The organism is Halolactibacillus alkaliphilus (genome assembly GCF_900115465.1).
Classification (GTDB): domain Bacteria; phylum Bacillota; class Bacilli; order Bacillales; family Amphibacillaceae; genus Halolactibacillus; species Halolactibacillus alkaliphilus.
In genome coordinates this window covers 1-57,671 of record NZ_FOWN01000012.1, presented here as the reverse complement: position 1 = coordinate 57,671, position 57,671 = coordinate 1, and the positions used below count along the sequence as shown (strand labels likewise).

Below are 57,671 nucleotides of genomic sequence, written 5' to 3'. Positions count from 1 at the left end.
CGGCTTAACTTCGTGTCGATAAAAATCAAGCGTTTGATCAGTCACAAAGCGCTTCCAATCAATGTTCTGGCCATGAACAAACTCTTCACCATGGGGAGCAGGTGACTCAACTTGTGTAAACGATGTATACGTGTGACTCCAAAACGTCGTCCACCAAGCATGATTTAGTGCATCTAGCGTTTCATACTTGTCTTTTACCCATTCTCTAAAAGCTTGTTGGCAATAGTCACAGTGACAATCTCCACCGTACTCGTTGGAAATATGCCAGCCTAAAACGGCAGGATGTGCGCTATAACGCTCGGCAAGTTTCGTATTCATTATCGTTGTTTTTTCACGATACACTGGTGAAGTGTAACAGTGATTGTGGCGCATCCCATGTAAATTACGCTGACGTTGTTTTGTAACCCGCAGCACTTCGGGATATTTTTCTGACATCCATGTTGGCCTTGCACCAGTTGGCGTAGCAAGAAATACGGAAATACCGTTGTCATACAAACGGTTAATAATCGTATCTAACCAGTTAAAATCAAATATTCCTTCTTCAGGTTCAAGTTTAGCCCATGAAAAGATGCCGACAGACATGACATTGACTTTTGCTTTTTTCATTAAGCGTAAATCTTCTTCAAATATAGCTTCATCATGAGCCCACTGTTCCGGATTATAATCCGCCCCGTGCAACATGACCTGCTTTTTCGTTACAGCTTGACACATTTTATTCACCTTCATTTTCTTTAACATTTTATTCTTAGCTAACGGACTGACTTACCGTTCACTTTCAGTATAAAGCGCATACAAATCAAAAGATAGGGGGAAAATAATCAACTGTACTTTCAGATTCTTATACTTTTCTTCTTGTTTAAACGACGCCATTTGCTTTCATTTACTTAGGTCTGTCGTAGACATTTGACATTAATCTTTCTTATGTTGGTCACGGTATTGTTTGGGCGTCATCCCTGTTTTAGTCTTAAATGTTGATACAAAATGACTGACCGCATTATATCCGACCATTTCCGCTATTTCACGTAACGTTAAACTCACATCTGTCAGTAACAAGCGTTTAGCTTCACGCATTCTCAACTGGACTAGAAAAGCATAGGGACTAAGTCCAAACGTCTCATGGAAAAGTTTATTAATATGCTGGCTACTTAAATGCGCATGTTCACTCATTTCGTGCAAGCCTATATTTTCACTGTAATGTTCTTCTAAAAAATCAACAATCGGACGCACACGACTGAAGGAGTGATTTTTCGTAAGTTCTGTACGAATATCACCGTATTGTTTGATCGTCATTAAAATATCATACATATAGCTTGAGCGAATAAAACTTTCACTTATTGTTTCTTTATCTTGCGCATGTAAGAACGAAAAGACACGACCAAGTGCTTGTTTAAACACACCTGTTTCACTTTCACGATAGACAGCGGCTTGATTCATATATAGAACATCTAATATCTTGTCAACCGCCTGGCCTCCGAAGGTGGCATACACAGTAGACCATGTGCTTGTTATTTCATAATGAGGGTGATAGCTATGCGCCGTATAAGGAGGCAAAAGTAACCCTTCCCCTTTTTTTAAATAAATGGTTTGATCAATGCATGTCACAACGCCCTCTCCATCAATCGTCTGGAGCCAATGATAGTATGGATAGCCCTCAGGACGTTCAAAATCAAGCTCTCTTGGATTAAAACCAATACTATCTAAATAGATAGGGACATTATGGTGATCAGTATACGTATAACGAATTTTTTTATCCATTGTCCACTTCCTCTTATCTTTATTATCATATCATCGCTATTCTTCATTAATAGTTGATAACTATATCCAGTATAACTTAAGAAGTTATTTTAACAAAGATGTGTGTGCATTTTGTCTAATCGCTAAAATTTGCGACAATCTTGTGAAACGACCTAGTCAAAGGGAGTAATATACTATAAAATGAATTATGATAAAGACCGAAATGTAAAAGGAGCGAATGTGGTGACTGTAAATCAATTGAAAGATGAAGTAAAAGTATTTAGTTTAAGTTCGAATAAACCGCTAGCTGAAGCGATTGTGAAAGAACTTGGGATTGACTTAGGTGAATGTACAATTAAGACGTTCAGCGACGGTGAGATTCAAATTAACATTGAAGAAACTGTGCGCGGATACGATACTTACATCATTCAATCTACTAATGATCCATCCGATCAACACTTAATGGAAACACTTATTATGTTAGATGCATTTAAACGTGCTTCTGCGAAGACAATTAATGTAGTTATACCTTACTTTGGCTATGCGAGACAAGACCGTAAAACGAAATCTCGTGAACCGATTACCGCAAAACTGATTGCGGATATCATAGAAAAAGCAGGTGCCACACGTGTCATGGCTATGGATTTACATGCGACACAAGTTCAAGGCTTTTTCGATATCCCTGTTGATCACTTAAATGGTCAACCTATTTTGGTTGATTACTTCTTAAAGAAAAACTTAGAAGATGTGGTTGTCGTAGCGCCAGATCATGGAAGTGTTAAACGCGCCAGAACATTCGCTGAACGCATCAATGCACCGATTGCCATCTTAGACCGACGTGGCCCTCGCGATACCGTAGAACACGGTCATCTATCTATTGTCGGAGATATTGAAAATCAAACGTGTATTTTAATCGATGATATTGTAGATACTGGTCGACGCATTTCTACAGGAGCAGAAGTGCTCATCGCCAATGGCGCAAAAGATGTTTATGCGACATGTACTCACCCTGTATTATCGGGGATTGCCCGACAAAATATCGAATTATCACCGATCAAAGAACTCGTCGCAACTGACACCATTGACATCCCTGAAAAGAAACGGTTTGATAAATTAACAGTTTTATCAACGGCTCCTCTTTTCGCAGAAGCGATTCGCCGTGTTCATTTTGAAGAACCGGTTAGTCCTTTATTTAATTATTAATGTAGTAAAAAAGAGATGACGTCACTTGTCATCTCTTTTTTTATAAGTAATTAAATGTAAAAACAATAGCGCTGTTAGTCTTTTTCTGTTTTAAGCTGTCAAACTTTAAAAGTTATGAATCCTTTTTGTTCTTGTTTTTTCCTTTATCGTGTTAGAATACAGTTAAGACACATTATAAGGGAGCGATTACATGGACAAAAAACGTTTGATTATTTATCCGGTCTTATTTATTATCACATTAGCTATTGCGACACTTGGATTTACTCGCTTAGGTTTTGATGGCTTAATCATGCCAATGCTTGTCACCTATCTTTATTTTACGACTATTTTCGTTATTGCGACCATCATTAAGAATAATTCTATTGTTGATATTGGTTGGGGAATGGGTTTTGTCATTGGAAGTTGGGTCACATTAGCGATTACTGAAAATCCAACAGTCCTTTCATACTTAGTTGTTGGTTTTATTACACTTTGGGGACTACGTTTAAGCATACGCTTACTTAAAAGAAACTACGGTAAACCAGAAGATTTCAGATATGCTCAGTGGCGTAAGGAGTGGGGAGAGAATGTAGTGATTATTGCTTTCTTCCGCGTCTTTATGGTGCAAGGCATCATTAACTTTGTCGTTGGTTCTGCAGGTTATGCGATAATCAAATTTAATACGTTTGATTTTAGCGGTTTAGAACAAATCTTTGTTTACCTTGGGTTGTTGATTGCTTTTGTTGGTCTTTTCTTTGAAGTGGTTGGGGATGAACAATTGCGTCAACACATCAAAAAAGGCACCCGAACATTACTTCAATCAGGGCTATGGTCTATTACGCGTCACCCAAACTATTTTGGTGAGATTATGATATGGATTGGGCTGTATATTGCCGGTCTTTCGATGTTAGTTGACGGTTCTATTTCAGTGATTTATTACGTGACACTGATTTTATCACCGCTCATTATGAGTACGGTATTAATCAAAATCTCAACACCACTTCTCGAGAAAAACATGGAGAAATACGCCGGATGGGAAGACTATAAAAAACGTGTCCCTATGATTTTCCCTTGGGCTAAATAATGCGTGACACAATTAAAAAGATGATCTAACTTTCTTAGTTAGGTCATCTTTTTTTATTGGTCATTCCGTCGTCACTAACGTTCTTTAGCATCTCTTTACATTTATAGACGTTCTGCTAAGTTTTTCTCTTGAAAAAACAGGCTATTTCGTTATAATAGAAACGTTGCACAAAAATGTGCGCGTGGTTCGCAATCATCCCACGTAAAAAAACTAGCAGGAGGAGAAGAAAGATGTTAAAAACAAAATCATTAGTAACAAATGCGGTGATCGCAGCACTTTACATTGCGATTTCCCTTGTACTCGAACCACTTAGTTTTATGAGTGTGCAGTTTAGAGTGCCAGAAATGTTCAACCACTTGGTGGTCTTTAGTCCCCGTTATTTCTTTGGGGTTGTTATGGGGGTGTTTATTACAAACCTCTTTAGTCCACTCGGTATTTATGACTTATTCTTTGGTGTTGGTCATTCAATCATTTCACTTGGACTACTTATTCTTATTCGTCGATCAGTGAAAAACATCAAAGCCTTACTCGTCATTAATACACTTATCTTTACAGCGACGATGTTTATTATCGCCTTTGAGCTTTACTTGGCACTTGAATTACCATTCTGGTTAACGTATTTAACGACAGCACTCGGTGAGTTTGGTGTAATGGCAATCGGGGCTCCGATTATGTACACTTTAAATAAATCGTTAAATTTCAAAAAAATAATTGAACAATAAGAAAAACACATCTACCCTGAACTGCTCCCTGTCTACTTGACAGAGAGCAGTTCAGGGTTTTTTATTATTTTTTAAAGCATTAATTGTTTGAAAACAGGGCTTGAAACCATTTTTTGAAGATACCTTCATCTTCTGTTTCAACATCCTCAAGTCCTTGATGATACACTTGATAATGATTTTTCCCATCATGCTTAGCCGCATACATTGCTTGATCGGCACGTCGAATCAGGGCTTCTTTCGTTTCGCCATGTTCGGGATATAGACTAACACCAATACTTGCGGATACTTTTAACTCATGTTCTTTTATAAAGACGGGTGATTGTAAGCTATCCAAAATTCTTGTAGCAATCACTTCGATCTCTTGTTGTTCGGTTTCTTCAAAGACAACGATAAATTCGTCCCCACCAAATCTAGCAATTAAGTCTTCTTCTCTTACACAATCATCTAAACGTTTGGTGATTTCGACTAAATATAAATCGCCAATCTCATGGCCAAGCTCATCATTTATCACTTTAAAATCATCTAAGTCAAGAAACATCATCGCAAAAGGATGACCATGTCGTTTTGAACGAGCGAGTGCTTTTTTTATATGACGATCCAACATTTTTCGATTAGGTAAATCTGTAAGGTCGTCAAAATAGGCCATCTTTCTAAGCTGGTGTTCTAATGTTTTTTGATCTGTCACATCAATAAGTTTGCCATACACCTTAACAATCACACCAGATGCATCTGCGACTGGTTTAGCTACTTTTTGAATCCACTTCTCTCCTTTTGTTGGGTGGATAACACGGAAAGTATGATTAACACTCACCCCTTTAAATAATAGCCGATGATGTTCCATCACTTCTCGTAAATCTTCTTCATGTACGAGTTGATGCCACAGCCTGCCGTCTTGATTAAACTGTGCCTGGGTAAAACCAAATAAAGCTTCGACACCAAGCGAATAATAAAACTGTTGTTTTCTTACATCTTCAATATAGAGCGTGGCGCCGTCAAAGGCATTAAAAAATGCTTCAAACTCCTGCTTGTCACGTTCGCTATTTCTTAGTGCGTTCTCTAACATGGCAAGCTTAGTAACTCGACGCGCCTCTTCTTCCGCTTGCTTCATTTTTAGCATATGATAACGTCTGAGTTTGTACGTTAAAACAACTGCCAAGAACACGAGACCAAGGAACGCAAGCCATGGCGAGAAAAATATCACTACACCGATGGTAATGATGAGTAGATAGATGAAGTGATGCGTATAAATATCCATCCATTTTTTCATTAAGCTAATCTCCTTCAAGTAAAATACAACTAGATGTATAAGCGAAAAGCATTCCACGACTTTTATGGGACGAGCTTTTCTCAATGTTAAAATTTTAGCAGTAATTTTTAAAAATGCAAACTAAAAAGTTGTAAAATGTAACGGTTTATGTTGTTTTTTTCATTATAATTTATCATATGAAGAAAAAACTCAGACTTCTTACCATTTACAACACGTTTTCTAAGCGCTACAATAGGGAACAGTAAAAGTGTAAACATCCATACGATAATGGCAAAATATCCGAAAGGATATGACGCAAAGCTACGGATCTAAAGCGCTGAGCTATGACCGCCGGGTTACCTTATGGACGAGATTGTTGGATGATTTATCTTTTTAGCTAGCCATTTTGAAAGAAGGGATATACATGCCAACTATTTTACTTGTGGATGATTCACGTTTTATGCGGCAATGGATTAAAAAAATACTCCAACAGAACTCGACCTATCACATGATTGAGGCAAAAAACGGACGTCAAGCTGTCGACATATATAAGGTGAAGCAGCCTGACCTTGTCATAATGGATATCGTTATGCATAACGGTTCGGGCCTTGATGCTTTAAAAGAAATCATCACTTTTGATGCTTCCGCCAAAGTCATTATGTGTTCATCGATGGGAACTAAACAGCACGTGCTTGAAGCGTTAGATATCGGCGCAAAAGACTTTGTCGTCAAACCTTTTTTTGATGGCTTACACGAGCGTGTAGAAAAACAATTAGGAACAAGTACCTTAGGTTAATATTACTTTTCCACTAATCGCTAAGATTAGTGGTTTTTTTACATTTTCCATTCGTTATTTAAAGTCACTTATAGTATACTAAGAAGTACCAACTTATCGTATTCGAGGTGAAAAAATGGCTTTTCAAACCTATCCATCGCTCTCAAGAACAGACCTTTTATCTTTATTGGATCAAGCTAATCTAGGTTTACTTATTCTTCGTGATGACTTCTCATTCGTTTCATTATCTGAATCAACGAAACAGTGGTTCATTGATAGAGACTTTTTAGAAGTTTTTAAACTATCGCATATTATAAAACTCGATAATGTAGACTGCCAAAACCTATTAAAGAAACTGGATAAAGAGGAGCAAACAAAAATTAATGCGCCGTTACTAAACGATGACGATACGACAATCATGATGCAACTTGAAAAAATCACCATCAATGAAGGTGATGTCATTATTGGCACATGGCACTTACATCACGATGTTACAACGCTCACCTCGCTTGCTAAAGAGACGATGTTTGATGAAGTATCACACGGGATCTTCACCTTAAATAAAGAAGGCATCTTAACGCATGCCAATAGCCACGCTCTAAAGCTTCTTAAACATGCCACTGATTCGAGTATGGGGCAACATTTCTTAACTTTCGTTACACCAGAAGAACATAATAAAGCAACACGGGCATTTAATCAGATGCTTCACGGAACGACAACAGAATTGGAATTAAAGGGATTAACAAAAGATGGCGATAAAAAACAGCTGTTAATAAGAGGTATCCCGTTAATTAATGACAATGTTATTCGCGGAGTCGTCGGTGTCTTACACGACACGACAGAAACATATCAAATAAAAAAACAGTTGAAACAATCCGAGATAGCGTATCAATCATTGTTTAAAGCAAATGCTGACGCTGTTATCACCTTTGATTTAACAGGACGATGTTCCGCACTTAATGATGCGACCGTGACATTAACAGGCTATACCCGGGATGAACTTATTGGACAGACCTTTCACTTTTTAATTAAACCAGACCTTCTAAAAGAAACGCTGGCTTATTTTAAGTCAATTATCACGGGAGATACGATTGAGTATGATACGGTAATCGAAACCAAAACAAAGGTGCATAAACCAATCAATGTGACACTCATTCCAATGATTATTGACCAGAAAGTACAAGGAATCAATTGCATCGCCAAAGACATGAGTGAAAAACAACGCTTAGATCGTGAATTACATTATTTTGCTTATCATGATCATTTGACAGGATTGAAAAACCAAATTTCTCTAACAAAAGACATCGATCAACTGATTCATCATGGGTCAACCGCGACGTTTGCGCTACTATTTGTCGACTTAGATCGATTTAAGCTCATTAACGACACACTTGGTCATTCAAAAGGTGATGTACTCCTGAAACAAATTGCTGATAGAATCGGATCGTTCATGAGAAAATCATTACAGTCTTATCGATATGGCGGGGATGAATTTATTATTCTATATCCCAACGCCTCAAAATTGGACATACAACTTTATGCAGAGGGATTAATTAATGTAATGAGTGAGCCTTATATGATTGACGGTATCGATATTGTCAATACGCCTACCATTGGCATCAGTCTTTATCCTGAGGACGGGAAAACAGTTGAACATCTAGTTAAAAGAGCGGATCAAGCCATGTACTTCGCAAAAAACACCGAACGGGGCACCGTCCAGTTCTATCAAGAAAATTTACCTGTTCAAATGAAAGGTATACTAGAAATTGAATCCGGCCTAAGAAGAGCCGTCGAACATAATGAATTTGTTTTACATTACCAACCGCAAATCAATACGAAATCCGGCTCTATTTATGGATTAGAAGCATTGATTCGTTGGAACTCGCCAAAGCGCGGCTTAATTCCTCCTAACGTCTTCATTCCGGTCGCGGAAGAAACAGGATTGATTATCCCTATTGGCGAATGGGTAATAAAAGAAGTCGCACAAATGATTCAAAAGCTAAAAAAACTTGGCATTATCTTACCAATCAGTATCAATTTATCGATTCGGCAATTTTATCAACGCAATCTCGTGGAGCGGATAAAGACGATTCTTTCCACTCACGATGTCGACCCTAAAATGATTATACTAGAAATTACTGAATCTATGGCAACTGACGCTGCCACAGCATTAGTTATTTTGAAAGACTTGAAAACACTCGGCGTAAAAATTGCCATTGATGATTTCGGTACAGGTTATAGTTCACTTAATTATCTCAAGCAATTTCCGATTGACTATTTAAAAATTGATCAGTCATTTATTTCTGACATCTTAGATGATCAAGATGATCGTGATATTACCGATTCAATTATATTACTTGGCCACCGATTAAATCTTGACCTTGTCGCAGAAGGTGTAGAAACAAAAGCACATGTTGAATTGTTGAAAATTATGCATTGTGATATTTTACAAGGCTATTACTTCAGTAAGCCACTACCAGAGGATGCACTCATTCACTTTCTTAACACATATCAACCTTAAATAGTTGCAGCTTTTTTAACCTCAAAGCCTAAAAGCACTAACCAATATGTGGTTAGTGCTTTTTTAATGTCTTCATGTTAGTAATTGTTCTAAACAATATAACACGACAACGTCTTATTTAATAAAACAACTCTTCTAATGCTTGCTCATAGTATTGATTAATACGCTCTGTTAAGTCTGCTGAAATATCATATGGGTTAACGTCACCATTTGCCGCAGCAGCTTCAATATCACCATATTCGCCACCAAAGTAGACTTCATCTAAGAATGTTTGGAAGCCAGGTGCACTTGCTCCACCAAGTGGTACAGGTGATTTTGCACGCGCTAAGAAATCATCATAGTATTGTTCCTCTGGAAGCAATGTACGTAAACGATCCCAAATTTCTTGGTTATCGATGATAGGTAACCCATCTGGATGTGTAAATACTGACGTACCATCTTCTCGTGTTAATGTTTCGAATGCTTCTAACTTCGCATTCCAACCATCTTCTCCCCATCCGAAGAACTTAAGCAATTCATAAGCTTCCCGTGGATGTTCAGTTGCTGCTGAGATTGATCCAAAATCAACAAACGCTGGTTTATTTTCAGTTGCCGCATCGTCACCTTTAGGTACTACATATGGTACCCATTTAATACCTTTGTCAACAAACTCATCTGTCTTAAAGTAATCAACTGTCCACCATGCATCAAACTGCATCGCTAAGCGACCTGATGATGCTGCCCATAGTAAACGGTCACCAAAGGCTGCTTCTGCTTCATCTGTATCAAAGAAAGGCGCATGGTTTCCATTACGCACTAATTCAGCGTGAAGAGCTAAAGAGTCATCCCACCAGCCAGTTAAGTCGTACTTTTCGCCGTCCCAACCGAATTCACCGATGTTGTCACCGTTCACAATTGGTCCCATTGTTACTAATTTAGTGAATGTATTATAACCGAAAATACCTTCTTCAGGTACTGTCATTTCTTTAATTAACTCAATCATTTCATTCCATGTCCAATCCGCAGATGGCATTTCTACGTTTTGAGCATTAAATAGATTCTCATCTAAGAAAATAGTATACGGTAAGTAACCAGCAGGTGCTGCCATCTTACGTTCACCATCAAAGTATCCTTGGTCTTTTAATGTATCAAGGATCGTATCACTTTCTGGGTCACTCTCAAATAACTCCGTAAAGTCGCCTAACCACATGTTTCGAATCGGCACATCGACATTGCCTAAGTACCAGAAGACATCAGGTAAATCACCTGTTGAGGCAAGGTTTGTTAAGTGATCATTCCAGCCTTCTTGTTCTAGTTGATGAAGTTCAACCGTAATATTTGGATACTTCTCCATGAACTTTTCAGCTAAAAACGTTTGAAGTTCAAAGTTTTGCCAAGAAGCATACGTCAACGTAATCTCTTCTTCTGTCATTGGCGGTAAACCAGCGGGTTCTTCATCGCCACCCTCTGTTCCCTCACCATTACCACTATCTGTTTCTGTACCTGAATCGGCGCCACTATCGTTAGCACCATCATCACCACAACCTGAAACTACGAGCACCATTGCGATTAATACCGACAAGATCATAAACCATGCTTTTCTCGTCATTTTTTCTTCCCCCATTCTTTAATGGAATTTTAATTTATACTACAGGGCGAAATTATTCGCCCGTAATACCAGTGTTGTCGACACTTTCAACGAAGTATCGTTGTAAAAAGAAGTACGTAATAAGTAAGGGTAAGATACTGACCATCGTACCGGCCATCTTAATGCCCTCATTAATTTTGTTTGGTCCAGCTTCTGTTGCTGGATAGAGTGTTTCATAATTTTGACTAAAGGATTGTAACTGAAGCAAGATTGTCGTGATATCGGTACTAGAACTCGTTAAATAGAGTGAGGTCAAGTATGTTTCATTCCAATACCAGACGAATGAAAATAAGAATGACACAATAAACGCTGGAACAGCCATCGGAATAGCAATTTTAAAGAAGTTTGTAAATTGACTCGCCCCATCTACCTCTGCTGCCTCATAGAGTGACCTTGGTGTCTGTTTGAAAAACTGGTAAAAAATCAAGATAAATATCGTACTATTTAACCCCTGACCAAGACTAGCGGGCACAATAAAAGCGAGTAGAGAACCCGTTAATCCGAGTGTGCTAAACAAACGGTAAGTTGGCATCATCGTGATTTGCGGTGGGATAATAAAACTAATAATCATTAGCGCAAACCAGAATTTTTTAAGTGGAAATTCAAACCTTGCGAACCCGTACCCAACAAGTGAGGCAACGGCTACTTGTAGGAGTGTTGGAAATAATGCAATTTGCAAACTCCCAAGGAGCGCAGGTCTGACATTAAGCACTTCATATGCTTGCTTGTAGTTAGACAAATACAGACTGGATGGAATCCAATTAATTGCCGAATCAAGCAAGTCACTGAGTGATTTCATACTCGTCACAAACATATAAAGAATAGGATAAAGGTAAACAAATCCTATACCAAGCAGCAATAAATAGATAACGAGCTGCATGAGAAAACCTTTTCTATCATTAAACCCGAGGAAGAAGTGTTCCATTCTCAGTTTAATTAAACGCATTTTCTGTTTTGTATTTAATGTGTCGTTCTTTAATACCGTAACGACACTCGTCGCATTTTTAGCTGACATGAACAACCCCTCCTTATCCTCGTGCTGGTTTCTTCTCTTTAAAAATTAAGAATATAATCAGTAGCATAAGCCCAATAATCACCGCATACATCCATGCCATCGCCGAAGCAAATCCATAGCCTCTCGTCGCATTAAACATATTGGCATAAATCAAATCAATGATTGGGTTTTGTCCACTATTTGCGAGTGAAATCAACGTGTAGACTAAGTTAATTAAAATAATCGGTTTAATCGTAGGCAAAGTGATTTTCCAAAAACATTCCCAGTTAGAGCCACCATCAATCTTAGCTGCTTCATAAAGATTAGGGTCAATCTTTTGTAAAGACGCTAGGAATAAGAGAATTTGCACACCTGAATACCAGAGAATGGTAATGATCTGGTTAAAGAGGTTGCCAACAACCTCCGCAAACCACATCGGTAAGAAACTCGTCAAGATATTCATAATAATATCTTGATTCAACATCGGAATGGCCGTTGCTCCTTGTTCGACGAGCTGATTAATGACCGGTCCACTTGCCACAATAACTGGTAAGAAGAAGATGGTTCTAAATAAGCCTTTCATCTTGACATCTTGATTTAACAACATCGCAATAACTAAAGCAAAAACAACAATGACAGGAATTCGAATGAGCGTATCAACACTAAAACTAAACAACTCCGTAATAAAGAACATGTCTTGTAACCATACATCGCGGTAGTTATTAAACCCTACATAGATAAACCTCAGTCCCGTCGGTGTAATCCGCATGTTGTTTAAACTATAATAGAAACTTTGAATCATCGGATATAGGACTAATATTAAGAAACCTATGAGCCAAGGTAAGATAAACATATACCCATACACTGTTTCGCGTTTTAATTTCATTCGTTCGTCACCACCTTGTAGCTTAACGGTTCAATTGTTTCTGCCCCGACATTTAGTGCTTGATCTGAATAGTTCACATGAACAACCATACCGTTATCATATGTGACAGATGTCAGTTTTCCTGATCGCTCATAGTTATCAATCTGAGCGCCTTTTACTTGCTCATGTACTGCGCTTAGTTCATCGTAGTAGTTATTGATTGTCTCTTCGTAGCGATCATAACTAGAGCTATAAATCCATGATGAATTTGTATTAATCAATGCTTGCGGTGCTTCTTTTGTAATTAGAAATGACGGGTTTATTCCTTGCTCTACAAGCTGTAAGAAGAACTCATCTTGGTTTGCTTGGAAATTAATGTACTCTGAATACATTGGCATAATACCTTTTAATACGAGTGATAAAAATGGTATGTCCTCATCTGTAAAGACATAATTAGACGATGCCATCGGTGCATTTACAAATGCTTTTGTATTATCCCATAAATAACTGAACGGCTGATCTAACACTAGATTAAACTGTTCATTATACGATTCAACGATCGGTTGATACGTATTTTTTGTTGTGATACGATCATATTCGCGACTACCTTCACTGAAACTAAAGAGTGTGTGGGTAATCCCAGATAACATCACACCTTGAAGTTCTTGGTCCAGGTATTCTCCCTGTAAGTCCATTAATAATTTCGCACTTGATTCTGGATGCAAATAATTAAACGTATCATAGACATTCCCATATACTTCTTCTTCATAGCGACGTTTATTAAATTTACGCATCACTTTAAGACGGGTATTTTTTAATTCTTCTGTGTTAATACGTAACCCATCATGTTCAAGATACAAGTCAATTGCCGCTTCGTTTAAAGCCAATTCAAATTCTGATAAGGATAACTCACCATTTAAACTACTGTTGGCTTTTACTTGTCTAATCGGTAAACCACCATATGGACCTTTCTCTTGCCAACCTGTGTAGATGGACATTAATTGATCCCGACCAGATGATTGGATTGACATTAAAATATCATAGGCTTCTTGGAAAGTTGTCATTGGAACATCTTTCTTAAAGATTAAACCATCTTCAATTTCTGCACCTAAGAAATCCACTCTTAAATGAAAGGCATCTTCTTTAGGTTCAAACAAATTTTCGCTGAGTAAATATTCACGATATGTTTTCGCCAGTCCCATATAGTCAGCTGACTCACCAGATACAAATTGGAAGTGTACTTTCACATCAAAGTTATTACGCGTGCGTTGTCTAACAACCATTGTTCCTGACTCCTGTGACGTTGGTTGATTATAAACTTGACGGTAAATAAATTTCGAGGTTATCCAGTTATAAGGTAATATCGCCCCATTTGGATAAGCTTCTAATTTTGCACTGTATTGACCTTCTTCAATAATACCTAGAAACCCTATCTCTGTATCGGTATGCACCATTCCGTAGACAGGCATCAAAATATTTTCTGTATCATTAAATGGATTCATTCGATTAAAGAGTGATAAAACAAACGGATCATCTACACCAACGTTTTCCCCGTAAATCATTTTAGAATACGGTTGACGAAATTTACCGTTTTTATCATCTAAATGAATCAAAGCACCTGAGCCGTCTGGAATCATCATATACCCTTCGCGCTCACCGAGTAATGTGTGACCTAAGAATGGGTAGACGTATAAACTAGAGAGTTTATAACGATCCGCTTCTTCCACAATGGATTCCTGCGGGACATCAACTGTAATCCCTCGGTCGGTTAATGTTACTGCCACTGTAAAGCCAATCTCCAGTGACGGATAGTAAATATCTGCGGTAAATCCATCGGTTGTTTCAGTAATCGTTTTTTCTGGATTCTCAGAATACATATCCGCCTGGTAAACAACAATGTTTGTACCTACAAGGTACTCCATCACAATGCCTGAACGCATAAAGTTGGTCCATGATTCATTGCCGCCAATCGGCTCTTCTGCCGTTGAATACATGAGGGCACCTGTTGTTTTATCTCGGAGCACAATCGATAAATTTTCTTCTTTTAAATAAAGTTCATAATAATCGTTACTAACTAAAAATTCATGACCCTCAATAACTTGTTGGGTTTCATCAAACACATACTCTAGATCTTCTATTTCCTCTAATTCATCCTCATCGATATCAACCACAGGCCCTTCCTCTGGTGGAGGGGTACCAGGTACTTCCTCTGCCGGCGGTTCTTCTTCCACCACTGGTGGAGCTGATGGTGATGTTAAATCTTGTTCGGGTTCATCGCTTGAAAGAACGGTCCAAATAAGGAAACCAAAGATGGCGATAAACAAGATGAGTTTGATGATTGTTTTTACTTTCATCTCTTTAAGTTTTTTACCTATTTTCAAAGCGATACACCCCCTCATTCACAACTGAAATAATAAATTGAACCATTTGAACAACTAAGATATACACAATAAATAGTGACAACAGTGTGATAATCATCATAAAGATTGTGACAAAAATGATCTTAATCGTCTCTCTAATCGTATAATCATTGATTTCTTTAATCATGATAAAGATTAACACCGCTACCCATGCGTATATAAGTGTATTCGCTAGGCTAAGTAAATACTGTTCATTTAGTGTTAAGACATTACTAATAAGAATCGTCCACGGTTTAAATAAGAAATACGGCATAAAGCTGTAAACAAATCCGATAAACACATGCTTAAATTTACCTTCTCCGTCATTGATTGTCGTGATAAGATAATTTGATCCTACAACAAGCGCAAAGAGTCCAAAGAATAATGCTGTATCTAACCCGAGTGTATACTGCCCATCACGTACTTGCCGGAAAATAAAACCGGTAAAATAGCGATCAACGATATACATCACATATAAAACAGCTAACCAAAAGCTTGCCGATAGCGCACTACCTTTTTTCTCGTATTGAATGCTATAAAAAGTGTCGAGTGGATGTTTAATCATATGGCGGATAAAAGCGACATCCTGGAAAAATTTCAAACGATAGGTTGTCGTTAATTTCTCAGTAAAAGCTTTTACTCGACCCGTTTTCCGTTCAATGTACCCATACACTTTAAACAGGGTAATAATAAACACAATCACAAAGATAAGTGCCATAATATTATCTCTCATCCATAAGTTACGGACTTCCCAAAATGCATCACTATAACCTGTAATATATTTTGCTTGTCTAAAAGCTATCAGTGCTTCATCGTATTGTTCTTCTTTATACAATGCTTCACCTAGTCCTTGGTAAGCAAAATCAAAGAGCCCGTTTAAACGAATAACTTCTTCCCATGGACCTTTACTTGCTTCATAATCACCGTTTTGATATAAGTACAGTGCTTCATGCACAAGGTCTGCAAATTCTGTTGGTTCAAATATTTGAATTTGATTCCGATCAGAATCTAAGGCTAACAATCGTTCACTATCATCAACTGCTAGTGCTGATAAGCGTCTAAATAGACCGACACGTTGACGCCCATCATCTTGTCCACCAAAGACAAAGAGTAAGTTTCCTTCTGATGTATATTCATAAATAAAGCCATTTTCACCACCAACGAATATATTCTCTAAACTTCCCACTTCAACGGAAACAGGAAAGTCATCTGCCACCCGCGTGTCTAGTATATTTCGTCCCGCTACATTCAACTTACGAATGGCTTGCACCCGTTCTCCTTGTGATACGTTGTAGACGAGCCCTTTGTCATCAATATTTAAGTTCGTGGATGTTGCTGGAACAATATTAAGCATGCGATCGAGCTGCTCTTCAGTAAAGATTAACTTTCGAAAAGCAGTAAGCGGTGACACAGCGGTCGCATTCGGCGCATAGTAACCGAGGAATTGTCCTGTATTGGCATTAATCTGAATAATCCCATTCGCATTACCTCGTGAGATAATGTAGACATTATCTCGCCTGTCAACCGCAACTTTTTGCGGGACAAAGTTAGCTGTTTCACCAAATAGAATCCCTTCTGGACGAGCGAATTCTTTGATGAGTTCCCCGCTTTCGGTAAAGACCAGTACTTTCATTTTATTTTCATCTGCCACATAAACGAGATTATCGTGTGAAATATATAAACCGGTAGGTTTTTGTAACACATCTTCCCCAATCACACGGACGAGTCTACCGTCTGTTGTACCGACGAGCACCCGTGCATTTCCCGTGTCTGCGACATAGATAAAACCACTACGACTTACTTTCATGTCTTGCGCTTGACTAAATAATTCATCATCAAAGCGCACAATGGTTTCACTAACAGTATAGGCCGTTTGTGTTTCAACATAGCGGCCATAGCCGTCTTCAGTAAATGTTTTATAGGCTGTATTTGCTTCAACAATAGTTGCCGTCTGTGTGAAGAAAATAAGACTAAGGAGAAGGATACTGATTATTTTTTTCATTGTGACCATCTCCTTTACTTCAGTCCTGAATGCGCCATTGTATTCATAACCTTACTTTGTAAGATAACAAAGAGGATTAAGTTTGGTATAAACATAATCATGGAGGCGACGGCTGCCATCCCTTGACCAACAACAACGTTTGTTTGCGCCGCTAACGTATTCATAAAGAAAGCGAGCGTCCGCATATTTTCACTTGTCGTATAAAGATTAGATGTTTCCATATCATTCCACACAAGTTGAAAAGCAAGGATTGCGGCAGTTGCAATCGCCGGCTTTATAAGTGGTAAAATAACTTTCCAATAAATTTTAAAATCTGTCGCACCATCAATGACCGCTGCTTCAATCAATGAATCTGGAATTTGATCAATAAATTGTTTAATTAAAAACAGTCCGACAGGCATCGCGACAAGTGGTAAAATATGCGCGAAATACGTATCTTCAATACCTATCGTTGTCACCGTTAAAAACCTTGGAATCATGACGGCAATGGGGACGAACATCAATGCTGTGTTATTTATTTCTAACAGCATTTTCTTCCCGCGGAACTGTTTTTTAGATAACGCATAACCTGCAAGCGTCGATAAAGCTAACGACAAGAACACGACAATCACTGTGACAAACAGACTATTAAATACATACCGTGATAACGGGATGCCTGACTGCTCAGCAAGCTGTGAAAGGTTCTGAAAGTTTTCCAAGGTTGGATTAATAACAAAGAACCTTGGCGGGAATGCGTACAGCTCATCAAGTGGCTTAAACGCATGGTTAAAAATAAAGATAATCGGTAATGCCATAAAAATAGCAAATGGCACGAGAAATAGATAAAACTTTAATTGACTCACATCAAATTTGGTTGGGTTGATCCCACTGCTTTTAAACGCCATAGTATCCTTCCTTTCTTATGCCTCACTGAAGAGTTTTTTCGATATGGTCGCAAAGAGATATATGATGAGTAATAACACGACCGATAACGCAGCCGCATAACCCATTTCAAATCGAATAAAACCATAATCTTCGATGTGATTGACCATTAATTGGCCGGCATAAGACGGTGTTGGATTTGCACCGGTTAACTGCACACCAATAGCTCCAGCATTAAACGTTCCCACAATGGCCATAACAGCACCAAATAACATTTGTGGTTTCATTGATGGAATCGTAATATAGATCAGCTCTTGGAAACGATTTTTAATTCCATCAATCGCACCCGCTTCATATAATGTCTGATCAACATTTAACACCCCAGACATCATCGCTAAAAAACCTACACCCATACTACTCCAAAGCGCCACAACGATCATAATCGGTAAAATATAGCGCGTATCTTGCAACCAAATAATGGGCTCATTAATGACACCGAGCGTCATTAAAATATGGTTCGCATAACCTGATTGGTTCCCACTAAAAATGACACGCCACACAACAGCCATTGCTATCCCTGCTGTCATAGATGGTGAATAGAAAATAAGAGCAAACACCGTACGCGGTAATTTAGGTAATTGAGCCAACACCCAGGCGAGGAGGAAAGATAACATATAGCCTCCTGGCCCAACGATGACCGCAAATAAAATGGTATTGGGTAACACGTACTGCATAAAAATTTCATCTTGTGTCAATAAGTTAATGTAATTCATAAACCCTACAAAATTAGGTGTCTCAATCGTGTTAAAGTTCGTAAACGACAGGAAGATCGCCATAGCAACCGGCACGACAATAAACAAAGTAAATAAAGTAATGTAAGGTGCTAAAAACAAGTAGGGACTTTTTTTATTTCCTCTCATGTCTTAAATCCTCCTCCCTTAATCTCGAATAGATAGTTCTGGGTTAGGGTAAGGATCGACAATTTGACCATCTACCATAAAACCAAACTCTTCGAGTTTTCTTTCTGTCTCTCGATTCACCCGTTTACTTGCAAGGTCAATCGCTGTTCGTAAATTATCACCATCTAACACAATTGCATTATAAGCATTGCTTAATTCACGTTCTAACATATAACTTCCTGGTACGCGTGGGACTTCAGCAATCCACTCGGCCTGTTCTAAAATGACGGCCTTATGATCATTTGCCCAAGGCAACTCCTGATAGGCCGTTAAATTAGCCGTATTCCACATATATTCTGGTCCATACGTCGTCTGTAGTGTATTACCAAAAGCTACTTGCGTCTCAGCACTAGCCCACCATTTCATAAAGGCCCATGCCTCATCAGTTTTACCAGTATCTTTAAACATCAAATTACTCTCAGCACCACCCGTTGACCAGCGCTCTACTTCACCTGCTTGATTTTCGATACCTGGAATCAGTGCAATATTCCACACATTACGAATTTCAGGTGCCGCATTTAAAATCAAGTTATACATGTAGTAATCAGAAATACCAATCGGTATTGAACCGTCTCGGAATTGTTGATAAAAACTTGGCACATCATACGGTACATTATAAATTGTGAATAACTCCGTTAATAACCGGACACCTTCAATGGCTTGATTATCATTTAACATTGTCCGGTGAATTGTATCCCCGTATAGCTGACCACCATTCTGATAAATAAGCGGCATCGTACCTGCGAAAATTTTCATCCCTGGCATACCTGCCGTTGGATAGAAGAAATTCATGCCTAAACGTTGAAGTTCTGGCAAGTAGGACCTTACCTCGTCAATCGTCTCAGGAATCGGTAAGCCCATATCTGATAAAATATCTTCTCGGTAAAACATCACCCAGAAATTCATCGTATCTGGTAAAGCGTAGACACCGTCACGAATAGTCGCTGGCACTAACATACCTGGGCTAAAATCACTTGCGACTTCTTCATAACCTTCAAGCTGTGATAAATCTTGTAAGGCCCCTCGAATACCAATCTCAAATGGTAGCGCATAGTTGACACCGAGCGCAACATCTGGTGCTTCCCCTGCTGCATTAGCTAAAATGAGTTTATTTTGATCTGGCATCATCGATAAATCTACCCTTACACCCGTTTCAGCAGTAAATGTCTCGTCAATCAGACGTTGCATAATTTCAACATATTGACGCGGGCGGTTCACCCATACTTGTAAGTTTTCTTCATTAACATTGGAAACATCGTAGTCTTGTTCACCAAAGGTGTTTATAAAGCGTTTGACACTACCCCACGTTCTTTCTAACCATGAGGCAGATTTAGGTATCTCGACATCTTCTTGATAGAAATAAAATCGATCAATACCGATACCGTTATCATTGATCTCTTGCATTAAATTACCTAAGTAAGCGGTCACAGAGTTCGTTCCTGTCGCAAGTTCACCTTTACGTCTTGCTAATTTACGCGGTTCACTCACTAAGCTTCTTAGTTGTTCTTCAGCGACACGTAAACCACTAAATGCTCCGACTTCTCCACCACTTGGATTATATGAACGCATCTCACTATACACTGCATCCATTCGATCAGCCCAAGAAGTCATTAAGTCAAATACGCCTGGAATGTAGTCATTGACGTCAATATCACGGAAGCGATCGACATCTGGACCGACAAGATTTGTTAGTTCTAATGATAATGATTGAATTTCACGCGTTAATTGTTCAATCTCTTCTAGTGCCTTTTTAATCGGTTCAATCGAGATTTGAAAACTAACGGTATTTAATCCTTCTTCTAAATAGACAGTAAGCGGCTCATCTGATGCATCAGTTAAGGTCACATGCTTATATTGATTTTGATAGAAGAATGGATGATCTTTAAGTAAATCATGTTGCAACGTATCATTAATTCGAATATTCATAAATACGGGAAAATCCGCTTTTGACCGTTGTTGATAATTAATCCCGAGTTGATAATAACCTGCTTCTGGCACATCAACTTGATAGATAATTTCATCTCCAGGTGTTTTAAATGAGTCTGGATCAATATGATTTAACACTCGTTTATCGCTACTGTAAGGGATTAAGTTAACATTATAAGAAGCATTGGCACGAATAGCTGAATTATTCCGCAAATACAAAGCATTGGCCGCTTCTATCTCGATATAATTATTACCTGTGATATCCTGCTTTTCATAACTGGGTACATCTAATTGCCCTCGTAACTCCACCGACTTAATTAATAGATTACCTTCTGAAATCGTTAACGCCAATTCATTTTCTCCTCGCGTTAATTTAACTAATAACGGTAAGCTCGTCCGATAACCTGAATCAATGATGTATTTAAATTGCCACTCATCATATTTAATCGGTTGAGGGATAATTTCATTCCCGTACTTATCCAGCGGTATTTCCAATGGGTTTTGCCATCCATTTTCAAACACTAAGTTCTGCATTTCGTAATAAGGTAATTCTCCATTTACAGTCATTTCCAACTGCGTTGGTAACACATTATCACCGGCAATCTTATAATCAAAACCAATGATATAGTAGGCTGTTTCTGGCACAGTCACTGTCAAGTTACCTGTTTGATCTTGGTCAATAAAAATGACGTCCTCACCTTGATACGTGTCTAACGCATCCGTTGCTACATCGTTAAGATCATCTAGACGAATAACCTCTCCTTTGTAGTGGTCACTTTCAGTTCCTTCAATATACTGACTATAACGTTCACGTGTTACAGTCGATGTAATCGGAGGATTGTTTATTGTTTCCGTTGTATCGTTACTACCTTCTGCATAGGCAACAGGTTGTATCAACCATAAAATCATCCACCCACTTAGTAATATGCCGATGACTCCTTTGTTGTATCTTCCTCGTCGCAAAACCATCACCTCTAACTCATTCATAGTTTCTCGCGATAAACACATACCATCAGGTTATCCGTATCATTTATTTTATCGCTTGTTCACTTATAAATATATACGTATATGTAAGCGGTGTCAATGATATATTGATAAATAACTTAAATTTTTTTTGATTTTAATTAACCTTTCTGTTAATATGTAATCAAACATAATCGTTGTAAGCGCTTTAAATTGAGTTTCAAGCCTTTCATTTAATTAACTCTTATATTAATAACAATCAAAATACCGAAGGAGACAAAACGATGCATGCACAAATCGATCACACCTCTTTACCTTTATATGAAGCACTTGCGAGTGATGTACGTCTTAAAATCATTCAATACTTGTCCGAACAGCAACTCAACATTAAACAGTTAGCCGAGCGCCTTAATCTTTCAAGCGCCATCGTTACAAGGCACGTAAACAAACTGGAAACAGCAGGTATTATCCGCACCGAAAAAAAGAAAGGCAAATCGGGGATTCAAAAAATCTCTACGTTAATTGTCGAAGATATTTATATTACCTTCCCTAAAAAAGTGCAAGCAGCTTATGCCACACATGTTGTTTCAGTCCCTGTTGGACACTACACCGACTTTCACGTTGAGCCGTCATGCGGCCTTGCCTCTCACCGTGACTTTATCGGTCCTGTTGACCAGCCAAAATACTTTCTATCACCTGAGCGGATGGATGCCGGCATTCTTTGGTTTACGAAAGGATTCGTTGAATACAAATTACCGAATTATTTAGAAGCTTATCAAACCCTGCAACAAATTGATATTTCGTTTGAAATATCATCCGAATTCCCGTTTGCGAACCCGCATTGGCCAAGTGATATTACCTTCACGCTTAACGGAACAGAGCTTGGTGTTTGGCAGAGCCCTGGCGATTTTAATGATGCACGCGGTCGCTTCACACCTGATTGGTGGCCGGAAAACATTAATCAATATGGGTTACTCAAAACGCTAAGAATTACTTCTCACGGTACTTACATTGATGGCGACCCTATTTCTGATATGACAATCGAAAAATTCAAGACACAAATAGATGCTTGGACTTTAAGATTTGAAGTAAAAGAAGAGGCGGCACATGTCGGTGGGTTAACTTTGTTCGGTAAGTCTTTCGGTCATTTTGATCAAGATATATTAATTAAAACTTATTATTTATAACACACCTGTTACTTGCCTATACTTGTTCGGACAGGTTGGCTTTTTATCTTCGTCAATCATTAAATTAAATAGTTGCCCTTCATTTACTATTAGGCAAACATAATTAAACGGCCATGGAGGCACTTAGCTAATAAGTGTCTCCATGGCCGTTTATGATGCTTACATTGTTAACTTTACCCGAAATAATCTTTTAGTTCCTCTTTCAACCGACGCATACCTTCAGCGCTTAAGATGACTTTTCCGTCAAAGAAAACATGATTGTCTTCACTTACTTCTCCTGTCACCATGCATTGCTTTGTCGGTTTATACTTACTTAAAATAACTCTTTCCCCATCAATAAAAATCTCTAATGGGTCTTTCGGTTCAATTTCTAATGAGCGCCTTAACTCTTTTGGCAAGACGATCCGACCCAAATGGTCTGTTTTTCTAACAATACCTGTACTTTTCACGTCAATCACTCCTTATTATTGTGTGTTTTTCTTATGTTTGAGCATATTTAACAATGTTTACAGTTAGTTTTTCCCTTTTATCTATTTTTAAAACCTTTTTATCTCAAATTTAAGATATTCATTTTATCTCTTCACTTGAGTCTATACCCATTGTATGTTAATCTTTTATGAACACGTTCATATAATAAACATGTTAATTTTAGGAGTGAAACTATGACAACTGATCGAAAAGCTCTGCAACGAAAAAGAATGTGGCAGTATTTCATTGATGCTGCCGTTGATATTATCGAACGAGATGGTTTAGAAGCCGTTACTATTAGACGGGTGGCTGACCTTGCTGGTTATACATCTTCAACAGCATATAATTATTTTGATGATTTAAGTCACGTGAAGTTTTTTGCCTCACTTAAATTCACCAAGCCTTACATCGATGATATTCCGAACTATATCGACCCAAAAGAACCAACAATTAAGCAGTGGCTCGCATTGTGGGACTGCTTCTTAAAGCACAGCTTTCACTCCCCCCATATTTTTCATATGGTTTTCGTTAGCGATTTAGGTCATACAGCTGAAGACATGTTTAATAAGTACTACACAATGTATCCGGAAGAATTATTAGTTGTTCCAGAAGAACTTCAAGGGCTGTTGAAAGAAGATAGCTTCTCGGAAAGAAGTGCTACATTTTTGGCTGCAGCTGTTCAAGAGGGCTATATCGCAGCCAATGATGTCAAACCCCTTGCCGAAGTTACACACATGATTTGGGTCGGTGCGCTCGTTCACTTTATCAACCATCGTAGAAGTTGGTCTGAAGAGAAAGCCATCAAGTTTGTTTATGAACATGTAAGCCATGTGATTAAACGTTATGTGAAAGAAGACAAACGACACGAACTCTAACACAAAGGATGAGGTATTTATGGTATTTAATATTCAAGATTCAGATTTTAGGCGGATCAAAACAACTTTTGACCGTCAAGTTAAAAAATTAGAACATGTAAAAATCCCTATGCCTGATGGAAAAACACTACGGGCACATATTTGGCTACCAGAAGATGCGGAAATATCACCCGTACCAGCTTTACTCGAGTACTTACCGTATCGAAAGAATGATTTCACCGCCATTAGAGATTCCGCTCGTCACCCGTATTTTGCTGGGCACGGTTATGCTAGCATTCGCGTAGATATTCGCGGGTCTGGTGATTCCGATGGTATTTTACTTGATGAGTACTTAAAACAGGAGCAAGACGATGCGCTCGCAGTCATTGATTGGATCATAAAACAACCATGGTCTACCGGTAAAGTCGGTATGTTTGGAAAATCATGGGGCGGTTTTAATAGTTTACAAGTTGCCGCACGCAAGCACCCTGCACTAAAGGCCATTATCACACTCTGTTCAACAGATGATCGCTACCAGGATGATGTCCATTACCGCGGCGGAAATATTCTTGCATCTGATATGTTGTGGTGGGCTTCAACGATGTTCACTTATAATGCTCGACCACAAGATCCTTCTGTTGTCGGTGAAACATGGCGAGAGAATTGGCTAGAACGTGTCACAAAGACACCTCCATTTGCCATTGAATGGCTATCACATCAGCGCCGGGATAGTTACTGGAAGCACGGCTCTATCAACGAAAATTATGCTGACGTCGCTATCCCCGTATTTGCTGTTGGGGGTTGGCAAGATGCCTACACGGATGCTATTTTCCGAATGGTTGAGCACCTTCCTAATGCCAAAGGACTCATTGGACCTTGGGCACATGAGTATCCCGAAGTTGCAACACCTGAACCAACGATTGGTTTCCTCAAAGAAGCTCTTCGCTTCTTTGATCATTGGTTAAAAGAACGTGATACAGGTATGTATGACGAACCTAGGTTTCAAGTGTGGATGCAAGAACCAGAAAAACCACAAGTAACCTATGACCGTCGTCCTGGCTATTGGGTCGGTATGGATCATTGGCCCTCACCTACAGTATCCGATAAGCACTATTATCTCTCTAACAACGACCTAGTGTCCCAAATACCAAAAGAACAAACTGTTGTCATTCCCAGTGTTCAAGAACATGGTTTTTATGCAGGTACCTTCTGTCCGTTTGGTCAACCAGGAGACTTACCTGCCGACCAACGGCTTGAAAACGGTAAGGCGGTCGTCTTTACATCAGCACCTCTTACAGATGATGTCGAGTATCTTGGGGAACCTATCTTTTACGGCCGCTTAGCTTCGGACCAAGAAAATGCTATGGTCGTTGTCCGGTTGATGGACAAAGCACCAACAGGTGAATCTACTTTAATTAGTTGGGGCATGTTAAATCTAAATCATTATCAATCCCACGAACACCCAGAAGCACTTGCGGTCGGAAAAGTATATGATATTAAGGTGAAGCTTGATAGTCTCGGACAAAAACTGACCAAGGGCCATCGATTAGAAGTGGCTATCGCCCCAACCTACTGGACAAAAGCGTGGCCATCACCAAAAGCTGTTAACTTAACGCTTCACATAGGAGAAGGAACGTATCTCGAGATGCCCGTTCGAAAATCGAGCACACGGGATAAAGAAGTCCGAGAATTTGATATCGCAGAAACGGCGCCAATTATTGACCGAGAGATTCTAAGACTAGAAGAACGTCACCTTCAAATTGTTCATAAACCGATTAATTCGACGTGGAAAGTCATTGACTATTCCGATGAAGGCAGCCGTAAGTTACAACATAACGGCATTGAGCATGGCAGTATTAATAAGAATGTTTACACTATTAAAGAAAATGATCCCCTCTCAGCTATGGCTGAGTGTTCATGGGAATTAACGGTTGGACGAGATGCATGGCAAACAAAAGTGGAAACCTACAGCAAAATGACCGCTGACTTAAACAACTTTTACTTAACTCATACGATAAAAGCTTATGAAAACGATGAGGAAGTAGCGTCAAACGTGTGGGAAAATACGATTCCACGTGACTTTAACTAAAAAGTTTTAATTAAATACAAAAAACCGCAAGAGAAATGAAAAATCAAGATGATTCTTCATTTACTTGCGGTTTTTCTTATTGATCTTCCCTTATCATAAGCTTTTTTAACACCAGCTTAACGGAAGTTATACTTTGTGACGATTGGTGTACGGTTTTGTGTTTGGTCATTGTAATATTCATACAGACACGTACCTAAAAACGACCCAGCCACGTTGTAGACATTTTCATAACCTAAGTTTTGTAAGGCCAAAACCATATTATAAGAGCGCTGACCGGAACGACAGTGAATGTATACTGGAACGTCCGTTGGAATCTCATCTAGACGCTCACGGAACTCACTGAGTGGAATATTTATCGCATGATTAAAGTGACCATGCTTGTATTCACCTGGTTCACGTGCATCGATAATAACCGCTTGTGATTCGACCAATTCACGCATATCGGTCACGTGCACTTGCTTGATCACACCGTTTAATATATTTAATCCGTTTAAAGCAGCCATGTTGACAACATCTTTCGCTGTACCAAAAACAGGTGAATAACATAATTCCAGTTCTTTTAAGTCTTCAAGTGTGGCATTCATCATGATCATTGAAGCAATCACATCAATTCGCTTATCCACATTTCCTCGACCAATCGCTTGCGCCCCTAAAATACGACCGGTTGGATTTTCAAAAATCAACTTAAAGTAAACAGGATGACTGTTTGGCATAATCCCTACTTTATCTGATGGAATAACATAGCTGTAATCAAAGTCAAATCCTTGCGCCTTTGCCATACGGGTATTTAATCCTGTTGCTGCGGCATTCATGTCAAACACTTGGATTGCACTTGAACCAATAACGCCGGTGTTACGGTGAGGAATATTATACATATGATCAGCCGCTGCACGCGCTTGACGTTGAGCTGGACCCGCGAGAGCTAAACGTGTTTTTTGACCCGTTAATTTATGGTGGACCTCAATCGCATCACCCACTGCGTAAATATCTTTATCTGATGTCACGTAATTGTGGTCTACTTTAATGCCACCTGTCACACCAATCTCAAGTCCTGCTTCTTTTGCGAGAGCGGTTTCTGGACGAACACCAATCGCCATAACGACTGCTTGTGCTTTAATCGTCTTACCTGATTGAAGCACAATCTCCTCTTTTTTAACTGACTCAATGCCATCACTTAACACAAGATTCATGCCCTTATCAATCATTTCCTTGTGTAAGATCTGAACCATATCGTAATCAAATGGTGCCATCACTTGATTTTGCGCTTCAACGAGCGTCACGTTTTTACCCGCATGGACTAAGTTTTCAGCCACTTCAATTCCAATAAAACCTCCACCAATAACCACAACGTCATTGACTACTTCTTTCGATACAAAACCGTTGAGTTTCTCGATATCGACAACGTTGCGCACACTAAAGACGTGCTCAGAGTTAATCCCATCAAGCGGCGGCATAATAGGATTAGCACCTGGTGACAAGACTAATTTGTCATAGGCTTCATCATATGTTTCGTCTGTTTCTAAATTCTTCACAGTAACTGTTTTTTCCGCTTTATTCACTTTGATAACTTCTGTTCTTACGCGTGCTTCTATTTTATATTGTTTACGGAACACTTCCGGATTCATTAATACCAATGTTTCACTCTTTTCAATTTGACCACTTAAGTGATACGGTAAAGCACAGTTTGAAAATGATACGTGAGGACCACGCTCAAACATAATGACCTCTGCTGCTTCATCTAAACGGCGGACACGTGCGGCTACTGATGCTCCACCAGCGACACCACCAACAATTAACACTCTTTTTCCCATTGACTTAATCCCCTTTCAAAATATAAAGACAGGTGTAGTTATTCACAACTTTATTTAAGTGATGTTATTCACAATATTCATTATACTACCAGGGGTATACAGAGTCAACTATTAATTGCTGATCCTTCTTTTATTAGATTTCCCCACTGTTTATTTGCACCTGCCTCCTGTTAAATCCTCTATCTTATTTGAGCAATCTCTCCTTCACTAACATACCCTTTACCCATACCAAATGCGATAAAAAAAAGACATGCGTAGCATGCCTTTTTTTGTTTTATGCTATTACAACACTTGAAAATTCACCCATGTCTCAAACACATCATGTGGCGCGACTTCAATCAGTTGTTCTTGTCGATTCAGTTCACCATTATCTCTCGTCCAAGGCTCCACACAAACAAAACCTTGATCTTTTTCTGTCCACAGCACCGTGTAGTGAAATTCTTCATCCATTGTCATATTAATAGACTGGTCATCGACGGTTGCTTTTACTTTTGTATGGGTGTTCTCTAGACGAACAGCCTCTTTTAAATGGGTTAAGTCAATTTGTCCGGTAAATTGCTTTTCTTGTTCATCATTGTAATCAAAATACGTTTTTGTTTCAATGTCTAGGCCAATGACTTTCTTATCTGATTTAAAGTAAGGGTGTAGGCCTGGATAAATCGGCATCGGTTGATCTGATAGATTTTCATACGTTTGATGAATCAATAGCTGATCTTCGCGTAACGTATACGTAAAGATGACCTTAAAATCAAAAGGATAGATTCCCTTCGTACTTAAACTACTTCTAAACATTATAGAGATAAACGCATGGTCCTCATCACTGTGTGTCTCAAGAACTTCCCAAGGATGAATCCTTGCTAAGCCATGGTTTGGCATGTCGTATACCTTACCTTCCCATTCGTATCGCCCATTATGTAATTGGCCTGAGATAGGAAATAAAACAGGAATACCCCCACGCACATTTTTCTTGCGATCAAATAGTGTTGCCTCATTTAAATAAAGGCGTTCTTCATTGTTTGTCCCGTAGCTCGTAATAATACCACCACGTTCTGGACACACCGTAATCCAACTGTTGCCAGTCGGATGCTTAAGCTGGTACATCATAAACATTTCTTTTTCAAATCGCTCAATCGTATACATAAATAAAATCGCCCCTCACACGCATTTATTGATGACACCTTGACGTTGTTCTCTTTTTTTACACAACATTTACATTATAACAGATTTAAATGAGAATATCGTTGTTTTCTGACTACTTTTTTATTTTATATGTGAATATCATCACATATAATATAAACCGTCATTATTTCTCGCACTATCAGTTTATCTTATTAAAGGCCTGGGTTAAATCATCTATCAAATCCCCTACATCTTCTGTCCCCACCGAAAAACGCAATAATCGAGCTGTGACGCCACGCGATACTTGGATATGTTCAGGCAAATCAGCATGTGTTTGTGTTTTAGGGTAAGTGATGAAGCTCTCGACACCCCCAAGACTTTCCGCAAAACTGATTAAGTTTAAATGGCGTAAAAGTTGATCAACTTGGGTAGGGTTACTTACTTCAAAACTTATCATTGCCCCTACTTCCGGGTAGTATACCCGGTGTATGAAAGGATGATGCTCTAGCCACTCTCTTAAACGTTTAGCATTGGCGACTTGTCGGTCCAATCTAAGTGGCAACGTCTTTAATCCGCGCATTAACAGATAACTATCTAGAGGCGACAACGTCGCTCCACTGCTGTTATGGTTATCCGCTAACACCTGGTAAATGTGTTCATCTTTAGCCACAATGAGGCCACTTAGACAATCATTATGTCCTGCCAAATACTTTGTCGCACTATGAATCACAATGTCTGCCCCATCTCTTATTGGTTGATAGAGGTACGGTGTCAAAAAAGTATTATCAACAATAAGCAAAAGCTTATGCTGTTTTGCAATTTTACTCAAGGCGCGTATATCAACTTTTGTTAAAAGAGGGTTGGTGATTGTTTCAACAAATATTGCTTTTGTTTTTTGAGTAATGGCTTGGCTTATAGCTGCTAAATCTAACGGATCAACATAGTGACATAAGATGTGATATCTGGACTGGTAATCCTCAAATAGCCGGTACGTCCCACCGTAGAGATCCTCCGTGACAAGCAATTCATCACCTGATGTAAATAACGATAAGGCGAGTTGAATGGCTGCCATACCAGATGACGTTGCACAACATCCTGCGCCTCCTTCAATTTGTTGAAAACTTTCTTCTAGAATACTCCGGGTTGGATTCTTTGTCCGAGTATAATCAAAACCTGTTGACTCACCAAGTCCTTCATGACGATAAGCGGTTGATAAATGAATCGGATAGCTAATAGCCCCAGTTACCCTATCTTTCCGATTACCCATTTGTGTAAAATACGTTTCTAAATGATACATCTTACTCTCCTCCTTCTTTAATCTATGATAAGGAAAAGAAAAAGACGTCCCCTATATAAAAGGAGCACATCTTTGATTCATATGTGTCCCTTATCTTTCGGCATTTGCCTCATGGAATTAGCACCGTTCCAATCACGGAGGTTGCTGAGATATCTTCGGGCCAAGTCCCTCCATCTCTCTTGATAAGTTTATGCGTATTCAATTGTTAGTATAAACCATATATAGTTTATACTATATATTAATCGAACGGTAAAACAAATACAAGTAACTTTTAAAAAAGACTTCCAAACATAAGTGTGAAAGCCTTCTTTCATCTATTAATTACTGAATAACATAATGAATCGGTGAACCTGGTCCTAGATCCCAACCAAATAACATCCAAACAACCAACATTACAATCCACGTAATCGTAAAGAAGATTGTGTAAGGGAACATCGTTGAAATAAGCGTACCAATCCCCATCTTTTTGTTATATTTCTGCATGATCACAATAATCATCGCAAAATACGGCATAAGAGGTGAAATGATGTTACTTGTAGAATCAGCAATACGGTAAGCCATTTGGGTCAACTCTGGCGAATAGCCCTGTTGCATCATAATTGGGACAAAAACAGGTGCCATCATAGCCCACTTGGCTGACGCGCTTCCAATAAAGAGATTGATAAATCCTGAGATAAGAATAAAGAGAATGATTAAAACAATCCCACCCAGTTTGATTGAATCTAAAAACTCAGCGCCTGCCACACCAATTAATAGGCCTAAGTTTGACTCGGTAAAGTAGCTAACAAATTGTCCCGCTGTAAAGGCAAGAACGATAAACATTCCCATCGATGCCATCGTATCCGATAATTTTGCTGCCATTTCTCGGTCATTATTGATCGTTTTTGTTACTTTTCCATAGACAAGTCCAGGAACGAAAAACATAATCATAATAATTGGTACGAGTGATGACATAAAGGGTGATGAAATCACACCACCATCTTCGGCGCGTAATAAACCATTAGATGGTACAACGAGTAAAGCAATAGCAATAACGGTAATAAGTAAGCTTATGCCACTGTAACGCAAACCTTTTTTCTCAAGTACTGAGAGTTCGGTCATGTCTCCGGCTTGAATCGACCCCTGATACGTACCAAGGCGTGGTTCCACGACTTTTTCAGTGACCACAGCACCTACGATTGTCAATAAGAAAACTGAAGCAATGACAAAATAATAGTTCATAGCGACGTTCATATTTTCTGCATATGCTGGATCAATAATCGCCGCCGCTGAAATCGTCATTTCTGCAAGCATCGGATCAAGTGACGTTAATAAAAGATTTGCACTAAAACCGGCTGATACACCCGCAAATGCCGCCGCAATACCAGCAATCGGATGACGACCAAGTGCAATAAAAATAACAGCCCCAAGCGGTGGCAAGACGACATACCCTGCATCTGATGCAAGAGATGACATAACACCAGCAAATACAAGCCCTGCTGTAATAAGTGACTTTGGAATAGATAAAACAAACCCACGTAATGATGCAGATATTAAGCCGCTTCGCTCAGCCAGTCCAATACCCAACATACTAGCTAAAACAACACCAAGCGGGGCAAAGTTAATAAAGTTATTAACCATCGATGTAAAGATATACACAACACCTTCTCGGCTCAGTAAACTTCTTGCTTCAATCATTTCTCCTGGATTTCCTGGGTGCTCTACTGTAATACCTGTAGCAGCAACAATTGCTGAAGCAATGACAACCAAGACAGATAATATCGCAAATAATGTAACAGGGTGAGGTAAACGATTCCCTGTCGTTTCAATCGTATCTAAGAACCGTTGAAATAAACTTCTCTTTTTCTTTGACATGCTAAAGACTTCCCTTCAATTAATGAATAAATATAATTTTTAGATAATTTTTGCGGTCTCTGTTTTTATCGCAATAGTGTCCATTATAGTCATACCTCACCTATTTGAAAAGGCTATTTCCAATAGTTCTAATTTTAAAAAAGTTCTCACTTTTTAATTAAATTAAAAAGAAACAACATAGCCGTTATTTAAACGTCTACGTTATTTCTTCTAAAACGTGCAAGAAAGTGTCTAGTCAACTCATATTACGCGCTAAACCAGTGACGTGTAGCATTCGCAATTTTCACGAGCATTAACATAACAGGTACTTCAACGATAATCCCAACCGTAACAGCTAAAGCTACAGGTGATGTTACACCAAATAAACTGATGGCCACCGCCACAGAAAGTTCGAAGAAGTTTGATGCACCAATCATTCCCGCAGGTGCAGCAATATCGTGTGTTAGATTTAATTTCTTCGCTATATAATAAGCCAAAAAGAAAATAAAGAACGTTTGTAAAATAAGTGGTACAGCGATCAAGGCAATGTGACTGTAGTTTTCTAAGATTGTTTCGCCTTGGAACATAAAAATTAAAATAAGTGTTAACAACAAACCGATTGTTGTCGTATTTTTGAATTTTGCTAAGAAAGCTTCCTCAAAATACGTTTCACCTTTTTGTTTTACAATATGTTGTCTTGTGAGAAGTCCACCAACAAGCGGTACAACAACAAACAACACAATAGATAAAATCAATGTATCAAATGGCACTTCAATTCCTGACACACCTAACAGTAACGCAACAATTGGTGTATAAAGTAATAGGACAATTAAATCGTTCGTTGCTACTTGCACAACTGTATAAGCAGGGTCGCCTTTAGTCAAGTGACTCCAAACAAATACCATAGCCGTACACGGTGCAGCTCCTAAAATAACAGCACCAGCGACATATTCACGAGCTAAATCTGGCGAAATAAAGGCACTAAAAACAAAATAAAAGAAAAAGTAACTGATGCCATACATCGTAAATGGTTTAATAAGCCAGTTAATAACCCATGTTAAATAAATACCTTTACGATCTTCTGAAATGCGTTTAACACTCTTAAAATTAACTTTCATCATCATCGGATAAATCATTAACCAAATTAAAATAGCAATAGGAATGGATATTTCTGCATACGTTAAACTTTGTAGAAATTCTGTGAATCCTGGATATAATACACTTAATAATACCCCAAAAACCATACATAATAATACCCAGACAGTTAAATACCGTTCAAAAAAACTCATACCGGCTGTTTGTTTCTTTGTCATTTTAGCTGCACTCCCCTTTTCATTAACAACAATCAATTCGTTTACCGTCTTCTGTCAACCGAAGGAGTTTCTCTTGTTGAGACGGGACAGATTCTAAAATACGGACAACTAACGGATAGAGTGGATGATCTGTATTTAAATTGTAAAAGACCCATTGATGGCGTTTATTCTCTTTTATAAGACCGACATCCTTTAACTTACGTAAATGTTGACTAATTGCAGGTTGACTCATCCCGAAGAGTTCGACGAACTCACACACACAACACGAATCACCTTCTAACAATTTCAACATCGTTAACCTTGTTTTATCACCCATTAATTTAAGAATTGCTGCTGTTTCTTCTATAGTTAACATCATATTCGCTCCTTCAATAGATAGTATATAACCAAACTCTTATATAATCAATTACTTATATTTAAATTTACAAAACTTTAATAAATATACACTGATGAACATTCTAGATGACTATATGTTTCATCATCTAACAAACATCTCGTTCTTTCTCTCTATCTTATCATAGCTTAGAATGATTTTCCTTGCATCTCCTTTGAATCAAATTCATAATAGTAAGGGTAGGAAAAAATAGAAATTAAGGGGTCGGTTTAATGGTGACAAATCACCGGTTTAGTCTTGGCGAGGAGATTGCAAATGCCGTAAGTCATGGTATAGGTATGTTGCTGTCCATCTCTGCACTCGTCATTTTAATTGTCTTTAGCTCACTTAACGGCACTTGGATACATGTCGTAAGCTTTACGATTTATGGTGTCACGATGGTGTTTTTGTATACGTCGTCTACGTTGTTACATAGTTTGCCTAATGGAAAAGCAAAAAATGTGTTTGAGGTACTCGATCATTCATCGATTTACTTTTTTATCGCGGGTTGTTATACCCCGTTTATGCTCATTGCCGTGCGCGGAAGATTAGGTATGACCATTTTTATTTCCGTTTGGGTCATTGCTATTTTAGGGACGATTTTTAAAATCTTCTTTGTTCAACGTTTTGTGATTGTCTCAACATTGATTTACATTTTGATGGGTTGGTTAATTGTGTTTGCATGGGATGATTTAGTAGCTAATGTACCAAAAACAGGGGTGTTGTTACTCGTTATTGGAGGGCTACTTTATACTATTGGCGCTTTATTTTACATGTGGCGCTGGTTTAAATATCATCACATGGTTTGGCATTTATTTGTCCTCGCTGCAACGATTGTCCATTTCTTTAGTGTGTTATTATATATTTTACCGATTGATATTTCTTGAATATTCAACCGCTCATCGCTCTTACGAGCTATTAAAAGCGGTGAAATAACTTATCTATTTTAAACTAAATATTTCTTGTAAACATTCTAAAACGAAGTAAAAGACACGGCGGTGATGATCACTGCCGTGTCTTTTACTTATCTTTCAGTTCTAAATATAATCAAAAGCTGGCTGTCTAACCTTTATGAAAACCCTGCTTAATCAGTTGACCTCGACTTAGTTCAAACTGTGTGAGCTGGACCTTCAAATGATTCGTAATTTTTTTCAGTGCTTGATACTCAGCTTTAGTCACAATGGAAATCACTTGGCCATCAGAAGAACCTAAGCGTCCCGTCCGCCCAGCACGGTGAACATATTGATTCACTTCTCTTGGAATATCCATTTGTATAACGGTCCGTAAATCATCGACGTCTAATCCTCGACTACTCACATCCGTCGTCAACATCACCTGAGAATCACCCTGTTTAAAACTCTTAATAGAATTTTTACGTAAGTCTTTATTCAAATCACTATGCAACATGAGCGACTCTAAATGATGATACGTTAACCGCTCATATGTCTTTTCTAGAGCGTCAATATCATTAAAGAAGACAAGTGATTTTTGTTTATCCGCATGAATCAATTTACGCAATTGATCAAACTTTTCTCTTTTTTCACATAAGATATAACCGTGCGTCACATCCGGCAAAGTTAACTCTTCACGTTTAATCTGAATAAATTCAGGTGCGTTCATCCATTCAGCTAAGACATTTCTGGCATCGTTGCTGACCGTCGCCGAGAAACAGGCAATATGGCGTGATTGATCCGTACTTAAAATAACCCGGTCAATCGCCGGCAAATGATCAGGCGTAATTAACTGATCGACCTCGTCTAACACGATGGTTGTAACTTTGTGCATTTTTAGTTTTTTTTGATTGATTAATTCAGCCATTCTCCCTGGAGTCCCTACGACAATATGCGGTTTTTTTTTCAACTTTTCTATTTGTCGTTTAACATTAGCACCGCCAATGAGTGCTTGCGCGCGTAATGTTGACCCTTCTTTTAGCTGCTGAATCAAGTCAACTATTTGCATGACTAACTCATGACTAGAGGCAAGAATGACCGTCTGTAGATCTAATGTATCCTCGTTTAACTTATTAAGTATCGGTAATAAGTAAGCCAAAGTCTTGCCACTACCCGTTGGTGCAGTAACAATCATATCTAACTGGCTATCAAAATAAGGCATCACCCGTGTTTGGACAGGCATAAGTTCTGATATCCCCTGTTTTGTTAATGCCTCATGAATAAATGGTTTAAATAGTTCGTTCATTCTAACGACTCCTTCACTTCTTCTGTTTCATTCGATCATTTTAACTTATGACACGCCCAGTATACCATACCTCAGCGGAGTGCGCCTTATACATTTTTTTAATGACCAACGTCATTATCACACAACGTTAAACTTTTACGAACAAGTTTGTTTTTAAATAAATATAAACGTTGAGTTGTACGTATATATGTGTATAATATAAAGTAAACGCTTACTTATTAGGAGGTTTCTATGCGACAACGATATCGAATCACCCTGTTGATTGGCTTACTCTTACTGACCTTTCTTTCTCCCCCAGTTATTGCGGGTAATCCGGTAATTAAAGACCGTTTTTCCGCTGATCCAGCGGCGCTTGTACATGATGGAAAAATATATCTTTATACCGGCCACGATGAAGCAACACAATCAGATAACTTTTTCGTATTAAAGGAATGGAACGTCTTCTCTAGCGAAGACGGTATTAACTGGACGTTAGAATCTGCTATTCCACGATCAACGTTTCGATGGGCGATTCATGACTCGGCTTGGGCATCACAAGCCATTGAACGAGATGGGATATTTTACTGGTACACAACGGTGCACAATTCCGGCACACATGCACCAGGCTATGCGATTGGTGTCATGACAAGCGAGACACCAACGGGTCCATTTGTGGATGCACTTAATGAACCACTTATTGATTCGGCAATGACAAACGCACCTGAGTTTATGGGGAATGTCCCATGGGACAACATAGACCCTACCGTCTTTATCGATGATGATGGCAGTGCTTATCTTTATTGGGGAAATACACATCTGTACTACGCGAAGCTAAAAGACACGATGACGGCACTCGATGGTGAGATTCACCAAATAGAGATTGAGCATATGCCAGGTAACTTTACTGAAGGCCCCTTTATCTTTAAACGAGAGGATCTCTATTATTTAACTTTTGCTTATAACTACCCAGAAGAAATAGCCTATGCCACCAGTCACTCACCTACAGGCCCTTGGATTTTTCAAGATAAGATCATGGATAAGATACCCAACAGCGGCACAAGCCATCCTGCGGTTATTGAATTTAATGACGCATGGTATTTTATTTATCATAATACCGCCCTTGCAGGGGGCGGAGAATATCGCCGGTCTGTCGCAATTGAACCGATGCATTTCTATGAAGATGGCGCGATTGCAAAAGTGACGCCTACGGCCTCTGGAATAAAACAAAAAAGCGTTACCATTGCCCCAAGCGACACTGACTTAATGTTAAGACAAGTCACACATGCACTCAGATTAGCTGAATCAGATCTCACACACCATGATTATCGCTGGCATGAAACAAGCGGTTTAACTGGTGAAAGTGGCACGGTTTCGTATCAAATTAATAACAATCCCGGTGTTTATTTAACGATTAATGAACAAAATCAGCCCGTCTTATCACGTCATGACGGATCATCGGACTTTAAAATGCGTGCGAGTTTTATAAAGAACGAACACGACTTAGGTATATCGCTCCAACCGGTCACAAACGATACCCTCTACCTAAGCACAGTTGAAAATACGTTAACTTTTCTCCCTAAAGCTGATTTAGATATTTCCATGCAGACTTTTATCATCGAATCAAGGCCCTATATTGTGCCCGAACAAAAAAAGCCGCTTCGTAATTTAACAACAACGGCTGAAACAGATGAAGAAATAGCGGCTTTAGAAGAACAACAGACAGAAAACACGCCTGATGATAGCGTAAATAACGCGTTAAGGATAGGGTGTTGGTTACTATTTAGTATCGTTATAACGCTTATTGTCATCCGCTTCACATTTAAAAAAAGGACGAAAACAACCCCCTAACACGCCAAGTTTAGGGGGGGGATTTTTCTACTATTTATTCTGCTCAAGAACAGCTTGGAGGCCTACTGTCTTTTCAGCTTCTAAAACAAATGCAATACCTTTACCAGGTTTAGCTAGCTCACAGTCTTGTTTGATGCCTTCTAGTACTTCCAATGTCCGGTCTTTTTCAATTAAGGTGAGTACAAGGTCTTTTTCTGGTTCAATCAACATGTTAAACAGCTTCGTTTGTTCGTGCACACCCGTCCCTCGGGCTCGAAGAATCGTCCCGCCGTCTGCTCCGTGTTTTTTCGTTGACTCTACCACTTCTTCCGCTTCCCCACTATTGATAATTGTGATAATTAAATCATAGCGCAATTCATCCAACATGGACTCATCTCCCTTTCTTCTACTACAATCCGCAATCTCTGAACCACTTAAAGCAGTAATACCGAGTACACTCTTCACATCAAGTGCGACGACAAGACCACGGGTATCTTTTCCTAGATTTGCATGTTGAGCAAGCGTTTCAAAAATGACTGGAAACATCGCCTCATCAACAATCGTTAAAATAACTTCCCGCTCTCTATGGGTCGGAATACCAAAGATTCGCAAGCGTTCATTCATACGAAATCCTTCCGCCAATAAAATCGTACTCCCCGTAACACCTTTAGCACGTATTCTAGAGACAAGTTTTTTTGCTTCACCTTTTTTAACAATCGTCATAATTAACTTTTGATCATTAATTCGCTCCACTACGACGCCCCCTTTTTTCCACCCGCATATATACGACCTAATAATAACACTGAAAGAATTGGCGCTAAAGCAACAAGAGCAATCATCCCAAAACCATCAATTAAGGGATCTCTTCCTTCGGTTACTCCAGCTAAGCCCACAAATAAACTCAGCATAAAGGTTGAAATCATCGGCCCTGTGACAATGCCACCTGAGTCGAACGCAATCGCTGTAAAAAGTTTAGAACTCTTACTTGCTAAATAAAAACTCAATAAGTAGCCGGGTAACACAAAATACCAAATAGAAAAACCAACAAATATTCTAACAATCGATAACATAATCGATAAACCGACGCCGATGGAAATAGTTACAAGTAACACACGCCTTGGGATAGCCCCAGCGGATATTCTCTCAACTTGTTTCGTTTGTACTTGTAAGGCCGGTTCTGCAAAAGCCGCAAAAAATCCTAATATAAAACCGATTGGAATAAATATGTAGCGATTTGAAAGACCACCAATAACCTCTCCCATCATTTCACCAATTGGCATAAAACCAACATTGACGCCTTGAAGAAAAAGAGATAAACCAACATACGTTAATAAGAACCCCATTAATATATCACGGACTCTTGGCCACTTCAATCGCAGGAAAAAGATTTGAAAAATCATAAAAAAGATTAACAGTGGTAGAAGGGCGTAAGTCACATCAATTAGTACATCCGTAAATCCATTAAAAACATTTATCATCCGTAAATCACCCCCAACAACAACACCGCAATGACCGGTCCAACACTCGCAAGGGCAATGAGGCCAAAACTTTCACCACTATTTGCTTTTTTACTCAACACACTCGTCACACCGACTCCTAAAGCTAAAATGAAAGGTACCGCCATGGCGCCTGTCGTTGCACCACCTGCATCAAGCGCAATGGGCACAAACGACTTTGGTGTCATTAAAGCTAAGAGAAAAATCGCGAGGTAGCCCCCTCCCAGTAATTTAAGCAATGACACATTAACTATCATCCTGAGTAAAGCAAGCGCCACAAAAATACCGACACCAAGTGAGACAAATAAAAGCAACATGACGCCTGGCACTTCACCACCAGAGACAAATTCCACTTGATTACTTAATACTTGTACGCCTGGTTCAGCGACGGTAACGACAAATCCAAGTAAGAAACCAAAGGTAAGTATAAGTGAGAGCTTTCCTGTTTTAGACAAACTCGAACCGACCATCTCCCCAACGGGAGATAAGCCGACCTCAACGCCTAATAAAAACAAGTAGATCCCTACACTCGCAAGGATTGCTCCAAGGATAAAATCAATAAAAACCTCCATCGGTAGAAAAACGACGGTAAATTGTAAGATCGTAATTAACATCGATAATGGTAAAAATGATTTAAGCACGTCAATCAACGTTTCTTTTAATGTGGACACAAAGTTGCCCCCCTTCTCTAATAATTATGTATTTAGTTCACTATGTATCTTAATTTTCTATTCCCTCAACTGTAAAACTTAAACATTAAGGTTAGCACATTAACGAATCATTTACTTACCATACCATGCTTTTGTCTCCATTGCTATGTAAACACCTTAGAACAAAAAACTTAATGCAAACGCTTTCTCAATTGATTTTATGGTAATTGTCGAATCATAAGAATATATCAGCCCATTTAATTGATTTTAAATAAACTCTTGCCTAACGCTTACATTTGTTTTACAATACTAACTATCAACTTGCGCAAACGTTAGCGCAAATGATTATACAGACATAAATTAGATAAGCGGAGGGATACATCATGAAAAAATTTGGTTCTTTTGACTTCTGGCAAAAGCTAGGTAAAGTCTTATTAGTTGTTGTCGCAGTTATGCCTGCGGCAGGTATTATGATTTCTTTAGGAAAAGTCGTTGCCATGTCCGGTGGTGACATACAGTTACTCCTTGGGATTGGCCGTGTGATGGAAGAAATGGGTTGGGCCATCATTGGTAACTTACATATTCTTTTTGCGGTCGCTATTGGTGGTTCTTGGGCAAAAGAGCGTGCCGGCGGTGCCTTTGCTGCACTTTTATCTTTTATCCTCATCAATCGAATTACTGGTGCTATCTTTGGTGTAAACGCCAACATGGTAAATGACGGTGAATCAGTGATCACTTCACTCTTAGGTAGTGAACTGGTTGTTAGCGATTACTTCACAATGGTTCTTGAAGCACCTGCCCTTAATATGGGTGTGTTTGTCGGTATTATTTCTGGTTTTATTGGCGCGGTTGTTTTTAATAAGTACTACAACTTCTCAAAACTTCCACAAGCCCTCGCCTTTTTTAACGGGAAGCGCTTCGTGCCATTTGTCGTTATTTTGTGGTCAGTCATCGTGGCTGTTGTTATGTCGATTGTTTGGCCCTTCATTCAAGGTGCCCTTAACAACTTTGGTGAATGGATTGCTGGTTCACGTGACAGCGCACCGTTTATTGCGCCATTTGTCTTTGGAACACTCGAGCGTCTATTATTGCCCTTTGGCTTACACCATATGTTAACCGTACCAATTAACTATACCGAACTCGGTGGTATGTACACGATTCTCACCGGGGCAAATGCAGGTGAGATTGTCGCCGGACAAGATCCTTTATGGCTTGCGTGGGTATCGGATTTAAATAACTTAAGACAAGCAGGTGATACCGCCGGTTATGAAGCATTATTAGCTAGTGTTACTCCTGCGAGATTTAAAGTTGGTCAAATGATTCTTTCAACATCAGCCCTTATTGCCGCTGCTTTTGCGATGTATAAAAATGTTGATGATGATAAAAAAATAAAATATAAATCGATGTTTTTCTCAGCCGGTCTTGCTGTATTTTTAACCGGTGTAACAGAACCGATTGAATTTATGTTTATGTTTGCAGCACCTCTTCTTTACGGTGTGTATGCGATTATTGCAGGTTTAGCTTTCGCTTCTGCTGACTTAATTAATTTACGTGTGCACACGTTCGGTAACATTGAATTTCTCACACGCTTACCGATGAGTATTAATGCTGGTCTTGTAATGGATATTGTCAATTTCATCATCGTTAATGTCGTTTTCTTCTTTATCACTTACTTTATTTTTAATTTTATGATTAAAAAATTCAAACTACCAACACCTGGTCGTTTAGGTAACTACACAGATGAAAACGGGGACCAACAAGTGTCATCTAATAACACCAAGGAAAGTGCAGGTTCGAATGAAGTGAAACGAATCGTTGAACTACTTGGTGGTAAAGAAAATATCGACGAAGTGGACGCTTGTATGACTCGCTTACGCGTAACAGTAAAAGATAGAGAAAAAGTAGGCGATGAGAAAGCGTGGAAACAAACAGGTGCTCTTGGCCTCGTCTTAAGGGACAACGGTGTTCAAGCGATTTACGGACCAAAAGCCGATGTGTTAAAATCCGAGGTACAAGATTATTTAGGGGAGTAACCGATGCGATTATTAACATTAAACACCCATAGTTACATTGAAGATTATCAGATGGAAAAGCTTGACACATTAATCGAAGCCATCATTATGCATGATTATGATGTTATCGCTCTACAGGAAGTGAATCAGCGACTGGATGCACTTGTTCTAAATAATGGCCCAATTAAACGAGATAATTTCTGTCATGTGCTTGTTAAAAAATTACAAGCACGTGGGGCGGATTATTCTTATTACTGGGCAAAAGCTCATATTGGCTATGATATATATGAAGAAGGTGTGGCGCTTCTAACTAAGCATCCTGTCATCACCTCAGAAACATGGCCACTCACACAAAGTACAGATCCACTCAATTGGAAAACACGTGTTGCTGTAAAAATGTCCATTGATTATAAGGGTGAGGTCATAGATATTGTCTCGACACATCATGGCTTTTGGAATGATGACTCAGAGCCTTCTAAACATCAATTTGATCGGTTATTTAAACACATTAATAACCGAATAACAACATTTATTCTAGGCGACTTTAATACGGATGCTTGTGTCAATGATGCTGGATATGATTACCTCATCACACACGGTCTTCATGACACATACCGTCTTGCAAAAGTAAAGGACAGTGGCATAACTGTCCCCGGGGCGATTGATGGATGGAAACATATTGACCACCATCAAAGGATTGATTACATCTTTGTTAACAAACCTCTGCCCGTGCTGCATTCGCGTGTTATTTTTAATGCTGATAACTTTCCTGTTGTTTCTGACCACTTCGGGGTCGATGTCTTCATTGATTTTACCTAACCGTTAACGCGCTCGTGATACGATAAAACACCTCTACTTATACCTATAAGGTTTAAGCAGAGGTGTTTTAATTCTCCTGTGTCCCATTAACAAACTGTTCAATGAGAATACGTTGGTCAAGTTTTATTTCTTCTTGTAACCGGTCATGAGTCTTTTCAAATAAGAGTGGCGTTAGTGGAACCCCTTTATTTATATCAAACATCGTATTATGCCAATGGCGTCTGGCATATAGGTCCAACATTGACGGGCGACCTTCTGCTTCTTTACTTAAAAGGCGATTGTAATACAGTGTGAGATGCTCTTGGTCGAGCATTGGGTGTGATGATTCATGGAATATGTGATAGTTTTGGTCACGCGTCATTGCTTGTAATAAAGCGAAAGCCGTTTCTTTGTAGTGACTTTTTTCACTCATTAACGCTACTAAGCTCCCTTCTCTATCCATGCCACTTAATCCAAATGGTAAATCAGTCATGCGCCAGTTCCCTTTTTGTTCTGGCACCCATTGTTTTAAATGATCCGCTCCATATGAAGGCATTTGAAACATCACAAGCTGATCGTTTTCTAGCAGCCATTGTCCGTGGTCACTCCAAATGGATATACCTGGTTGAAGATTTGCTAGATATAAAAGCGCAACAGCTTCTGTTACTTGTAAAAATGAGCCTGCTGTGTACTGGTAGCTGTAATCACTACTAAACGGATAACTTGTTCTTAACCCAAGTTGTACTAACGCTTGATTGGATTCAAAAATATAAAGGTTATCTTCTGAGAGCACCTTTGCTAGCGTGAAATAATTCCCTTGTTTTTCTATGAACTGAGCCAATGCTTCTGGCTCACTTGGAAACCCGAAACTATCCAATATATCATGGCGATAATACGTCACATAAGGGAAAAACGTCACTGGTACGCCGTACCGTTTATTTTCCAAATTCACATAGCGATCCATCAGTGCCCTAGGTAAATCATGATAGATACCATGATCATTTAAGTATGAATTAAAATCAACAAAGCCATCAATTTCTGAGAACAGTCCAACAAATTCATCCGGCAACAAAAAGAGATCTGGTGGACGCTTATACGTTAACGCTTCGTAAAAGCGATCAATGACTTCTGCCTGATTAATTACCTCTACTTTAAGTTTAAGTGTGGTTTCATGCTCAAAAAAATAATCCGTTGTGCCTGTAAAAATATCTTTTGTTGTCCAAACGAGCAACGTATCATCTGGCTCAGGCGGCTTATCCTCTAGCGCTTGAATAAATGTATTCTGATACTTAACAGGTTTTTCTTCACACCCAGCGTGAATCACGATGACGCTAAAAAATAAAACGATATATATTAACCATCTTCGCCACATAAGCACACCACCTTCCACGCTTATTTTCGTCCTTTTGATATCCGCTTATCTTCATACATCGCTTGATCGGCAATATGCAATAACGTCTCAAACGTCGAACCATCTTCTGGCATGAGACTGAGCCCAATACTTACACTTAAGTGTCTCTTATCATCTTGAATCATAAACGGCGCTGAGAAAGTTTTCTTTAATATTTTCGTGAAAAAGGATACCTCTTCATGACGATCACGTTTTAAAATAGCGACAAATTCATCACCAGCTAAACGGTAAAATCGCACTGGAAACTCTGCCTCAAGCGCAACTAAGCGCAGCGCAACATCCTTAAGTAACTGATCGCCCTCTTTATGACCATATTGGTCATTAATGTCTTTAAAATCATTTAAATCCAGAAAGAACAAACCGAAACAATCGTTCCGATTCACCTTCTTTTCAAGCGTATGATAAAATAACCGCCGATTCGGTAAATCTGTCAACGAATCATGATGCGCTACATGGTATAACTCTTGTCTTGACGCATTAAGTTCAGATGTTTTTTCATTTAGCTCTCTGTTTGTTTTGGATAATTCTTTAAACATTAAGCGTAATTGTTGATCAACACGCGTTAAACGCTCTGTGAGTATTTTCACTTCTAATATTCGGGTCTGGGGCACTGCGGTTGCTCGGTCTGTCATCATGCTCCTTGGAATTTGTTCTGCCATCACTGTAATCCCTTCTATTTGCCCGAGTAAGATACGTTCACTTAATAACCCAATCACAAAAGACGTTAAAAATACAGCAAACATCAACATGTGATAATGATAGATACGGGACATGCTTTGAAAAACCGCTGTATCCATGGCTATAAAATACTCAACCGGACGGTCCAATACATGAAAGGTGGCCATGTAATAACCATTGTACCAATCCCGAGGCGTGAGCCCCTCACCAGATAACCACACGCGATGATTGTCACGCGTTTGAACAGAACCTGTCGTAAGGGTGTCGTTAAAAACTGAAAAGCGATCCGCTTCACTTGAATGTAAAAAGCGTTCCCCATTCTTATTAAACATGTAAACGGATTCATTACGTGAAGCAATATGACGATCAATGACTTCTGTCAGGCGCCCCCGATCAATTGCTGAACCAAGCTCTAAGCGCTGAATTTCTGTCTCATCTAAACGCTTGATTTGTTCATTTAATACTTCCTCAAGTGCCATCACGCGTTGATCAAAACTCTCAAGCATTTGTTGTTCTAAAGCAATGGACTGAACAATGGTAATAATAACAAGTGGTACGATCGCGACTATGTTCACACCCATAAAAATGAGTTGATTAAAACGAATAGAATCTCGATTCTTTATTAATTTCCTTAAAAAAGGCACTTGAGGAATAAGTATGAAGAGCGTATCAACAAACAGGCTAGTAAAAAGTAACATCAGCCAATAAGATAACGCTTCGATTATATAGATGAACTGTAAAGCATCGTTATCAACCATGACACGTATAATTATATTGGTCGCTATATAACCCAAAGCACCATAAATAATGGCCCATGTAAATAAGTTGCGTTGATATTTTCTAAACAGAAGCCCTATGATAATGACATGGCTAATCATTAATGTATGAAAAATCAATGGGTCACCAAGAACCGTTAACACCACGCTTAAGACGCTTGTAAGAATAAGGGCATGTTTTAGTGTCAAGACCCTTAGTGCTAAGATTGGGACAAAAAAATACAGCGGTAAATACAAACTATATGACAATTGAAAATCCCACACTCTCAAAACGACACCTAGAATAAAAAGTAAGCTACATGTCCCTATCGTTTGATACTTTATCATCTCTTACACCTCCCACGTTGGCGTAGTAACCGAACCATGATTTCCGCTATTTTTAATATGTATAAATATGCGTCTACTAACTAGGCAAACCACAATAAAAAAATCGACCCAAATAAAGGATCGACGGAAAGAATCAAGTGTTAGATATATCGGTAACCCAGCCGTCATGGTTTTAAATTCACCGAAGACCTGAAGCTTTGCGTCACTATTTTTCAATAGCTTTGCCCTTATCATAGTCTTATCGTAACACACAATATAAAAAAATCCACTATTTCCTGGAGAATTTACAGTATTTCGACTTAAAAAATAGCAGGCATGCCATTAATCTGTCATATCCTTCTCTAGTCTTAATTATTCAGGTGAGTTTTTCTATAATATGTTTTAAAATTGTTTCACTAACATCAATATCTGTTGCTTTAAAAATGTTCTCAATATGCGCATTCGAATTAACCTCACAAATAATCGGCTCGTCATTAGCACCAAATAAGAGATCTACGCCAGAAAAATCTAGGCCTAAAGCTACAGAAGCAGCGATGGCAGATGTTTTAAAACGTTCCGGCACATCAACTATCAGCATCTCCCCGCCATTTGTGACATTCGCCCTAAAGTCAGTCGCTGATTTTCTCATCATACTAGCGACAACTTTATCTCCAACGACGTGTATGCGCATGTCTTTGCCATGACTTTCTTTTATATATTGTTGGTAAATATGAGGTTCGAGTTTTAGGCGCTCGCTTATATCTTCTAACGCTTGTCTGTCATGAATTAAATATACACCCATTCCAAAAGACCCATAGCTTTTCTTTACTACAACCGGGAAATGAAGCGTCTCTTCCACATAGTTTAAAAAGTGTTTTGGGAACGGTGATTCTGTGTCAAAGATAAGTGGCGCGATAAGTGTTTTAGGCTGTTTGATGCCTTTTAAGGCAAGTAAATGATGCATAAGACCTTTGTTGTCACATGCTTCAATCGATTGGCTAGAGTTGAATACTGGTAAACCACACGCTTCTAATTGTTTAGCGAGTAAGACATCTTTATCAAGAAACAAGACAAAATCTAGTGTGTTAATTGAGACAAGCGCAATGTGTTGATTCGATAAAAGAATGCCTACCTCACTGTTTGTTTTTACCGTTAATGTAATACCGAGACTTTTAGCCATCTCTATATAACGGTGATGCGTTTCATGAAATTTTTTAGAATTTAAACTACCATTACAAATTAACCATCCTCTCATCTTACCCATCCTTTCTATTTTTATCTAAATTAGCCATTTTTAAAGAAATACTGACTAAAAAAACAGCTTTATTTCAATATTTTTTTATGTTTTATCTTCAATTCTCTCTTTTTAAGACGACATAATCAATAGAGAGAAAATAACTACACATGCAAAGGGGAAAACAAACATGACACGTTTTAAACAGATCAAATTTTTATTACCAACTTTTATGATGCTATTACTCGTATTACCCGTGGCGATTTCAAGCTTTATTTCCTATCAAAACACTGAAATTATTGAGCTCGCCATTATTGAAAAAGAAGAAATGGCACAGCTCGGTTCACGCTTTGAAAATACATTTACTGATTATGAAGAGAAAATTGAAGCATTTAGTCAACGGAACGATTTTAAACTGAATCATTCAAGTACCAATAGTGATTCAAGCATCAATTTCTCACAACTTCCACCGAGTAATGATCCCGCACTTACAACCTTCTACCGTGAGACTTTATCTGACTTAGCTGAAGGTGACACTTACATTGTCAACCTTTTTATCGGTGCATCTGATGGGGCTCTTTACTTACACAGCATCCCTGATGCTGATTTATCTCAATATGATCCACGCACGACAGAGTGGTACCAAGAGGCTGTCACAGCAGGCGATACGATTTGGACACAACCCTACATCGACACAGCAACGAGTCGGTCGATTATTACGGTCGCAAGACCCATTACAGAAAACGGTGAAATAATCGGTGTTGTTGGCTTAGACTTTGATATGGCCGCACTTGCTGGACTTGTTCGCTATGATATTTTAATAAGCTCCCTTATTACTGTCGTTGTTGCGATAATTATCGGTCTTATTATTGTCTTTTATTTCGTTAGAAATATCAATCATAACTTACAAACTGTTGCCTCTGAAATGGATCAACTGGCACGTGGTGTCATAACAGATGAAGATGTGACGGTTAAAGGCGATAACGAGTTTAAACAACTCGCAAACCGTGTTAATGACATGAAACACCAGACAAGAAAAATGTTACTCGATATTAAGCGCGCAACCGATCAAGTCGCCAGTCAATCACAGACCCTCTCACAAGCTTCGGAACAAGTACGTGAAGGCAGTGAGCAAATCGCGGCAACAATGGAAGAAATTTCAAGCGGTAGCGAGACGCAAGCCAACAGTGCCAGTGACTTAGCGATGACAATGGAACGCTTCACCCACTACGTGAGTGATGCTACAAACGATGCTAATGATATCGATGAGCGCTCAACACATGTCCTCACCTTATCAACAGATGGGACAAAACAAGTAAAAGATTCTATTACACAAATGAAAAACATTGAAGCTATTGTCAAAGAAGCTGTAAAGAAAGTTGAAGGATTAGAAAGTAAAGCAACAGAAATTGGATCAATCGTTGGTGTTATCCAAGACATTTCTGAACAAACCAACCTTCTCGCATTAAATGCGGCGATTGAAGCCGCTCGTGCTGGTGAAGAGGGCCGTGGATTTGCGGTCGTTGCCAATGAAGTAAGAAAACTTGCTGAACAAGTTGGCGCGTCTGTGACAGATATCACGTCCATCATTGATGCGATTCAGCATGAATCAAAAAGCGTGGCAACATCACTTCACCAAGGCTATGATGCCGTTGAACATGGCTCTAATCAGATGAATCAAACAGGACAAGCTTTCGATACGATCAAAACGTCGATCTCAGACATGGTCACAAGTGTCAGCCGAATCGTTGACGATCTATCTAAAATTAAAACAGAGACAGCTGATATGCAAAAATCCGTTGATGACATTGCCGCTGTTTCTGAGGAGTCAGCAGCTGCTGTTGAGGAAACGGCTGCCTCTGCAGAAGAGACGAGTAGCTCGATGGAGGAAGTTTCACGAAGTGCTGATGAACTGCGCCTACTCTCTCAAGAATTAGAAGCTGATGTGAATCATTTTAAATTGTAAGAAACAAAATAGAACGAACCATTTACTCAAGATTCAACTACAGACATGTTTTGTCTGTAGTTGTTTTATTTCTTTTAAAAAGGGAATGGTGTATACTACGAACACTTAAAGTTTCATTAACTATTTGTTGAGGAGTGACGGTATTATGACAAAAAAAATAAGATGGGGTATTTTGAGTACGGCTGGCATTGCTCAGTATCACGTGATTCCTGCCTTTAAACGCGCTGAAAATGCAGAAGTTGTGGCGATTTCAAGCTTGAGTGGGCGGGCAGAAGAAGTTGCGGAGGCGTTTGGCATAGAAAAAGCGTATGATAGTTATCACGAAATCCTTGATGATGATGCCATCGACGCTGTTTATATTCCGCTACCAAATAGTTTGCACAAAGAATGGGCGATTCGGGCGGCTTATAAAAACAAACATATTCTCGTGGAAAAACCCATTGCCTTATCAAGCACTGACGTGTTAGAGATTAAACAAGCTTGCCTTGACAATAATGTCATCCTGATGGAAGCCTTTATGTATATGTTACATCCCCAACATCAACGTGTGAAAACATTGATTGAAGAAGGGGCTATTGGAGAGGTCAAACATTTTGAATCGACCTTTACCTTTTATTTAACTGATCGCGATTCTAATATTCGAATGGAAAAAGATCTCGGCGGTGGCAGTCTTTATGACGTTGGTAGCTACAATATTCATGCTATGCGCTACATTTTAGATGATGAACCAAAAAGCGTCAGTAGCCAAGCCGTGATAGATGACGTGACGGGGGTAGATCTGTCAAACGTCAGTTATTACACTTTTGATTCAGGGGTGACGGCTACCTTAACGAGTAGCTTTGATCACTTTCATCAAAACGCTTACCGCGTCATTGGCACTGAGGGCATCATTACCGTTCCTTATGCTTATCGGCCTGACAATCACGGGGGACTTGGTGAAGTTATTCTAACAACAACCGCCTATGAAACAACAGAAACCTATATGAATGATTTATATCGAGACGAAGTTGAACATATCTCCTATGCAATCTTAAATAATCAAGCGCCTATCAATACATTAACAAACAGTTACCGCAATATGCGCGTACTCGAGTTAACTAAAGAGGCTTTTACAACTGGGAAAACCGTTTTAATTGACCCAGATGAATAATCCCCCCATTAAATACAAGCACCTGTCATCTTTTTATGACAGGTGCTTGTTGTGTGAATTCTGAAAAAATGGTTACACAAGATCCATAAATACGTGATACATTTTTTCGTTGATTTTATTTTTACCGGCAAAGATCTCGTCAAATGTATGATAGGTAATCTCATTTTTCTCCATACCTAAAGCAACACCACTAATGCCCTCTTCAATCAATTCAATGACGCGATGCCCCATACGACTCGTAAATACTCGGTCAAACGCACTTGGTGTACCGCCTCGCTGAATATGCCCTAAAATTGTCGCACGCGTATCAAGACCTGATAGTGCTTTTAGTTCCTTTGCTACTTCCTCTGCACTACCTGCCCCTTCTGCGACAATAACGATACTGTGTGATTTCCCGCGATCAAAGCCTGCCTTTAATTCTGCCGCAATAGCTTCCAAGTCATACGGTACTTCAGGTATTAAAATAGCATCAACCCCACTACTAATACCTGCTTGTAAAGCAATGTCCCCGCAGTGACGTCCCATTGCTTCAATGACACTCACACGTTCATGGCTGCTCATCGTATCACGCAAGTTACCAATCGCATCTGTGACAACATTAAGTGTCGTATCAAAACCAATCGTGTAATCCGTAAGTGGAATATCATTATCAATCGTACCTGGTAAGCCAAATGTCTTGATTCCATGCTTTATGAGCACCTGTGCGCCTTTATAACTACCATCACCGCCGATGACAACAACATAATCGATGCCGCGTTTTTGTAAATTCTCCACGGCAATTTTTTGTCCTTCTGGCGTCTTAAATCTTTCCGACCTGGCAGACTGGAGAAATGTCCCTCCTCGGTAAAGGATATCACTCACGTCTTTCGACACCATTTTGAAAAAGTCATCGTTCATTAAACCTTTAAAGCCTCGCTTTACTCCGTACATTTCATATCCGCGACTAAGACCTGTTCTAACAACGGCTCGAATTGCACTGTTCATCCCCTGTGAATCACCACCGGATGTTAAAATCGCTATTTTTTTCATATGAACACATCCTTTCCCGTGTACTTTTCCCTCTTTATCCATCATTTAATCCCTCGCATTGAAAAAATACATAAAAAAACATGCCTAAAATTGACATGTTTCTTCATGTTATTTTTCATCTGTCATTTGCTTAAAAGTCAAATCAAGAGCTAATGCATCTTTTGGTGCTGGTTTTTGAATCAAATACCCTTGCGCTTTATCCGCATAGTTATTTCTTACGAAGACGAGCTGATTCAATGTCTCTACCCCCTCAATTACCACGTCAAAACCAAACAACTTTGCCATATGAATAATCGCCTCAACAAACTTTGCATCAACATCATCACCCGTTGATTGACGAATAAATGCTTGGTCAATTTTCACTCGGTCAAAGGTGAAATTTCTAAGTTGACTTAAACTAGAGTAGCCGGTCCCAAAGTCATCAAGTGCGACCTTGACACCAAGCGATTGAAATGTTTGAATCGTCTCTTTAGCATGTTTTACTTGATTTAGCGCAATGGACTCTGTAATTTCAATACAGACATGCTTCGGCGATAAACCTGCATCACTAATCAATTGATTAACTATATCAAGAACATTTACCTGGTTAAACAGATGATACGACATATTCACAGACACTTCTAAATCTGTATAACCCGCATCATGCCACCTTTTCGTCTCATTGAACGCTTGTGCCATCACGACTTGATCAATTTGGCTCAGTAAACCAAATTCTTCTGCTTCACTTAAAAAGTGATACGGTGTTAATAATCCTTTTTCAGGATGTTGCCAACGCACTAACGCTTCAACACCTGTGACTTTCCCTTGACTAAAACTATATTGTGGTTGATAGTACACAGTAAATTGTTGTTCCTCAATCGCTTGATTTAATTCATGAACTAGACCTAAGCGTGTCAATAATTCGCTAGAATTAGAGCGCTTAAATAAACGCACCGTATTTCGTCCTTCTCGTTTTGCTTGATACATCGCCTGTTCAGCATGTTTAATCAATTGTTCAACCGTATCTTCTGGTTGCCTAGAAAAACGCACGCCCCCACTAAGCGTTAAGTAAAGGATGTCATCTTCTACATGAAATGGATCATGTCTAAGCGTAAGCAAACGGTCGTGTATCTCTTTGATTAACACTTCTTCTTCAAGGGCTCCTTGTACAAAGACGATAAACGTATCACCACTAAAGCGGCCAACCAAAGCGCTTTCTTTAAAAAGACGACTCAATCGCTGGGCCATCTCTAAGATGACCTTATCTCCTGCATCATGCCCGTATCCGTCATTAATGTATTTAAAACGATCGATGTTAAACAACATAAAGGCAAACGGTTCGACATTCGTTTTTAATCTGTCGTCGATTAACTCTCTTACGTATAAATGATTAGGTAGTCCTGTTAATTGGTCGTAATAAGCCAGTTGATGAATTTCTTTTTGTCTTTCAACTTTATCTGTCTCGTCACGCATAATACCAATAAAATACGTCTCACCATCGTGATTGATTTTAGTAATTGTTAATTCAGCATAAAAAACCGTGCCATCTTTTTTACTATTAATTAAATCTCCTGTCCACGAGCCTTTTTCCTTTAGCGCTTGTTTCATCTCTTGGTAGCGTATCCGCGGTGTCAAATGGGACTTTATAAGACTCGGCCTTTTACCTAACGCCTCATCAAATATATAACCTGTTATTTTTTCATATGATGGGTTTACCATCATAATGCGTTCTTTTTCATCGGTAATAATTAAAGCATCATTTGTTTTTAAAAACAAATGCCACATGGACTCTTCGTCTTCCGCGAAAAAGGAAAAAGCACGCTTCATTTTATTGTTAACTTGATTCATGATGCGTCTCCCTCTCTTTCGATAGGACTAGTGTACCAAAGGTTTGACAATTAATCGATCATTTTTTACACCACCCATACATTTTATATTAAAAAGAAAATCACACTAGCTAAAATAATGATGAGCGTTATCACGAATATTAGTGGGACAGACCGTGAGATACTGGCAACCTGCACTTCTTTGTAGGCGATCGGGTTATCTCAGTACTTTTAGCTTCTTATATTTCTGTATCAATGTTCTTTTCCTCAATTCGAGATAAATAAGCAGAAATATCATTTGAACCATCGCTGGGCTATAGCCATAACGGTCTCCTAATCGACTTTAATTGCTTTTGTCGTCTCTTTAAACGTCTCTACATCTTGATTTTAAACATATATTTCAATCATTTATAATTCCATTCTTATTCACCTATCAAAAAGCTGTTCTAACCCTTATCGTGATGTCGGTTGATATAGGCCGTCACTTCATTTAAAGGCATCGGCCTTGCATAATAATACCCTTGACCAAACAGACATCCTAAGTCTTTTAGTCGTTGTATGCTGTCAGTGTTTTCAATTCCTTCAGCAATGACTTGTAATCCTAAATTTGAGCCAATGTCAAGAATGGTTTTTATAATATTCTTAGAACGCGGGTCATTAATCGCAAAGACAAAAGCTTGATCGATTTTAATCGTATCTACAGGTAATTCTTTTAAAACAAATAAAGACGAATAACCTGTCCCAAAATCATCCAGTGATAGTTTTAATCCGAGCGCTTTTAATTGTTCCAATTTGGGTAACACATCATCAACTTCCATCATTGCCGATTCTGTCAATTCAAGTTCGATAAATTTACTATCAAGTTGATGCTTATTAAGCAAAAAATTAATCTGCGCATAAAAGTCTACTTGCTTTAATTGAATAGCTGACACGTTAATTGATACGACGCCAAAAAAATCATGTTCTGTTTGCCATTGCTTAACGTGGTGAAACACCTCATCAAGCATATAATAACCGAGGGCATTGATTTGACCTGTTTCTTCCGCAATGGGAATGGCTTCTCCGGGTGAAATAAACCCAAATGTCGGATGATCCCACCTTAACAATGCCTCAAATCCAATGAGCGCTTCCGGCTCTAACATATATTTAGGCTGATAATACACTAAAATTTCTCCACGATTGACCGCAAACTTTAACTCATTTTCAATTAATAGACGACGGTCTAATTGTTGTTTTAACAAGCGGTCGAAGAAAAAGTATTGATTTTTACCAAACGACTTTGCTTGGTGCATCGCTTGTTCAGCCATTTGAAGTAACTCATGCCCTTTTCTACCATCTTTAGGCGCTAAACTAATACCTATACTAGCCGTCACCGTCATTTGTTGTTCGCCAAAGTAAATCGGCTCAGCAAGTGATTCAGTCAATTGTTCAATCAGTGCAATCAATTGCGGCTTATCTTGATTATAGACAAGTAGGACAAACTCATCGCCACTTAGGTGATATAGCATCGCAGATTGGTCTAAATAAAAAGCTAGTCGGCTGGCAACTTCTTTTAAAACAGCGTCCCCATAGTCACGTCCAAGCGCATCGTTTATAATTTTAAACCGATCAAGATTAATCACGACCAGTGCTAATGAGCCTTTAAGGCGAATGATTCGTTTGAGAATATTTGGTAAGTCGCGAAGTAAACTTGTCCGATTTCTTAAGCCCGTCAGTGGTGTTAAATACATGATTTCTTCGTATGAATTCAACAATTCGGTGTTTCGCCTAACAACAAGCAATTGATAACTAATTAAAACAGCCATTAAAACGAGGACGGCAACGGATAGGGCATTTAAAGTCGGATTCACAATAGTACGCGTCGTAATCGTAAACAATAAAATCCAGACATACGGTAAGATGCTACTCTCATGGTCAACTATGCGTAGGACGCGCCAGCGGGCGTCTTCAGGTCGGTGCCGAGATAAGTAGGTTGCCGCTAACATATTAAGTAAGGCAAATACCCATAAAACGTCTGTAAATTGACCAACAACGTACGTATCTTCGATCATCTGAATGACGTATAACACTTCGGCTAGGGCTTGTGTCATAAAACCTAAAACAAAAAATAAGTTCATCCGTCTTTCATTTGAACCTATCGTTAGAAAGTAAAGCACAATCGACGCCATCATTAAAAGCACACTGAGAAACGGTTCTATCACGAGGACAAAAAAACGCCATATTGTCATATCTCCTGATACGACATACGGTTCAAATACAAAGTGAAACACTAAACTAAAGATGATAATAATCAAAGTAGTAATATGAAATAAGTACTGATACACATGTTCTTTGTTACGTAGTTGAATAATCTTATACATAATCGCAAAAAATAAAAAGGGATACATCATAACCCATAAACCGAATGATAGTGGGGTAGAAATAACAGGCTTTCCCTGAATAAAAGCAAACGCCCAAACCACATATGAAGCAGTATAAAAGAGCATCCCAATAAAATAAGCTACCCAAAACTTCGTATCATCTCTTCGCCTTGTTTTTAATAACCGGAAGACATGATATAAAATAGCTATAGATAAGCCAAGCGGGATAAAGGTACCTAACACTTGTCTAATAATCATATAATCACGCATGACTACAAAGACTAATTGTAGTACCAACGCAAACATGATATTTAAAGTTAAAAAGCGTTTAGCCATTCATCTTACCTCCTTCTTCTCACAAGACAAAAAAAACCGACTAGGTCAGATGAATTGTCTTATTCAACATTTACCCTTTTCTTGCATAGACTAGTCATGTTCAATAGTTTTATTTTATAGAGGAGGCGTTCATTTGTCACCATTAATTTATTTCCATGCGGCTGAAACAGCGAAAGGTCGACGTGACTATTTATCAAGTCAACTACAAGGGATAGACAAAATCGTTGAAGTTAACGAACCAACCCGTTATGAAACATCGCGAATGTTAGAAGAAATATTGTTGATGTGGGAAAAGGACTATCAAGAAAGCAACCCATCCCTCAGAAACACCCCGCCTATCGAATGTTTGCTTGACCCACTCAATCCGAGACTAAAACTTGCGGTGATCAACCGCGAAAAAAAAGTTGCATGCGTTACACCGGTAAGATTAATAACTGAAGAGCTACGCGAGGATTATTACCACGCATTAAAAACGGCGTTATCATTACACGACGCGCTCGAAGCTATTTATATCGATGTCACTGACTTCGATAAATTAAGCAACTTTTTCAATCAATTTATTAAAGAACATATCACAGACCTTGCCACATCGTCCTCATTAAATAGACAACCAAAAACATTTCACCGCTTTTTAGGTTCGATAACAGCTTACGGAACGATTGACTTTATTCCCAAACTGACAGAAACAATTGGACATCGCTTTTTCATAAAAGGACGTGCTGGTACTGGGAAATCCACTATCTTAAAAAGAATTGCTCAAGAGGCACACGCTGTTGGATTTGATACTGAAGTTTACCACTGTGGTTTTGATCCGGACAGTTTGGATATGGTCATCATTCGTGCACTGGACTTGGCGTTTTTTGATAGTACATTGCCCCACGAACATTTCCCCAATCGAAAAGGCGATGAATTGATTGATTTTTATGGTGACTTCATCCCCAAAACGACAGACGAGGACAATCAGCATGACATTAATAAATTAAATAACTTAATTGGCAGTGAAATAAAAAAAGCCATTAAAATTCTCCAAGAAGATGACCAACGAAAAAAAACACTTGAAAACACTCAACCAGCCACCGTCCTTGCTTTCAATCAGCGCTTACGTCACTATATAGATAAACTTTAGTAAACAGCGTAGTGAACTACTCCCACCACTTACCACCCTTACGGGTTGCTTGAAGTGGGGGCTTCTTGGGTAATCGCCACTTTTGATAGCTGACGAAATTGACCAAGCTAACCCTCTTGTTCCAAGAGTTTATATTTTCATTAGGCACTTGCTAATAAGTGAATACCTTCTTTTTTGATATTGAGTGCTGAATTATAATCTCTATCAAGGTTTAATCCACAATCACATCGATAAGTGCGCTCTGATAATTTGATTTCTTTTACAAAACCACAGTTAGAGCAAGTTTTTGTAGAGGGGAACCATTTGTCTATTTTGACAAGCTGTTTTCCTTG

44 protein-coding genes and 4 riboswitches (1 of these 48 running past the window's edge) are annotated in these 57,671 nt (G+C 38.8%); of the genes, 15 read left to right on the top strand and 29 right to left on the bottom strand.

Annotated elements, in window-relative coordinates:
* Together BM163_RS06775 and BM163_RS06770 are read right to left on the bottom strand one after the other, a co-directional pair.
* Window positions 1-711, bottom strand: partial view of a beta-galactosidase gene (locus tag BM163_RS06775; protein WP_089801497.1) — the start only. Its footprint begins 1,338 nt before the window's first position; the window shows 711 of its 2,049 coding nt (coding positions 1-711); it begins with the start codon at window positions 709-711; its stop codon lies off the left edge, out of view.
* Between the two features lie 198 nt (window positions 712-909).
* Window positions 910-1,755: an AraC family transcriptional regulator gene (locus tag BM163_RS06770; RefSeq protein WP_089801495.1), complete on the bottom strand. Its 846-nt coding sequence runs from the start codon at window positions 1,753-1,755 to the stop codon at window positions 910-912.
* Window positions 1,756-1,935: 180 nt separating this feature from the next.
* Here BM163_RS06770 and BM163_RS06765 point away from each other — a divergent pair, with 180 nt between their 5' ends.
* The 3 genes from BM163_RS06765 (at window position 1,936) to BM163_RS06755 (ending at window position 4,722) form a co-directional block, all read left to right on the top strand.
* Window positions 1,936-2,937, top strand: a complete 1,002-nt coding sequence (locus BM163_RS06765; protein ID WP_089801493.1) for a ribose-phosphate diphosphokinase — start codon at window positions 1,936-1,938, stop codon at window positions 2,935-2,937.
* Between the two features lie 190 nt (window positions 2,938-3,127).
* On the top strand, window positions 3,128-4,000 hold the full coding sequence (locus BM163_RS06760; protein WP_089801491.1) for a DUF1295 domain-containing protein: 873 nt from the start codon (window positions 3,128-3,130) through the stop codon (window positions 3,998-4,000).
* Window positions 4,001-4,175: 175 nt separating this feature from the next.
* Window positions 4,176-4,220, top strand: a riboswitch (PreQ1 riboswitch).
* A gap of 10 nt (window positions 4,221-4,230) precedes the next feature.
* Entirely contained in the window at window positions 4,231-4,722 is a 492-nt protein-coding gene (locus BM163_RS06755; protein ID WP_089801489.1) for a QueT transporter family protein, read from the top strand.
* Between the two features lie 79 nt (window positions 4,723-4,801).
* On the opposite strand, the gene BM163_RS06750 is transcribed toward BM163_RS06755, so the two are convergent.
* A complete protein-coding gene (locus BM163_RS06750) occupies window positions 4,802-5,989 on the bottom strand; it encodes a sensor domain-containing diguanylate cyclase (RefSeq protein ID WP_089801487.1) in 1,188 nt (395 codons plus the stop codon).
* Between the two features lie 259 nt (window positions 5,990-6,248).
* Window positions 6,249-6,332: riboswitch (cyclic di-GMP riboswitch) on the top strand.
* 60 nt (window positions 6,333-6,392) lie between these two features.
* Between BM163_RS06750 and BM163_RS06745 the strand changes: the two genes are divergently transcribed.
* Both BM163_RS06745 and BM163_RS06740 read left to right on the top strand, forming a co-directional pair.
* Window positions 6,393-6,764, top strand: coding sequence for a response regulator (locus tag BM163_RS06745; RefSeq protein WP_089801486.1), 372 nt, complete (start codon window positions 6,393-6,395; stop codon window positions 6,762-6,764).
* Window positions 6,765-6,879: 115 nt separating this feature from the next.
* Window positions 6,880-9,264, top strand: a complete 2,385-nt coding sequence (locus BM163_RS06740) for a sensor domain-containing protein (RefSeq protein ID WP_089801484.1) — start codon at window positions 6,880-6,882, stop codon at window positions 9,262-9,264.
* 118 nt (window positions 9,265-9,382) lie between these two features.
* Here the strand turns inward: BM163_RS06740 and BM163_RS06735 are convergent, their stop codons facing one another.
* Genes BM163_RS06735 through BM163_RS06700 form a run of 8 tightly spaced genes read right to left on the bottom strand, consistent with a single transcriptional unit; the run spans window position 9,383 to window position 21,860 of the window.
* Window positions 9,383-10,852 (bottom strand): ABC transporter substrate-binding protein, encoded by a 1,470-nt coding sequence (locus BM163_RS06735; RefSeq protein WP_170243674.1) that lies wholly within the window; start codon window positions 10,850-10,852, stop codon window positions 9,383-9,385.
* Window positions 10,853-10,904: 52 nt separating this feature from the next.
* The gene (locus tag BM163_RS06730; RefSeq protein ID WP_229675523.1) at window positions 10,905-11,906 is read right to left on the bottom strand and encodes a carbohydrate ABC transporter permease; all 1,002 of its coding nucleotides are present in this window, start codon (window positions 11,904-11,906) and stop codon (window positions 10,905-10,907) included.
* A gap of 13 nt (window positions 11,907-11,919) precedes the next feature.
* Window positions 11,920-12,771, bottom strand: a complete 852-nt coding sequence (locus BM163_RS06725) for a carbohydrate ABC transporter permease (RefSeq protein WP_089801480.1) — start codon at window positions 12,769-12,771, stop codon at window positions 11,920-11,922.
* Window positions 12,768-15,131, bottom strand: a complete 2,364-nt coding sequence (locus BM163_RS06720) for a DUF5696 domain-containing protein (RefSeq protein WP_089801479.1) — start codon at window positions 15,129-15,131, stop codon at window positions 12,768-12,770. The genes BM163_RS06725 and BM163_RS06720 overlap by 4 nt, the downstream gene beginning before the upstream one ends.
* Entirely contained in the window at window positions 15,118-17,151 is a 2,034-nt protein-coding gene (locus tag BM163_RS06715) for a YIP1 family protein (protein WP_170243675.1), read from the bottom strand. The genes BM163_RS06720 and BM163_RS06715 overlap by 14 nt, the downstream gene beginning before the upstream one ends.
* Window positions 17,152-17,165: 14 nt before the next feature.
* Window positions 17,166-18,035, bottom strand: a complete 870-nt coding sequence (locus BM163_RS06710; RefSeq protein ID WP_089801475.1) for a carbohydrate ABC transporter permease — start codon at window positions 18,033-18,035, stop codon at window positions 17,166-17,168.
* Window positions 18,036-18,050: 15 nt separating this feature from the next.
* On the bottom strand, window positions 18,051-18,932 hold the full coding sequence (locus BM163_RS06705) for a carbohydrate ABC transporter permease (RefSeq protein ID WP_089801473.1): 882 nt from the start codon (window positions 18,930-18,932) through the stop codon (window positions 18,051-18,053).
* A gap of 18 nt (window positions 18,933-18,950) precedes the next feature.
* Window positions 18,951-21,860 (bottom strand): extracellular solute-binding protein, encoded by a 2,910-nt coding sequence (locus BM163_RS06700; protein WP_177200254.1) that lies wholly within the window; start codon window positions 21,858-21,860, stop codon window positions 18,951-18,953.
* Between the two features lie 284 nt (window positions 21,861-22,144).
* On the opposite strand from BM163_RS06700, the gene BM163_RS06695 reads away from it, so the two are divergent.
* Window positions 22,145-23,047: an ArsR/SmtB family transcription factor gene (locus BM163_RS06695; RefSeq protein WP_089801468.1), complete on the top strand. Its 903-nt coding sequence runs from the start codon at window positions 22,145-22,147 to the stop codon at window positions 23,045-23,047.
* A 173-nt stretch (window positions 23,048-23,220) separates the two neighbouring features.
* On the opposite strand, the gene BM163_RS06690 is transcribed toward BM163_RS06695, so the two are convergent.
* On the bottom strand, window positions 23,221-23,496 hold the full coding sequence (locus BM163_RS06690; RefSeq protein WP_089801466.1) for an AbrB/MazE/SpoVT family DNA-binding domain-containing protein: 276 nt from the start codon (window positions 23,494-23,496) through the stop codon (window positions 23,221-23,223).
* A gap of 213 nt (window positions 23,497-23,709) precedes the next feature.
* On the opposite strand from BM163_RS06690, the gene BM163_RS06685 reads away from it, so the two are divergent.
* Together BM163_RS06685 and BM163_RS06680 are read left to right on the top strand one after the other, a co-directional pair.
* Window positions 23,710-24,390, top strand: a complete 681-nt coding sequence (locus BM163_RS06685) for a TetR/AcrR family transcriptional regulator (protein WP_089801464.1) — start codon at window positions 23,710-23,712, stop codon at window positions 24,388-24,390.
* Between the two features lie 19 nt (window positions 24,391-24,409).
* A complete protein-coding gene (locus BM163_RS06680) occupies window positions 24,410-26,458 on the top strand; it encodes a CocE/NonD family hydrolase (RefSeq protein WP_089801462.1) in 2,049 nt (682 codons plus the stop codon).
* A gap of 116 nt (window positions 26,459-26,574) precedes the next feature.
* Here the strand turns inward: BM163_RS06680 and BM163_RS06675 are convergent, their stop codons facing one another.
* The 6 genes from BM163_RS06675 to BM163_RS06650 form a co-directional block, all read right to left on the bottom strand.
* Entirely contained in the window at window positions 26,575-28,269 is a 1,695-nt protein-coding gene (locus BM163_RS06675; protein ID WP_089801460.1) for an FAD-dependent oxidoreductase, read from the bottom strand.
* Between the two features lie 282 nt (window positions 28,270-28,551).
* Window positions 28,552-29,409 (bottom strand): aldose epimerase family protein, encoded by an 858-nt coding sequence (locus tag BM163_RS06670; RefSeq protein WP_089801458.1) that lies wholly within the window; start codon window positions 29,407-29,409, stop codon window positions 28,552-28,554.
* Between the two features lie 178 nt (window positions 29,410-29,587).
* Window positions 29,588-30,685: an aminotransferase class I/II-fold pyridoxal phosphate-dependent enzyme gene (locus BM163_RS06665; RefSeq protein ID WP_089801456.1), complete on the bottom strand. Its 1,098-nt coding sequence runs from the start codon at window positions 30,683-30,685 to the stop codon at window positions 29,588-29,590.
* An 87-nt stretch (window positions 30,686-30,772) separates the two neighbouring features.
* Window positions 30,773-30,874, bottom strand: a riboswitch (SAM riboswitch).
* A 132-nt stretch (window positions 30,875-31,006) separates the two neighbouring features.
* Window positions 31,007-32,539, bottom strand: a complete 1,533-nt coding sequence (locus BM163_RS06660; protein ID WP_089801454.1) for an AbgT family transporter — start codon at window positions 32,537-32,539, stop codon at window positions 31,007-31,009.
* Window positions 32,540-32,784: 245 nt separating this feature from the next.
* Complete coding sequence (arsB, locus tag BM163_RS06655) at window positions 32,785-33,831, bottom strand: ACR3 family arsenite efflux transporter (protein ID WP_089801507.1); 1,047 nt, start codon at window positions 33,829-33,831, stop codon at window positions 32,785-32,787.
* A gap of 22 nt (window positions 33,832-33,853) precedes the next feature.
* Entirely contained in the window at window positions 33,854-34,186 is a 333-nt protein-coding gene (locus BM163_RS06650; RefSeq protein ID WP_307725326.1) for an ArsR/SmtB family transcription factor, read from the bottom strand.
* Between the two features lie 251 nt (window positions 34,187-34,437).
* On the opposite strand from BM163_RS06650, the gene trhA reads away from it, so the two are divergent.
* Window positions 34,438-35,091 carry a PAQR family membrane homeostasis protein TrhA gene (gene trhA / locus BM163_RS06645; RefSeq protein ID WP_089801449.1) on the top strand — a complete coding sequence of 218 codons (654 nt, stop codon included), beginning with the start codon at window positions 34,438-34,440 and terminating at the stop codon, window positions 35,089-35,091.
* A gap of 175 nt (window positions 35,092-35,266) precedes the next feature.
* On the opposite strand, the gene BM163_RS06640 is transcribed toward trhA, so the two are convergent.
* A complete protein-coding gene (locus BM163_RS06640) occupies window positions 35,267-36,400 on the bottom strand; it encodes a DEAD/DEAH box helicase (protein WP_089801446.1) in 1,134 nt (377 codons plus the stop codon).
* A gap of 231 nt (window positions 36,401-36,631) precedes the next feature.
* On the opposite strand from BM163_RS06640, the gene BM163_RS06635 reads away from it, so the two are divergent.
* The gene (locus tag BM163_RS06635; RefSeq protein ID WP_089801444.1) at window positions 36,632-38,227 is read left to right on the top strand and encodes a glycoside hydrolase family 43 protein; all 1,596 of its coding nucleotides are present in this window, start codon (window positions 36,632-36,634) and stop codon (window positions 38,225-38,227) included.
* Between the two features lie 30 nt (window positions 38,228-38,257).
* On the opposite strand, the gene BM163_RS06630 is transcribed toward BM163_RS06635, so the two are convergent.
* From BM163_RS06630 to BM163_RS06620, 3 genes are read right to left on the bottom strand one after another with little or no spacing between them, the layout of a single operon-like run.
* Window positions 38,258-38,959, bottom strand: coding sequence for a P-II family nitrogen regulator (locus BM163_RS06630; protein WP_229675522.1), 702 nt, complete (start codon window positions 38,957-38,959; stop codon window positions 38,258-38,260).
* Window positions 38,959-39,684: a DUF1538 domain-containing protein gene (locus BM163_RS06625; protein ID WP_089801442.1), complete on the bottom strand. Its 726-nt coding sequence runs from the start codon at window positions 39,682-39,684 to the stop codon at window positions 38,959-38,961. Before BM163_RS06625 ends, BM163_RS06630 begins: the two co-directional genes overlap by 1 nt.
* Complete coding sequence (locus BM163_RS06620) at window positions 39,681-40,373, bottom strand: DUF1538 domain-containing protein (protein ID WP_089801441.1); 693 nt, start codon at window positions 40,371-40,373, stop codon at window positions 39,681-39,683. Before BM163_RS06620 ends, BM163_RS06625 begins: the two co-directional genes overlap by 4 nt.
* Before the next feature lie 362 nt (window positions 40,374-40,735).
* Between BM163_RS06620 and BM163_RS06615 the strand changes: the two genes are divergently transcribed.
* Together BM163_RS06615 and BM163_RS06610 are read left to right on the top strand one after the other, a co-directional pair.
* Window positions 40,736-42,385, top strand: a complete 1,650-nt coding sequence (locus BM163_RS06615) for a PTS transporter subunit IIBC (RefSeq protein ID WP_089801439.1) — start codon at window positions 40,736-40,738, stop codon at window positions 42,383-42,385.
* A 3-nt stretch (window positions 42,386-42,388) separates the two neighbouring features.
* Window positions 42,389-43,183, top strand: coding sequence for an endonuclease/exonuclease/phosphatase family protein (locus BM163_RS06610; RefSeq protein ID WP_089801437.1), 795 nt, complete (start codon window positions 42,389-42,391; stop codon window positions 43,181-43,183).
* Window positions 43,184-43,250: 67 nt separating this feature from the next.
* Here BM163_RS06610 and BM163_RS06605 read toward each other — a convergent pair whose 3' ends face one another.
* The 3 genes from BM163_RS06605 to BM163_RS06595 all read right to left on the bottom strand — a co-directional run bounded on the left by BM163_RS06605 (window position 43,251) and on the right by BM163_RS06595 (window position 47,588).
* Complete coding sequence (locus BM163_RS06605; protein WP_143088190.1) at window positions 43,251-44,534, bottom strand: ABC transporter substrate-binding protein; 1,284 nt, start codon at window positions 44,532-44,534, stop codon at window positions 43,251-43,253.
* Window positions 44,535-44,554: 20 nt separating this feature from the next.
* Entirely contained in the window at window positions 44,555-46,354 is a 1,800-nt protein-coding gene (locus BM163_RS06600) for a sensor domain-containing diguanylate cyclase (RefSeq protein WP_089801433.1), read from the bottom strand.
* Window positions 46,355-46,502: 148 nt separating this feature from the next.
* A riboswitch (cyclic di-GMP riboswitch) is annotated at window positions 46,503-46,590 on the bottom strand.
* 119 nt (window positions 46,591-46,709) lie between these two features.
* Window positions 46,710-47,588: an ATP-grasp domain-containing protein gene (locus BM163_RS06595; protein ID WP_229675521.1), complete on the bottom strand. Its 879-nt coding sequence runs from the start codon at window positions 47,586-47,588 to the stop codon at window positions 46,710-46,712.
* 169 nt (window positions 47,589-47,757) lie between these two features.
* Here BM163_RS06595 and BM163_RS06590 point away from each other — a divergent pair, with 169 nt between their 5' ends.
* Both BM163_RS06590 and BM163_RS06585 read left to right on the top strand, forming a co-directional pair.
* Entirely contained in the window at window positions 47,758-49,533 is a 1,776-nt protein-coding gene (locus BM163_RS06590; protein ID WP_089801429.1) for a methyl-accepting chemotaxis protein, read from the top strand.
* A gap of 145 nt (window positions 49,534-49,678) precedes the next feature.
* Window positions 49,679-50,683 (top strand): Gfo/Idh/MocA family protein, encoded by a 1,005-nt coding sequence (locus BM163_RS06585; RefSeq protein WP_089801427.1) that lies wholly within the window; start codon window positions 49,679-49,681, stop codon window positions 50,681-50,683.
* Between the two features lie 72 nt (window positions 50,684-50,755).
* Here BM163_RS06585 and pfkA read toward each other — a convergent pair whose 3' ends face one another.
* The 3 genes from pfkA to BM163_RS06570 all read right to left on the bottom strand — a co-directional run bounded on the left by pfkA (window position 50,756) and on the right by BM163_RS06570 (window position 56,213).
* Window positions 50,756-51,712, bottom strand: a complete 957-nt coding sequence (gene pfkA, locus BM163_RS06580; protein ID WP_089801503.1) for a 6-phosphofructokinase — start codon at window positions 51,710-51,712, stop codon at window positions 50,756-50,758.
* A gap of 108 nt (window positions 51,713-51,820) precedes the next feature.
* Window positions 51,821-53,539, bottom strand: coding sequence for a bifunctional diguanylate cyclase/phosphodiesterase (locus BM163_RS06575; protein WP_089801426.1), 1,719 nt, complete (start codon window positions 53,537-53,539; stop codon window positions 51,821-51,823).
* A 424-nt stretch (window positions 53,540-53,963) separates the two neighbouring features.
* Window positions 53,964-56,213, bottom strand: a complete 2,250-nt coding sequence (locus BM163_RS06570) for a putative bifunctional diguanylate cyclase/phosphodiesterase (RefSeq protein WP_089801424.1) — start codon at window positions 56,211-56,213, stop codon at window positions 53,964-53,966.
* A 133-nt stretch (window positions 56,214-56,346) separates the two neighbouring features.
* On the opposite strand from BM163_RS06570, the gene BM163_RS06565 reads away from it, so the two are divergent.
* Window positions 56,347-57,339, top strand: a complete 993-nt coding sequence (locus tag BM163_RS06565; protein WP_089801422.1) for a hypothetical protein — start codon at window positions 56,347-56,349, stop codon at window positions 57,337-57,339.
* Between the two features lie 140 nt (window positions 57,340-57,479).
* On the opposite strand, the gene BM163_RS06560 is transcribed toward BM163_RS06565, so the two are convergent.
* Window positions 57,480-57,671: zinc ribbon domain-containing protein (locus BM163_RS06560; RefSeq protein WP_143088189.1), on the bottom strand; the 192-nt coding region annotated here is incomplete at its 5' end.

What these genes read in the sequence shown, in the direction of transcription:
- BM163_RS06660 (WP_089801454.1), bottom strand. Translation starts at nt 32,539, where the DNA reads ATGTCAAAGAAAAAGAGAAGTTTATTTCAACGGTTCTTAGATACGATT.
- BM163_RS06615 (WP_089801439.1), top strand. Translation starts at nt 40,736, where the DNA reads ATGAAAAAATTTGGTTCTTTTGACTTCTGGCAAAAGCTAGGTAAAGTC.
- BM163_RS06605 (WP_143088190.1), bottom strand. Translation starts at nt 44,534, where the DNA reads ATGTGGCGAAGATGGTTAATATATATCGTTTTATTTTTTAGCGTCATC.
- BM163_RS06730 (WP_229675523.1), bottom strand. Translation starts at nt 11,906, where the DNA reads ATGTCAGCTAAAAATGCGACGAGTGTCGTTACGGTATTAAAGAACGAC.
- BM163_RS06595 (WP_229675521.1), bottom strand. Translation starts at nt 47,588, where the DNA reads ATGAGAGGATGGTTAATTTGTAATGGTAGTTTAAATTCTAAAAAATTT.
- arsB (WP_089801507.1), bottom strand. Translation starts at nt 33,831, where the DNA reads ATGACAAAGAAACAAACAGCCGGTATGAGTTTTTTTGAACGGTATTTA.
- BM163_RS06570 (WP_089801424.1), bottom strand. Translation starts at nt 56,213, where the DNA reads ATGGCTAAACGCTTTTTAACTTTAAATATCATGTTTGCGTTGGTACTA.
- BM163_RS06670 (WP_089801458.1), bottom strand. Translation starts at nt 29,409, where the DNA reads ATGTATACGATTGAGCGATTTGAAAAAGAAATGTTTATGATGTACCAG.
- BM163_RS06745 (WP_089801486.1), top strand. Translation starts at nt 6,393, where the DNA reads ATGCCAACTATTTTACTTGTGGATGATTCACGTTTTATGCGGCAATGG.
- pfkA (WP_089801503.1), bottom strand. Translation starts at nt 51,712, where the DNA reads ATGAAAAAAATAGCGATTTTAACATCCGGTGGTGATTCACAGGGGATG.
- BM163_RS06735 (WP_170243674.1), bottom strand. Translation starts at nt 10,852, where the DNA reads ATGACGAGAAAAGCATGGTTTATGATCTTGTCGGTATTAATCGCAATG.
- BM163_RS06695 (WP_089801468.1), top strand. Translation starts at nt 22,145, where the DNA reads ATGCATGCACAAATCGATCACACCTCTTTACCTTTATATGAAGCACTT.
- BM163_RS06765 (WP_089801493.1), top strand. Translation starts at nt 1,936, where the DNA reads ATGAATTATGATAAAGACCGAAATGTAAAAGGAGCGAATGTGGTGACT.
- BM163_RS06600 (WP_089801433.1), bottom strand. Translation starts at nt 46,354, where the DNA reads ATGATAAAGTATCAAACGATAGGGACATGTAGCTTACTTTTTATTCTA.
- BM163_RS06665 (WP_089801456.1), bottom strand. Translation starts at nt 30,685, where the DNA reads ATGTATCATTTAGAAACGTATTTTACACAAATGGGTAATCGGAAAGAT.
- BM163_RS06585 (WP_089801427.1), top strand. Translation starts at nt 49,679, where the DNA reads ATGACAAAAAAAATAAGATGGGGTATTTTGAGTACGGCTGGCATTGCT.
- BM163_RS06640 (WP_089801446.1), bottom strand. Translation starts at nt 36,400, where the DNA reads ATGAACGAACTATTTAAACCATTTATTCATGAGGCATTAACAAAACAG.
- BM163_RS06770 (WP_089801495.1), bottom strand. Translation starts at nt 1,755, where the DNA reads ATGGATAAAAAAATTCGTTATACGTATACTGATCACCATAATGTCCCT.
- BM163_RS06715 (WP_170243675.1), bottom strand. Translation starts at nt 17,151, where the DNA reads ATGAAAAAAATAATCAGTATCCTTCTCCTTAGTCTTATTTTCTTCACA.
- BM163_RS06590 (WP_089801429.1), top strand. Translation starts at nt 47,758, where the DNA reads ATGACACGTTTTAAACAGATCAAATTTTTATTACCAACTTTTATGATG.
- BM163_RS06675 (WP_089801460.1), bottom strand. Translation starts at nt 28,269, where the DNA reads ATGGGAAAAAGAGTGTTAATTGTTGGTGGTGTCGCTGGTGGAGCATCA.
- BM163_RS06740 (WP_089801484.1), top strand. Translation starts at nt 6,880, where the DNA reads ATGGCTTTTCAAACCTATCCATCGCTCTCAAGAACAGACCTTTTATCT.
- trhA (WP_089801449.1), top strand. Translation starts at nt 34,438, where the DNA reads ATGGTGACAAATCACCGGTTTAGTCTTGGCGAGGAGATTGCAAATGCC.
- BM163_RS06635 (WP_089801444.1), top strand. Translation starts at nt 36,632, where the DNA reads ATGCGACAACGATATCGAATCACCCTGTTGATTGGCTTACTCTTACTG.
- BM163_RS06680 (WP_089801462.1), top strand. Translation starts at nt 24,410, where the DNA reads ATGGTATTTAATATTCAAGATTCAGATTTTAGGCGGATCAAAACAACT.
- BM163_RS06650 (WP_307725326.1), bottom strand. Translation starts at nt 34,186, where the DNA reads ATGTTAACTATAGAAGAAACAGCAGCAATTCTTAAATTAATGGGTGAT.
- BM163_RS06750 (WP_089801487.1), bottom strand. Translation starts at nt 5,989, where the DNA reads ATGAAAAAATGGATGGATATTTATACGCATCACTTCATCTATCTACTC.
- BM163_RS06610 (WP_089801437.1), top strand. Translation starts at nt 42,389, where the DNA reads ATGCGATTATTAACATTAAACACCCATAGTTACATTGAAGATTATCAG.
- BM163_RS06760 (WP_089801491.1), top strand. Translation starts at nt 3,128, where the DNA reads ATGGACAAAAAACGTTTGATTATTTATCCGGTCTTATTTATTATCACA.
- BM163_RS06725 (WP_089801480.1), bottom strand. Translation starts at nt 12,771, where the DNA reads ATGAAATTAAAACGCGAAACAGTGTATGGGTATATGTTTATCTTACCT.
- BM163_RS06710 (WP_089801475.1), bottom strand. Translation starts at nt 18,035, where the DNA reads ATGGCGTTTAAAAGCAGTGGGATCAACCCAACCAAATTTGATGTGAGT.
- BM163_RS06685 (WP_089801464.1), top strand. Translation starts at nt 23,710, where the DNA reads ATGACAACTGATCGAAAAGCTCTGCAACGAAAAAGAATGTGGCAGTAT.
- BM163_RS06625 (WP_089801442.1), bottom strand. Translation starts at nt 39,684, where the DNA reads ATGATAAATGTTTTTAATGGATTTACGGATGTACTAATTGATGTGACT.
- BM163_RS06755 (WP_089801489.1), top strand. Translation starts at nt 4,231, where the DNA reads ATGTTAAAAACAAAATCATTAGTAACAAATGCGGTGATCGCAGCACTT.
- BM163_RS06705 (WP_089801473.1), bottom strand. Translation starts at nt 18,932, where the DNA reads ATGAGAGGAAATAAAAAAAGTCCCTACTTGTTTTTAGCACCTTACATT.
- BM163_RS06575 (WP_089801426.1), bottom strand. Translation starts at nt 53,539, where the DNA reads ATGAATCAAGTTAACAATAAAATGAAGCGTGCTTTTTCCTTTTTCGCG.